The organism is Clostridium rectalis (assembly GCF_900626095.1).
Classification (GTDB): Bacteria; Bacillota; Clostridia; order Clostridiales; family Clostridiaceae; genus Clostridium_AS; species Clostridium_AS rectalis.
The window spans coordinates 173,015-230,685 of record NZ_UYZZ01000005.1; the positions used below are offsets into that span (position 1 = coordinate 173,015).

Annotated in this window: 53 protein-coding genes (2 of these 53 running past the window's edge); 10 read left to right on the top strand and 43 right to left on the bottom strand. The window is 27.8% G+C overall.

Going from position 1 to position 57,671, the window contains the following annotated elements; all coding sequences use genetic code 11:
- From EJL03_RS09875 to glpX, 5 genes are all read right to left on the bottom strand, one after another.
- Window positions 1-133 carry the 5' portion of a magnesium transporter CorA family protein gene (locus EJL03_RS09875; RefSeq protein WP_125153812.1) on the bottom strand. Its footprint begins 809 nt before the window's first position, so 133 of the gene's 942 nt are visible here — the first part of the coding sequence; its start codon is at window positions 131-133; the stop codon falls past the left edge of the window.
- 9 nt (window positions 134-142) lie between these two features.
- A complete protein-coding gene (locus EJL03_RS09880) occupies window positions 143-694 on the bottom strand; it encodes a 5-formyltetrahydrofolate cyclo-ligase (protein ID WP_125153813.1) in 552 nt (183 codons plus the stop codon).
- Window positions 684-1,613, bottom strand: a complete 930-nt coding sequence (hprK, locus tag EJL03_RS09885; RefSeq protein ID WP_125153814.1) for an HPr(Ser) kinase/phosphatase — start codon at window positions 1,611-1,613, stop codon at window positions 684-686. Before hprK ends, EJL03_RS09880 begins: the two co-directional genes overlap by 11 nt.
- Before the next feature lie 159 nt (window positions 1,614-1,772).
- Window positions 1,773-3,554, bottom strand: coding sequence for an N-acetylmuramoyl-L-alanine amidase (locus EJL03_RS09890; protein ID WP_243108699.1), 1,782 nt, complete (start codon window positions 3,552-3,554; stop codon window positions 1,773-1,775).
- Between the two features lie 192 nt (window positions 3,555-3,746).
- Window positions 3,747-4,718, bottom strand: a complete 972-nt coding sequence (gene glpX, locus EJL03_RS09895; RefSeq protein WP_125153816.1) for a class II fructose-bisphosphatase — start codon at window positions 4,716-4,718, stop codon at window positions 3,747-3,749.
- Window positions 4,719-5,109: 391 nt separating this feature from the next.
- Between glpX and EJL03_RS09900 the strand changes: the two genes are divergently transcribed.
- On the top strand, window positions 5,110-5,262 hold the full coding sequence (locus EJL03_RS09900; RefSeq protein ID WP_164509060.1) for an aspartyl-phosphate phosphatase Spo0E family protein: 153 nt from the start codon (window positions 5,110-5,112) through the stop codon (window positions 5,260-5,262).
- 34 nt (window positions 5,263-5,296) lie between these two features.
- Here the strand turns inward: EJL03_RS09900 and EJL03_RS09905 are convergent, their stop codons facing one another.
- From EJL03_RS09905 to EJL03_RS09995, 19 genes are all read right to left on the bottom strand, one after another.
- Window positions 5,297-5,869, bottom strand: coding sequence for a flavodoxin family protein (locus EJL03_RS09905; RefSeq protein WP_125153818.1), 573 nt, complete (start codon window positions 5,867-5,869; stop codon window positions 5,297-5,299).
- 22 nt (window positions 5,870-5,891) lie between these two features.
- Entirely contained in the window at window positions 5,892-6,308 is a 417-nt protein-coding gene (locus tag EJL03_RS09910) for a hypothetical protein (RefSeq protein ID WP_125153819.1), read from the bottom strand.
- A 50-nt stretch (window positions 6,309-6,358) separates the two neighbouring features.
- Window positions 6,359-7,537: an FprA family A-type flavoprotein gene (locus tag EJL03_RS09915; protein WP_125153820.1), complete on the bottom strand. Its 1,179-nt coding sequence runs from the start codon at window positions 7,535-7,537 to the stop codon at window positions 6,359-6,361.
- A 78-nt stretch (window positions 7,538-7,615) separates the two neighbouring features.
- A complete protein-coding gene (locus tag EJL03_RS09920) occupies window positions 7,616-9,895 on the bottom strand; it encodes a HelD family protein (protein ID WP_125153821.1) in 2,280 nt (759 codons plus the stop codon).
- A 128-nt stretch (window positions 9,896-10,023) separates the two neighbouring features.
- A complete protein-coding gene (locus tag EJL03_RS09925) occupies window positions 10,024-10,521 on the bottom strand; it encodes an ECF transporter S component (protein WP_125153822.1) in 498 nt (165 codons plus the stop codon).
- A 161-nt stretch (window positions 10,522-10,682) separates the two neighbouring features.
- Window positions 10,683-11,078, bottom strand: coding sequence for a hypothetical protein (locus EJL03_RS09930; protein ID WP_125153823.1), 396 nt, complete (start codon window positions 11,076-11,078; stop codon window positions 10,683-10,685).
- A 235-nt stretch (window positions 11,079-11,313) separates the two neighbouring features.
- A complete protein-coding gene (locus EJL03_RS09935; protein ID WP_125153824.1) occupies window positions 11,314-11,958 on the bottom strand; it encodes a V-type ATP synthase subunit D in 645 nt (214 codons plus the stop codon).
- Between the two features lie 18 nt (window positions 11,959-11,976).
- Window positions 11,977-13,365 carry a V-type ATP synthase subunit B gene (locus tag EJL03_RS09940; protein ID WP_125153825.1) on the bottom strand — a complete coding sequence of 463 codons (1,389 nt, stop codon included), beginning with the start codon at window positions 13,363-13,365 and terminating at the stop codon, window positions 11,977-11,979.
- Window positions 13,358-15,130 carry a V-type ATP synthase subunit A gene (locus EJL03_RS09945; protein ID WP_164509064.1) on the bottom strand — a complete coding sequence of 591 codons (1,773 nt, stop codon included), beginning with the start codon at window positions 15,128-15,130 and terminating at the stop codon, window positions 13,358-13,360. The genes EJL03_RS09940 and EJL03_RS09945 overlap by 8 nt, the downstream gene beginning before the upstream one ends.
- Before the next feature lie 18 nt (window positions 15,131-15,148).
- A complete protein-coding gene (locus tag EJL03_RS09950; protein ID WP_206427359.1) occupies window positions 15,149-15,463 on the bottom strand; it encodes a V-type ATP synthase subunit F in 315 nt (104 codons plus the stop codon).
- Window positions 15,450-16,451 (bottom strand): V-type ATP synthase subunit C, encoded by a 1,002-nt coding sequence (locus EJL03_RS09955; protein ID WP_125153828.1) that lies wholly within the window; start codon window positions 16,449-16,451, stop codon window positions 15,450-15,452. The genes EJL03_RS09950 and EJL03_RS09955 overlap by 14 nt, the downstream gene beginning before the upstream one ends.
- Before the next feature lie 12 nt (window positions 16,452-16,463).
- On the bottom strand, window positions 16,464-17,060 hold the full coding sequence (locus EJL03_RS09960) for a V-type ATP synthase subunit E (RefSeq protein WP_125153829.1): 597 nt from the start codon (window positions 17,058-17,060) through the stop codon (window positions 16,464-16,466).
- Between the two features lie 36 nt (window positions 17,061-17,096).
- Complete coding sequence (locus EJL03_RS09965; RefSeq protein WP_125153830.1) at window positions 17,097-17,567, bottom strand: V-type ATP synthase subunit K; 471 nt, start codon at window positions 17,565-17,567, stop codon at window positions 17,097-17,099.
- 14 nt (window positions 17,568-17,581) lie between these two features.
- Window positions 17,582-19,549: a V-type ATP synthase subunit I gene (locus EJL03_RS09970; RefSeq protein WP_125153831.1), complete on the bottom strand. Its 1,968-nt coding sequence runs from the start codon at window positions 19,547-19,549 to the stop codon at window positions 17,582-17,584.
- Window positions 19,536-19,862, bottom strand: coding sequence for an ATPase (locus EJL03_RS09975; RefSeq protein WP_125153832.1), 327 nt, complete (start codon window positions 19,860-19,862; stop codon window positions 19,536-19,538). Before EJL03_RS09975 ends, EJL03_RS09970 begins: the two co-directional genes overlap by 14 nt.
- 173 nt (window positions 19,863-20,035) lie before the next feature.
- Window positions 20,036-21,727, bottom strand: a complete 1,692-nt coding sequence (locus EJL03_RS09980; protein WP_125153833.1) for a B12-binding domain-containing radical SAM protein — start codon at window positions 21,725-21,727, stop codon at window positions 20,036-20,038.
- Window positions 21,728-21,745: 18 nt separating this feature from the next.
- Complete coding sequence (locus EJL03_RS09985) at window positions 21,746-22,258, bottom strand: class I SAM-dependent methyltransferase (RefSeq protein ID WP_125153834.1); 513 nt, start codon at window positions 22,256-22,258, stop codon at window positions 21,746-21,748.
- 101 nt (window positions 22,259-22,359) lie between these two features.
- Entirely contained in the window at window positions 22,360-23,070 is a 711-nt protein-coding gene (locus EJL03_RS09990; protein ID WP_125153835.1) for a zinc dependent phospholipase C family protein, read from the bottom strand.
- A 95-nt stretch (window positions 23,071-23,165) separates the two neighbouring features.
- Window positions 23,166-23,744: a ferritin-like domain-containing protein gene (locus EJL03_RS09995; RefSeq protein WP_125153836.1), complete on the bottom strand. Its 579-nt coding sequence runs from the start codon at window positions 23,742-23,744 to the stop codon at window positions 23,166-23,168.
- A 155-nt stretch (window positions 23,745-23,899) separates the two neighbouring features.
- Between EJL03_RS09995 and EJL03_RS10000 the strand changes: the two genes are divergently transcribed.
- The 3 genes from EJL03_RS10000 (at window position 23,900) to spoVB (ending at window position 26,216) form a co-directional block, all read left to right on the top strand.
- Window positions 23,900-24,196: a cation:dicarboxylate symporter family transporter gene (locus EJL03_RS10000; RefSeq protein WP_125153837.1), complete on the top strand. Its 297-nt coding sequence runs from the start codon at window positions 23,900-23,902 to the stop codon at window positions 24,194-24,196.
- A gap of 221 nt (window positions 24,197-24,417) precedes the next feature.
- Window positions 24,418-24,600: a cation:dicarboxylate symporter family transporter gene (locus EJL03_RS16825; protein ID WP_423243344.1), complete on the top strand. Its 183-nt coding sequence runs from the start codon at window positions 24,418-24,420 to the stop codon at window positions 24,598-24,600.
- Window positions 24,601-24,713: 113 nt separating this feature from the next.
- Window positions 24,714-26,216: a stage V sporulation protein B gene (spoVB, locus tag EJL03_RS10010; protein WP_125153838.1), complete on the top strand. Its 1,503-nt coding sequence runs from the start codon at window positions 24,714-24,716 to the stop codon at window positions 26,214-26,216.
- 12 nt (window positions 26,217-26,228) lie between these two features.
- Here the strand turns inward: spoVB and EJL03_RS10015 are convergent, their stop codons facing one another.
- The 6 genes from EJL03_RS10015 to EJL03_RS10040 form a co-directional block, all read right to left on the bottom strand.
- Window positions 26,229-27,836 (bottom strand): putative polysaccharide biosynthesis protein, encoded by a 1,608-nt coding sequence (locus tag EJL03_RS10015; protein WP_125153839.1) that lies wholly within the window; start codon window positions 27,834-27,836, stop codon window positions 26,229-26,231.
- Window positions 27,837-27,868: 32 nt separating this feature from the next.
- On the bottom strand, window positions 27,869-28,831 hold the full coding sequence (locus tag EJL03_RS10020) for an RluA family pseudouridine synthase (protein ID WP_125153840.1): 963 nt from the start codon (window positions 28,829-28,831) through the stop codon (window positions 27,869-27,871).
- A gap of 37 nt (window positions 28,832-28,868) precedes the next feature.
- Entirely contained in the window at window positions 28,869-30,050 is a 1,182-nt protein-coding gene (locus tag EJL03_RS10025; protein WP_125153841.1) for a M20 metallopeptidase family protein, read from the bottom strand.
- Between the two features lies 1 nt (window position 30,051).
- Window positions 30,052-32,049 carry a cell division protein FtsA gene (locus tag EJL03_RS10030; RefSeq protein WP_125153842.1) on the bottom strand — a complete coding sequence of 666 codons (1,998 nt, stop codon included), beginning with the start codon at window positions 32,047-32,049 and terminating at the stop codon, window positions 30,052-30,054.
- Between the two features lie 94 nt (window positions 32,050-32,143).
- Complete coding sequence (locus EJL03_RS10035) at window positions 32,144-32,443, bottom strand: hypothetical protein (protein WP_125153843.1); 300 nt, start codon at window positions 32,441-32,443, stop codon at window positions 32,144-32,146.
- A 160-nt stretch (window positions 32,444-32,603) separates the two neighbouring features.
- Entirely contained in the window at window positions 32,604-34,574 is a 1,971-nt protein-coding gene (locus EJL03_RS10040; protein ID WP_125153844.1) for an ATP-dependent helicase, read from the bottom strand.
- 162 nt (window positions 34,575-34,736) lie between these two features.
- Here EJL03_RS10040 and EJL03_RS10045 point away from each other — a divergent pair, with 162 nt between their 5' ends.
- The gene (locus EJL03_RS10045) at window positions 34,737-36,221 is read left to right on the top strand and encodes a nicotinate phosphoribosyltransferase (protein ID WP_125153845.1); all 1,485 of its coding nucleotides are present in this window, start codon (window positions 34,737-34,739) and stop codon (window positions 36,219-36,221) included.
- A 51-nt stretch (window positions 36,222-36,272) separates the two neighbouring features.
- Here the strand turns inward: EJL03_RS10045 and EJL03_RS10050 are convergent, their stop codons facing one another.
- The gene (locus tag EJL03_RS10050; RefSeq protein WP_125153846.1) at window positions 36,273-36,494 is read right to left on the bottom strand and encodes a hypothetical protein; all 222 of its coding nucleotides are present in this window, start codon (window positions 36,492-36,494) and stop codon (window positions 36,273-36,275) included.
- A 180-nt stretch (window positions 36,495-36,674) separates the two neighbouring features.
- Here EJL03_RS10050 and EJL03_RS10055 point away from each other — a divergent pair, with 180 nt between their 5' ends.
- The gene (locus EJL03_RS10055; RefSeq protein WP_125153847.1) at window positions 36,675-37,016 is read left to right on the top strand and encodes a hypothetical protein; all 342 of its coding nucleotides are present in this window, start codon (window positions 36,675-36,677) and stop codon (window positions 37,014-37,016) included.
- 1 nt (window position 37,017) lies between these two features.
- Here the strand turns inward: EJL03_RS10055 and EJL03_RS10060 are convergent, their stop codons facing one another.
- Window positions 37,018-37,626, bottom strand: coding sequence for an NUDIX hydrolase (locus EJL03_RS10060; protein WP_125153848.1), 609 nt, complete (start codon window positions 37,624-37,626; stop codon window positions 37,018-37,020).
- A gap of 176 nt (window positions 37,627-37,802) precedes the next feature.
- Between EJL03_RS10060 and EJL03_RS10065 the strand changes: the two genes are divergently transcribed.
- Window positions 37,803-39,059: a D-alanyl-D-alanine carboxypeptidase family protein gene (locus EJL03_RS10065; protein WP_206427360.1), complete on the top strand. Its 1,257-nt coding sequence runs from the start codon at window positions 37,803-37,805 to the stop codon at window positions 39,057-39,059.
- A gap of 45 nt (window positions 39,060-39,104) precedes the next feature.
- Here EJL03_RS10065 and EJL03_RS10070 read toward each other — a convergent pair whose 3' ends face one another.
- The 4 genes from EJL03_RS10070 to EJL03_RS10085 form a co-directional block, all read right to left on the bottom strand.
- Window positions 39,105-40,220, bottom strand: coding sequence for an aminopeptidase (locus EJL03_RS10070; RefSeq protein WP_125153849.1), 1,116 nt, complete (start codon window positions 40,218-40,220; stop codon window positions 39,105-39,107).
- A 36-nt stretch (window positions 40,221-40,256) separates the two neighbouring features.
- Entirely contained in the window at window positions 40,257-41,156 is a 900-nt protein-coding gene (locus tag EJL03_RS10075; protein ID WP_164509061.1) for a DMT family transporter, read from the bottom strand.
- A 191-nt stretch (window positions 41,157-41,347) separates the two neighbouring features.
- Entirely contained in the window at window positions 41,348-44,098 is a 2,751-nt protein-coding gene (locus EJL03_RS10080) for an AAA family ATPase (RefSeq protein WP_125153851.1), read from the bottom strand.
- A complete protein-coding gene (locus EJL03_RS10085) occupies window positions 44,099-45,406 on the bottom strand; it encodes a metallophosphoesterase family protein (protein WP_125153852.1) in 1,308 nt (435 codons plus the stop codon).
- Window positions 45,407-45,561: 155 nt separating this feature from the next.
- Between EJL03_RS10085 and EJL03_RS10090 the strand changes: the two genes are divergently transcribed.
- Both EJL03_RS10090 and gltX read left to right on the top strand, forming a co-directional pair.
- Complete coding sequence (locus EJL03_RS10090) at window positions 45,562-47,067, top strand: MBL fold metallo-hydrolase RNA specificity domain-containing protein (RefSeq protein ID WP_125153853.1); 1,506 nt, start codon at window positions 45,562-45,564, stop codon at window positions 47,065-47,067.
- 247 nt (window positions 47,068-47,314) lie between these two features.
- Window positions 47,315-48,775: a glutamate--tRNA ligase gene (gene gltX, locus EJL03_RS10095; protein ID WP_125153854.1), complete on the top strand. Its 1,461-nt coding sequence runs from the start codon at window positions 47,315-47,317 to the stop codon at window positions 48,773-48,775.
- Window positions 48,776-48,815: 40 nt separating this feature from the next.
- Here gltX and EJL03_RS10100 read toward each other — a convergent pair whose 3' ends face one another.
- From EJL03_RS10100 to EJL03_RS10130, 7 genes are all read right to left on the bottom strand, one after another.
- Complete coding sequence (locus EJL03_RS10100) at window positions 48,816-49,988, bottom strand: Ig-like domain-containing protein (protein ID WP_125153855.1); 1,173 nt, start codon at window positions 49,986-49,988, stop codon at window positions 48,816-48,818.
- Between the two features lie 122 nt (window positions 49,989-50,110).
- Window positions 50,111-51,520 (bottom strand): FAD-binding oxidoreductase, encoded by a 1,410-nt coding sequence (locus EJL03_RS10105; protein WP_125153856.1) that lies wholly within the window; start codon window positions 51,518-51,520, stop codon window positions 50,111-50,113.
- Between the two features lie 26 nt (window positions 51,521-51,546).
- The gene (locus tag EJL03_RS10110) at window positions 51,547-52,746 is read right to left on the bottom strand and encodes an electron transfer flavoprotein subunit alpha/FixB family protein (RefSeq protein WP_125153857.1); all 1,200 of its coding nucleotides are present in this window, start codon (window positions 52,744-52,746) and stop codon (window positions 51,547-51,549) included.
- A gap of 17 nt (window positions 52,747-52,763) precedes the next feature.
- On the bottom strand, window positions 52,764-53,552 hold the full coding sequence (locus tag EJL03_RS10115) for an electron transfer flavoprotein subunit beta/FixA family protein (RefSeq protein ID WP_125153858.1): 789 nt from the start codon (window positions 53,550-53,552) through the stop codon (window positions 52,764-52,766).
- 31 nt (window positions 53,553-53,583) lie between these two features.
- Window positions 53,584-54,858: a nickel-dependent lactate racemase gene (gene larA / locus EJL03_RS10120; RefSeq protein ID WP_125153859.1), complete on the bottom strand. Its 1,275-nt coding sequence runs from the start codon at window positions 54,856-54,858 to the stop codon at window positions 53,584-53,586.
- Window positions 54,859-54,885: 27 nt separating this feature from the next.
- Window positions 54,886-56,412: an L-lactate permease gene (locus tag EJL03_RS10125; protein WP_125153860.1), complete on the bottom strand. Its 1,527-nt coding sequence runs from the start codon at window positions 56,410-56,412 to the stop codon at window positions 54,886-54,888.
- Window positions 56,413-56,648: 236 nt separating this feature from the next.
- Window positions 56,649-57,341, bottom strand: coding sequence for a FadR/GntR family transcriptional regulator (locus EJL03_RS10130; RefSeq protein ID WP_125153861.1), 693 nt, complete (start codon window positions 57,339-57,341; stop codon window positions 56,649-56,651).
- A gap of 147 nt (window positions 57,342-57,488) precedes the next feature.
- Here EJL03_RS10130 and EJL03_RS10135 point away from each other — a divergent pair, with 147 nt between their 5' ends.
- Window positions 57,489-57,671: the 5' end (the start) of a TetR/AcrR family transcriptional regulator gene (locus tag EJL03_RS10135; RefSeq protein WP_125153862.1), read on the top strand. The gene runs 348 nt beyond the window's last position; the window shows 183 of its 531 coding nt (coding positions 1-183); its start codon is at window positions 57,489-57,491; its stop codon lies off the right edge, out of view.

The window sequence follows — 57,671 nt, forward strand, 5'->3', positions numbered from 1 at the left end:
CATTTAAATCAAACTTGTTTTTTAAATCATCTAATTCATGAACATAACAACATATCCAGTAAATTCCTTTATTCATATCCATTTTTTCATAACATATTTCATTAAAATTATTATTAATATCATAAAGTTTCATTTAACAAAATCACCCATTAGTTATTATGCCATCAATTCTTATATCTAATTCATCCATAGGCACCTTTTTAACAACTTGAATTTTATATGCTAATCCTATTTTAGAAACGGATGGTTTTACATTTACTAAAAATCTATCATAAAACCCTCCACCGTATCCTATTCTTCCACCATTACCATCAAAAACTGCTCCTGGTAATAAAACCAAATCTATTTCTTTAGGATTTACTAAATTATTGCATATTTTTGGTTCTAAAATCCCATATGTACTAACTAATAATTCACTAAAATCTTTTATTTTTACCGCTACCATACCTTTCTCTTTAGATATAACTTTAGGAACACATACAGTTTTTCCATCTTGAAGAGCTTTTTTTATTATTAAGTGAGTATCCACCTCTGTTTTATAACTAACAAAAACAAAAATACAGTTAGAATTTTTATAAAAATTACTCTGTATTAACTTATTAAATATTTCCTTGTCTAGATATCCTCTCTCCTTATATGTTAACGCATCCCTTTTTTCCAAAACCTGTTTTCTTAAGGATTTTTTATCTAACATCCTTTTCCCTCCTCAAACTTTCCTCATCCATCCTCCTATTTATGGTATCAACAGGTGTAATGTCAGAATTTAGACTATATCTGTAATTAACCGCAGCAGCTTCTATAATTACTGCAATATTTCTACCAGGTCTTATAGGTAACGTAATCTTTTTTATTGGTCTATTAAGTATATTCATTGTTTCTCCGTCTATTCCAAGCCTATCATAATCTTGTTCTTGTTTCCATTGCTCTAAATGAATTATAATTCCTATAGTTTTAATATCTAACACTGAACTCAATCCATATAATGCAGGTACATCTATAATCCCCATACCTCTAACTTCCATCATGCCTGAAGTTATATAAGGTGATCTGCCTATTAATTTCCCATCAATTTCTTTTATATCTACCGCATCATCTGCTACCAATCTATGGCCCCTTTTGATTAATTCTAATGCCGTTTCACTTTTACCTATACCACTTTCACCTGTAATAAGAATCCCTATTCCATATACATCTACTAACACTCCATGAAGCCTAGTTTCTGGTGCTAACCTCTCGTCTAAGTAATTCATAAGTTTACTTATAAATCTAGTTGATATGCTTCCTGTTCTCAAAACCCATCTATTATACTCCCTAGCATTTTCCATAAATTCCTCATGGGGTTCTAAATCTCTGGTAATTATTATACACGGAGTTTCGAATTGGAAAAACTTTTTTAGTCTCTTTTTTCTAAGTTCAGAATTCATTACATCTAAAAAACTCCATTCAGCCTTTCCTATAAGCTGAACCCTTTCGTTTGCAAAATAGTTGTAAAATCCTGAAAACTGAAGTCCTGGTCTATTTATATCACTTACATCTATTTCTATATTTTCTTTTCCATTGTTTATAACTTCTAATTTTAAATCCCTTATTAATTCCTCAACAGTTACTGCCATCTTAATACACCTCTTCTCAACTATAACTTTTACTATATTAAAGAATAATATTTACATAAAGTTATTTTTATATATTTTTGGAGTAAATTTTAGACTCATATTATTTTGTTTACTAGAAACAGTTTATATGAGCCTAACAAATTTAACAATATTATTTTATTATTTTCCTAAACATTGTAGTATACCATTAGCAATTGCTTTGGCATATTTATCTAAATAAGTATTATTAGTTAATTTCTGAGCATCGCCAGGATTAGTCAAAAACCCCAACTCTGTTAACACAGCTGTTGCCTTTGTATTATTTACAACATATAACCAGTTTCCATCCTTTAAACCTCTATCAGTTGTACCAACCTCTTTTATTATGTTACTTTGTATAGCATTAGCTAATCTTTTACTTTCCTGGCTATCTGTAAAATATAAAGTTTCAGTTCCATATGCCCCTGAACTTTCGAAAGAATTACAATGTATACTAACAAAATATTTTGCATTGGCATTATTTGATGTATCACAACGTCTTTGTAAACTTTCCGTTACACTTAAAGGATTAAATCTTTCATCCTTTGTTCTTGTATATACAACTTTTACACCGTTACTTTCTAATATTTTCCCTACTTTAAGTCCTACATTCAAGGTAACATCATCCTCATGAAGACCTCCAACACCAGTAGCACCAATGTCCCTGCCAATACCATGTCCAGGATCTATACAAATTACATTACTTCCCCCTGAACCTCCTATAACATTTAAAGTTAATATAACTTCTTTTGCATATCCAGCTACCTTTCCTTTAAATGTATAAGTACCTCCTATAGACGTATTAGCAGATTTTACATTCCAAATAACTCCTACATTTTTTGTACTACCATCACTCATATTTGCCTGTAAATTAGTAGGCAATGAATATGGTTGTCCAACTGTAATACTATTATTAATATTTGATATGGAATTAATAGTTATATTTTTACTTTTATCTATTAAGTTTAAGGATTTCAATATGCCTTCCGCTATGCCTTCTGCACTATTTTGCTGAAAATTACTACTATCCATAATACTTCCCTCTAAAGGATTAGATATAAATCCTAACTCAACCATAATTGCATGAGCTGTAGTTCCTCTTAATATTTCATGATTTGAAAGGGCACTTTTTATTCCTCTATCATTCCTTAAAGTTTTACTAACTATCTTATTTTGAACTTCTTTAGCTATCTTTTGAGAAGTAGTATCCCAATCAGAGTAATAAGTTTCTATTCCATTCACATTAGTATCTGTATACGTATTACAATGCAAACTTACAAAATAATCTGCCTTTGCATTATTTGAAATGTCAAAACGCCCTTGTAATTCATTATTTTTATTCCAAGAAACTGAATCACTTGTTCTTGTATATACTACATTTACTCCATTATCCTTTAAAATTTTTCCCGTTTTCAAGGCTATAGCTAAGTTAATATCTTTTTCTTTAGAACCAGCTGCAGATACATTCCCATCATCAAACCCGCCATGGCCAGCATCTATACAAACAGTATATTGACTATTTACTTCTTCTTCACTTTTTATAGTAAAATTCATTTTAGCAGATTTCTTCAAATTATTTCCCCATATAGTTTTAACAGCATCTTTTATTATTAAACTATATGTTTTACCAGTTGCATAATAAGAGTTTGGAGTTACCACAATTGATTTTTTATCATTTCCTAAAGTAACCTTTACAGATACTTTATTAGATTTTTCATCTAATACTACTACATTTTCAGTATTAACTGTAGATTCATCTAACTCCATATTAAATTTTATTGTCCAATTTTTATTGCAATCAATATTTGTTTTCGTACCCTTGTCATCATATATATCTGCTGCTTTTATATGCACAAAACCAACAAAAAAATTAAATATAAACACCAAAATTACAAATACACTAGTCCATCTTTTGTTTTTCACAAAAACACCTCCATAACCAATTATAGTATTACATAAAATTAGACTATATAACATATATTATACTTTAAGTCTATTATAATATAAAAACTAAGATTTTTACATTTAAATTTAAAAATTTCTACATTTAATATTTGTAAAACTATTAAAAGACTATATGAAAATATATTTTCATATAGTCTTTTATCTATACAATTAAACTATTAAATTACTTCTTAAAAGCTGATGATCCGCTGTTACAAATCTTATAGTACCAGTTTTAGACCTCATTACTACAGAATTAGTAGTTGCCCAGTTATTTTTTGAATAAACTACTCCCTTTAACAAATCACAATCAGTAATAGCCGTTGCTGCAAAATAAACATCTTCACTTTTTACTAAATCACTTATATATAATACTTTATTTACATCATCAATACCCATAAATTTACATCTTTCAATCTCTTCTTGATTTTGAGGGATTAATTGTGCCTGCATATCGCCACCCATACACTTTATTGCTGCCGCCGCTATAACTCCTTCTGGCGCTCCTCCTGTTCCTATCATTAAATCTATTCCTGTATTTTCAAATCCACAGGCAAGTACAGCTGCTATATCTCCTTCTGAAAAAAGTTTTACCCTAGCACCCACATCTCTAGCATCCTTTATTATACACTTATGTCTTTCTCTCTCCTGGACCATAACAGTAAGTTCTGTTACGTCCTTATTTAATGCCATAGCAACATTAATTATATTTTCCTTATTTGAATTTTTAATGTTTATAGCCCCTTTAGCACCTGACCCAACTGCTATTTTTTTCATATACATATCAGGAGCATGTAATAAACTTCCTTTAGGTCCCATAGCTACTACTGCTATTGCATTGGGAAGTCCTTTAGCTATAAGTACTGTACCATCTACTGGATCCACAGCTATGTCCATTTCCTTCATCTCATCTTTACCTATACCTAATTTTTGTCCTATATAAAGCATAGGCGCATTATCCATTTCTCCCTCTCCAATTACAACGGTTCCCCTTATTGGTAACATAGAAAATGCACCTTCCATTCCATCAACTGCTGCTTGGTCCGCCCCTATCTTATCCCCTCTTCCCATATATTTAGCTGAACAAAGAGCTGCAGCTTCTGTTACTCTAACTAATCCCATAGCTACATCTTGATTTATCATTTAACATACCTCCTTGGAATATTCTATATCAATTATAATTTAAACGTTAAATAGTGTATCACATTTCCTTTTTTCAAAAAAATTCTCTCATATTATATGTAATTTACGTAAATATTATATCATATTTCAGTATTAGTACAAGTATTATTACACTTATATGTGATAAATATATTTTTTCAACACATAGTTTATACTAATTATGATATATATAATTAATTTAATACAAATAAATTTAAATTTATTAATTCTTCACTTATTTTATTTCCAAACATCTGTTTATATTTGTACTAATTTGTATATTTCTGTTTTACGATTTTTCTTCACTAAATGAGAAAATTTGTTAAAATATAATAGTATGTTCTAAAATTAAGTAATAAGGTGGTAAATAACATTGAATTCTAGTAATTTATTATTTAAAATTGAATCATTAAGATCTTATTTACATTCTCTTGTTGCCCATAATAATCTTACAGATTTAAAAGTTGTAGATTGTAGCCAAAAACTAGACAAGCTTTTAACAGAATATGAAAAAATTAAAGGGTAATTTTAAAAATAAAACCAGAAGTTTATCTTCTGGTTTAAAGATTGTTTTTCTTAAATTCTTGTGAAATTTTTATAGCCAATTTGTATGCATCCTGTAATACTTTATGATTTTTTTCTACAGGTATTTCATCTGTATCTACTGCATATATTTTTTCTATTTTTTTTGCGTCCATTGCAGCAAATGCTTGATTTAATACTGACTCCAATGGATTAAACATATTATTCCAACTAATTCCTGAAGTACCTAATATTATGCCCTTTTTTATTTTTATGAAATTTCTATCATTTCTTATGTACTTCTTACTCCAATAAACCTGAAGTCTGTCTATAAGGGCTTTCATAGGTGCTGGGACACTAGAAAAATACATTGGTGTTGCAACAACTATTAAATCACTATTACTTATTTTATTATAAACATCTATCATATCATCTTTTATTGAACATTGCTCTTTAGAATAGCAAAATTTACAATCAACACAAGGAGATATTTTCTTTTCATATACTTCTATTATATCTATTTTCCCATCTATACCCTCTAAAAACCTTTTCATTAACGTATATGTATTACCTTTGGTATTTGGCGAAGCAAAAAATACTAAAGTATTCATTTTTATCATCCCCCTTTTTACTTTACAAATGTAAATATTTTAAAATCTGTTGTATATTAATTTCATTATAATATTTATTAAAAACTATTAAAAACTTACTAAACTCCATATTTTCCTCATCCATACATAAAAAAACAAGTTTCCATTTTAATTGTAACTTTTCTTCTATTTCCTCAATTAATTCTTCTACAGTATCTATAGCTAGCTCTTTTAAATAAGAAATTATATATTTCTTTCTCCAAATGTCTATATCCTTTTCCTCACATTCATCATCAGCATAAGCCTTAGCTGCATCAATTTCATCTTCATCAAATTCATATAAACATTTAAATAATAGAAATTTTTCATCTTTATAATCTAATTTTTCCACTTCACTTAATCCGTTACAAACTAAAAATTCTTCTATACTCTCTTTATTCATAATATCACTTACTTTCAAATTATTAAATAGGGATATAGAATATCCTACACCCCTGTTCTAAAATTATACTATAATAATTCTATAAACTCTTTTACAAATTTATCTGCTTTTTTGAAATCCTCTTCACTAGGTACAAATTTAAATTTTAATCCTTCTTTTAAAGTATTTAATTTTAAAGATTTTAACCTTTCCATCATCATAGGAACACCTTCACCGCTCCAACCATAAGATCCAAAAGCAGCAGCAGCTTTCCCTCTATTAATTATAGGAGAAACTTCTGACAAAAGATCCCACGCAGGCTTTACCGCATCTTGATTTATAGTTGGTGACCCTATAATAAAACCATCCGCCTCTTCTATAGCACTTAGTGACTTTTTAATACCAAATTCTGTTATTTCATGAATAGAAGTATCTATACCATTTTCTATAAGTATATTTTTTATATATTTTGCAACACTTTCTGTGTTACCATATGCAGATATATAAAATATCTCTACCTTTTTATTATTTTTCTCCAGCTTTCCTTTTGCCATTTCTTTATAAACATTTAAATATTTTTCTATATTATTTCCTGTATGAACAGGTCCATGGCTAGTTGCAATTAAATCTATCTTTAAATCTTTTATTTTATCTAAAGCAGCCAATACAAATTTTTTAAATGGATACATTATAACATTAAAATAATAACGTACTTGATCGTCATACTCCTCACTTTGTGCCATGATTACATCCTGTTTAGGTGAATAATGACACCCTAAAAAATCGCAACTAAATAAAGCATTACTTTCTTTTATATATGTAAACATAGTATCTGGCCAATGAAGATTAGGTGCTTGAATAAATCGAAGTGTAGTGTTCCCAAGATTAATATCTTCTGTTGCCAATTGTATTTCTATATCCTCATTTAATATATCTTTAAGATATATTGATGCAGCTCTTGAAGCCACTATTTTAGCATTTGGGTAATCCTTTATGAGCTTTATCAAAGACCCTGTATGATCTAATTCAGTATGTTGTACAACTATATAATCTATCTCCTTACTTCCTATTACTTCCCTTATGTTATTTAAAAATTCATCATAAAATCCATCTTTTACTGTATCTATTATTGCCACTTTATCATCATTTACTAAATATGAATTATACGTAGTTCCCATTTTAGTTTCCATAATAATATCAAAAACTCTTAACTCAGGATTTTTTACCCCTATCCAGTATATATTATCCTTTATATTAATCTTTGCCATACTATACCTCCTTATTTTTTTTATATGCTTTAATACTATTTTAATACATTTTATTAAAAAGAAACATTATTTTCAAGTTTATTTTATTAGTTCAGATATTTCCTCAAAATAAAATATAAATTCATAATGCAATGCCCTAGTTAAAACTGTATAAAGAATTTTTTTGTTTAATTCACTGTTTTTATAATTAGTATTACTACAATCATATATAATACTACAATCGAATTCTAATCCCTTCGTCATATATGATGGAATTATTATATTATTCTTTTCAATATATTTATCTGGATTTTTTACTAATTGCCACTGATTTTCACTATATTTCCTTAGATATTTATGTATCTTTTTGCATTCATCTAAAGTTTTTCCTATTATGGCTATATTATTCCTCCCATTATTTAATACCTTAGAAACTATTTCATCTACCCTTTCACAAAAATCCTTGTAAGTTTTTATCTGTTGTACCTTTACAGTATCCCCATGTCGCAAAACAGCTTTAGATGGTTTTATATTAATATTTTGCTTTTCTAAAACTCTACTGGCAAAATCTATTATTTCTATTGTAGATCTATAACTTTTTTCTAAATTAATATAATTAGCAGCACCATCAAATTCTCTTTTTATAACGCTCTCCCAATTTTCTATTCCTTTATAATAATAAATACCCTGTGCCAAGTCTCCAACAATAGTCATAGAATTATTTTGAACCAGTTTTTTTATAGTCCATAATTCTAATTCATTATAATCTTGAGCCTCATCTACAACTATATGTTTAAATAAATATTTATTTTCCAGCCCCTGTACCTTAAACTTTAAATATAACCTAGGAGCCAAATCCTCACTATCAACTACCCCTATTTCTTTATTCTCTTTAACTGTCTTTATTATTCTATCTATAATTACATTATTAATATTATTATCTTGAAGTTTAATATAATTTAAAAAATCAATATATAAGTTACCACTATCTACTTCTTTCCAAACATCAAAATAATTATTAAACTCCTTTTTACACTCTATTTTTATTTCCTTTTTTCTTAAATCTCTTTCATCATATATATTAATTAATTTTTTTCTTCTCTCAATAGAATCCTCCATGACTTTTTTTACTCTAGCCACTTTATATTCATAATAAAAATTTATTTTTTCAATTATATTTGCAATTTTTTCATCTATTTTTAAATTTAGATACCTTTTAATCTCATCTTTTCTTTGGTTCAAAGACATATTAATAAGATCTTTAGTAAATAATCTTTCAATTTCTTTTTTTTCAAATAATAAATAATTCCCTGCCTTTATATCTTTAATCCTTTTACAGTCTTCTTTTTCTAAATAATTTATATATTTATCAATTAGTTCTTTAAAAAACCAACTTCCTTTAATCTTGCTTATAGATTCCACTTCATGTATATTGTCTAATTTCCCCTCTAAAATTTCCGCTAATTTACTATCCTTTGTAAGTATCTTACCTTTTATATTTAATATCTTACATACTATTTCCTCATAGGTAACTTGATTTATATGATCCACCCCTAAATTAGGTAATACCTGTGATATAAATTCTAAAAATATTTTATTAGGAGCAATAATTAAAATTTCTTTTGCTTTAAGAGATTCTTTATACTTATATACTAAATACGCAATTCTATGTAATGCCACAGTAGTTTTTCCGGAACCTGCCGATCCTTGAACAATCAGTGGTTCATTTTTTTCACATCTTATAATAAAATTTTGTTCCTTTTGTATAGTTGCTACTACATCTTTTAATTTATTGCTTACACTCTCCTCCAAATTAATTTTTAAAAATTCATCTGAAAGTACATTTTCTTCACCTGTGGTACCTTTTAAGATAATTTCATTAATCCCTTCATCAAAAGCATCTATAATAACTTTATCTTTAATAATAAATTTTCTTTTTAGATTTAAATTACCACTTATAACTCCTATAGGTGCTTTATAATATGTTTCTCCAAAAGTTCCACTATAATATAAATCTGCTATAGGAGATCTCCAATCTATTACTTTTTCATCTCCAGTAGTAATATCTCCTAATCCAAACTTTCCTATATAAAAACTCTCCTCTTCCCTTTTATATTCCTTAAAATCTATACGAGCAAAATATGGAGCTTTTATTGACTCACAGTACTTATTAAAATTTCTACTAGTTATTTTATACAATTTTTCACATGTTTCTAACTCTTGATTATATTTTCCCTTTGCTTGTTTTCTTAGCTGTTCAATTTTTTCTTTTAATTTATCATTATCATTTTTAGACTTTTTCATTTCATTTTCTATCCATATTAAGGTATCTTGCAAGTATTTTTCTTCATACATCATATTTTGTTTATTTATGGACAAACTAATCACCTCCACTGAGTTCATAAAATTATATTTTATCTTTAGGAAGTGATACTGTCAACTATATAAAAGGTATACATTACCCCTCTATCAATGTATACCTTTATTTATTATATATTGATTACTTGTTATTTCTCATTTACTAAATTTAAAAATACTGTCTTTAATAATATTTTTATTACATATAAAGCTATAAATCCATCTATTGTATGGTGTAATAATGATCCGATTCCTACAGTTATAAGTATCTTATCTAATGATATGCCAAAAGGAATAACTGCTAAAGCCTCTAATACACCATGTATAGGAGCTGTTATAAATACAACTTTTTTGTATTTAATACCATTTTTTAGCATATATCCACCTATAGCCCCAACAAAGGTATGCATAAAAGCTCTAGCTGCTATATAAGAACCCTTAGTCATTAAAAACCCAACACAAGAACCTACTCCTACTATTGCTGAAGCCTCGGGACCTAAAAACATAGATATAAATAAAGGAACATGAGCTGCAAGTGTAGCTGAAAAAGGTCCTATTTGAATAGCTAAAAAACCAAATGCCATAGGAATTACTATTGACAGTGAAATAAGCAACGAAGTAAATACTATTTTTTTTATATTACTCATATATTTCCCTCCTGTATAGATATGTATAGATATGTATATACATTAGTATACACTAGTTATATTCACTTGTAAATATAAAACAATTTAAAAAAAATAGAAACATTCATTCCGAACATTTCTATTTCTAAATTATTTTAACTATATTTTTATCTTTATTTCTGTTAACACTTTGCATATTGTGGAATTCCAACCTGGAAAAATTCCCATTTACCATTTAACTTTTCATAACCTTTACAATATATACAACCGGTTTCAAAATCATACCCAACTTTGTTAAGTTCTTCACGGTTTTCCTTAATATTTCTAACATCATTTAAATCTTCCACATTTATATCTAATATATTACCTTTATTTGTTTCTACCTTAGCAACAAATTTAGGTAAAGCTAAATCCTCGTTCATAATATATATTAAATCTATTATCTTCAATGATAAACACTCTTCTAAAGAAAGCCTATCCCTGTATAAAGACCATCCTTGAGCAAGTGATGTGTAATCTCCTATTTTAAAAATACTATCCCCTATCATACATGATCTTACACTATTTTTTATTACCATAAAAACCCCTCCATACAAATAATTAATTGCTGCATATCTTTTGTTTAGCTTGTCTTAATTATATCACCCTTGTTAAATATTTGTCAATATAATTTATGAAAATTTCTGAATTTTTAAGACTTTAAAACTAATTATTCAATTTTGATAAATATGAAGTATTAAATTTACTTTTTCTTCTATAATAATAATAATAATAATAATAAAGAAACCGAAGACTAATCCCTCGGTTTCTTTTTTATAAATTCTCCTTTTCTTTCATCATACTCTTTACTTTCATAAGCCTTGTAAGATTTCCTCTTTCATTCTCATCTAATTTCATGACTATATACTTTATAGTTTCCTCTAACTGAGGTATGGTCATATATTCTAATGCATTTACTCTCCTTCTAGTTTTTTCAATTTCATCTGCCATAAGCTGGCAAGATTTTTCAATCTGTGCCAATTCTAATAGTTTTGGTAATATATCATACAACTTTTCTATAGCTCCATCTAATTCCCCAGAAGTATTTACAAAACCATATGGAAATATACTTCCTTCATCCTCTGCCATCTTTCTTTTAAAATTCATAACAGGAACATTAACACTCATTATATTCTTTTGTTCTATATCTAAAGTAATACTCTCTTTAGGATAAATTATGGCCTCCTCAAGAAACTGTGAGGACATTACTGCTCTTGCCATTACAAAATCTTCAAAAGACTTTTGTAACATTTCTTCAACACTTTTTCTTAATTCATTATTGTATTTTATTAAATCAATAAACCTTCTCATTAATTCATCTTGTTTATCTTTTAATAGCTTATGACCCCTTGTAGCCGTTGATAGCCTCTTTTTTAACTTAGTGAGCTCCATTCTCGTAGGATTAACATTTAATTTCATAATTCTTCATCCCTTTAACTATTTATCTTTATTATTGTCTTGGGGTAAGTATTTATCTAAATATTCATCTCTTATTCTCTTGAGCTCAGTCCTAGGCAAAATAGAAAGTAGCTTCCACCCTAAATTTATAGTTTCTTCTATTGTTCTATTAGTTTCAAAGCCTTGTGATACATATTCTTTTTCAAAGGCATCCCCAAACTTAGCATACAGCTTATCTGTATCTGATAAGGCAGATTCACCCAAAATTACAGCCAATTCCTTCGCTTGTTTACCCTGTGCATACCCTGCAAATAACTGGTTCATAGTATCTGCATGATCCTCTCTTGTTTTATCATTTCCAATACCTTTATCCTTTAATCTTGAAAGAGAAGGTAAAACATCAATTGGAGGCATAATACCTTTTCTATAAAGTTCTCTACTTAATATTATCTGTCCTTCAGTAATATATCCAGTAAGATCCGGAATAGGATGAGTTTTATCATCTTCCGGCATAGTTAGTATTGGTATTTGAGTTATAGATCCCTCTCTTCCTTTTATTCTCCCTGCCCTTTCATATATAGTAGATAAATCAGTATATAAATATCCTGGATATCCACGTCTTCCAGGAACTTCTTTTCGTGCAGCTGATATCTCACGTAAAGCCTCACAGTAGTTAGTTAAATCTGTAAGAATTACAAGTACATGCATACCTTTAGTAAAAGCTAAATATTCTGCTGTAGTAAGTGCCATTCTTGGTGTAGCTATTCTTTCAATGGCAGGATCATTTGCTAAATTTACAAATAAAACTGATCTATCAATAGCCCCTGTCTTTGTAAAATCATCTATAAAAAATTGTGCTTCCTCAAATGTTATTCCAATAGCTGCAAACACAACAGCAAATTTAGAATCTGAATTTAAAACTTTCGCTTGTCTTGCTATTTGAGCAGCAAGTTGAGCATGTGGTAATCCAGACCCTGAAAATACAGGTAGTTTTTGTCCTCTAACTAAAGTATTTAAGCCATCTATAGCTGAAATTCCCGTTTGAATAAACTCTGATGGATAATTTCTTGCCACAGGGTTAATTGGGATTCCATTTATATCAAGACGTTTATCTGGAATAATTTTAGGTCCATCATCTTTAGGTCTTCCCAAACCATCAAAGACTCTTCCAAGCATATCTTCTGATACTGCTATTTCAAGAGGTTTTCCCAAAAATTTAACTTTACTTCCTTTCAAATTAATTCCAGATGATCCCTCAAAAAGTTGCACTAATGCCTTATCCTCATTTATTTCAAGTACTCTACCTCTTCTAATTTCACCAGTTTGTATCTGAATTTCAACTAGCTCATCAAATTTTACATTTTCAACACCTTCTACAAGCATCAAAGGGCCAACTACTTCTTTTACTGTTCTATATTCTTTAAGCACCTATAATTCCCCCTTTGCTAATTAGATCATCCATTTCATCTGTAAGATTACTCCATATATCATCTATATCATTCATATTTGATTCATCTATATACTTAGACCTAGCTATCTTATCTCTAATTTCTAATGATAAAATATCTTTTAGATACACTCCTGCTTTTAACGCTTTCTCTGCCTCTTCTCCGAATTTTAATACAAGTTTTAACATCTTATATTGTTTAATTAATGAAGCATAAGTATCTACATCATTGAAAGCATTCTGTTGTAAATAGTCCTCTCTTAAAGATTTAGCAACCTCAAGTTTCAATCTATCGGATTCTGATAGAGCATCTATACCTACAAGTCTAACTATTTCCTCTAAATTTGCTTCTTCCTGTAAAAGAGCCATAGCTTTAATCCTAAGTTCTGTCCAATCCTCAGAAACATTTTCATCCATCCATTTTCCTATTCTATCTACATATAATGAATAAGAATTTAACCAATTTATGGAAGGAAAGTGTCTTTTATATGCAAGTTGAGAATCTAGTCCCCAAAAAACTTTTACTATTCTTAAAGTCGCCTGAGTTACAGGTTCAGATAAATCACCTCCTGGAGGTGATACTGCCCCTATAGCTGTAAGAGCCCCTTCTCTTTCATCATCGCCTAAACATACTACTTTTCCAGCTCTTTCGTAGAAATCTGCAAGTCTAGATCCAAGATAAGCAGGATATCCTTCCTCTCCAGGCATTTCTTCAAGTCTTCCTGACATTTCTCTTAAAGCCTCTGCCCATCTTGAGGTAGAATCAGCCATTAATGCTACAGAGTAACCCATATCTCTAAAATACTCTGCGATAGTTATACCCGTGTATATAGATGCTTCTCTGGCTGCAACAGGCATATTTGAAGTGTTTGCTATAAGCACAGTTCTTTTCATTAAAGGCTCCCCTGTTTTAGGGTCTTTAAGTTCTGGAAATTCATTTAAAACATCTGTCATTTCATTTCCACGTTCACCACAACCTATGTAAACTACTATTTGAGCATCCGCCCATTTAGCAAGCTGATGTTGAACAACTGTTTTCCCACTACCAAAAGGGCCCGGTACACATGCAGTCCCCCCCTTAGTTACAGGAAAAAATGTATCTATAACCCTCTGTCCTGTAACCATTGGTTCGATTGGATTTAGCTTTCTCTTATAAGGCCTTCCTCTTCTAACTGGCCATTTTTGCATAAGAGTTAATTTTTCTTTTCCTTTTTCCGTCTCTACTTCTCCTATTACATCTAATACAGTATAATCACCCTCTTGCAAAGAAAGTAATTTCCCTTTTATTCCATAAGGAATCATTATCTTTTGTTCTATAATAGAAGTTTCCTTTACCACTCCTATTACATCCCCCGGATTTACTTCTTCTCCTATTTGTAATGTAGGAGTAAAATGCCATTTTCTATTTCTATCTAAAGAAGGAACATCTATTCCCCTGGTTATAAAATCTCCAGCCTCTTTCTCTATTGCATCTAATGGTCTTTGTATTCCATCAAACATAGACTCTATAAGTCCTGGGCCAAGTTCTACACTAAGAGGTGCTCCTGTGGAAATTACTGGTGCACCTGGGCCAAGCCCTGATGTTTCTTCATAAACTTGGATAGAAGCTTTATCCTCTCTCATCTCTATAATTTCTCCTATAAGACGCTGTTCTCCAACTCTTACAACATCAAATAGATTAGCTTCATCCATACTTTCAGCTATTACCAAAGGTCCCGAAACCTTAACAACTCTACCAGTCTTCAAGTCCACCTACCTACCTTCCTATAAAATATTCACTCCAACTGCTTTTTCTACATTATCACTAATCTTTTTCATTCCAATATTAAGTGAGCCCTGATTATTTGGAATGAGTATAATTGCAGGAAGCATTTCTCTACTATACCTTTCGATTGTTTCCTGTATATCTTTTGCTATCTGTTCTGTTACAAATATAACTCCATAATTATTTGCTGCCATTTTATCTACTATTTTCCTTCCATCTTCTTCATTTAAGACTGGAAACACATCTATTCCTATTGCTTTAAATGCTAAGATTGAATCCTTATCACCTACTACTCCTATTTTATACATAGACATCACGCAGCCTTTCCCTAATTATTTGTGGGTCTATATTATTTAATTTGCCAACCATAATTATTCTTATTATTTTTATTTCAGTTTCTTTAGCAAATATATACCCTATTAAAGGCTCAACTCCAAAACTAATATATTTTCCTTTTTTTACTTTATCCATAATATAATCTTCTGAAAGTTTTTCAAAATAACTTATATTTCCTGTCTTATTATATTCATCAAAACCCATTTTTACAATTTTTTCATATGGGGTATAGGATAGTTTATTACTTATGTTATCGATTGATTCTAATTGATAATTTAAAAATTCCTTTATATCTATACTTCCACCGTCTATTAATACATCTTCTAAAAATTTTCTAGACTTATTTTGCTTTTTAACCCTTAATAAAGTTTTAATGTTGGTTAAATCTATACTACTTTTAAAATACTCCCTTAAAAACTCTTCATCTATTATATTAGATTTATATATCATCTCTTTATACATAAAAGCATCTACTATAATATCTATTTTTTGAGGATCCTTTTCCTCTTCATACATCTTATTAGCCTCTTTAATAGATTCAAACATAAACTCATTTAATTCCTTATAATTATCTTCCTTAAACATTTTCTTAAGATTATTAATATCTATGGTCCCTACAGGTATCATTAAATACGATAAATCTTTATTAAGCTTTTCATCCTTTAGTAAAACCTTAATGTTATGATAATCATATCTAACCGCCATAATATCTATTAATGATTTTTCAGGACTTATACTATACATTAATTTATATAATCTTTTTAATTCATCACCTAATAAAATCTCATAATCCTCTGCTCTTTTAATATTAGACATGTAATTAGAGTATTCAGTTTCTCCAAGAATTTTTAATGCTTCCTCTGCTGAAGAACTATCAATCATCCTTTCAATCTTAGATCTATCAAGGAGTTTAGTTTCAAGTACCCTAAGTCTAGAAATAGCATGGGTAAACTGCAAATGATCCATATAACTAACCTCCTAACTGAATATACAATTTATTATATTTTGTTCTAAATCATCCTTTAGAGAACCCAGCAAGGCTTCAAAGGTGTTATTAATCTCTATACCATCTTTATACAATATAAATCCACCTTCAAACTCTCTTCTGTCTTCGCTAATTACTAAGTTCCCTTTTTTACCCTTATTAATTAATTTATAATTTATACTATTAAGTATATCTTCATTTATTATTTTCTCTTTATTTGATAAAATAACTTCTTCGTCCCCATTAATATTCATTGACAAAATACTATTTTCTATAAAAGCTATATATTCATCCTTTGGTAATGTAGACAACTTATCTAAAGCAGTAACATATACTTTATCAATTATCTGTTGTTTTACCTGAAGCTTTCTATTTCTTACATATAAATGAGCATTAGATATTATTCTTTCCTTTTTATATTGGGCCTCTATATGTGATTTTTCTATTGCTACGTCCTTTTTTAAATTGCCCTCTTTTATTTTCTCATTTATTATTTTCTTTTCTTCATCTCTCGCTTCCTGTAATATTGTTTTCTTTTTATTTTCAGCGTCATTTATAATTTTTGCTGTCAATTTATCTAAGTTAGTCATAATTTTCACTCCCTCACTCAATACTTGCTTTAGGGACTATCGTAACATCAATACTGACATAACAAATCCTAAAAGTGCGTAAGTTTCTACCATTACTGTTAAAACTATACCCTTTGTATTGTGTTCAGGTTTTTTAGCAAGAATAGCTATTGCTGAGGCTGCAGTTTTGGCCTGAACTATAGCTGATTTCCATCCAACAAAAGCAACTGGTAAACATGCAAGGAATATACTAAATCCTGTTCCTATATCTAATCCAGTTTTAATATTTCCAAGTGCCATAAAAGCTATAACGAATCCATATAATCCCTGAGTGCCTGGAAGTAGTTCTAATATAAGAGCTTTACCAAACTTTTCAGGTTCTTCTGTTAACAAACCAGACGCTGCCTCTCCAACCATACCTACGCCCCTTGCTGATCCAACTCCTGGCAATATAGTTGCCAATACAACTCCTAAAGCTGCAAAAATAAGTCCCCCATTTTCTAAAAAGAAACTAAAAAAAGTATTCATTCTAAAATTCCTCCCTATTCTGTCTTTATTTTTATAAATTTATTTGTATATTTAAAAGGAGTAAATGGTTTCCCTCCCCCTTCATAAAACTTACCAAAATACTCTACATACTGTAATCTACAAGTGTGAACATATGCTCCTAAGGCATTTATAAATAAATTAAATACGTGACCTATTATAAAAATTAGTGGTCCAAATATCCAAGCTTTAACTCCATTCCCTAAAAAACTTATTATTAAATTTAAAGCTCCACCTATAAAACCGGTAGCAAGACCTAACGCCATAAGTCTTGAATAGGATACTAAATCTCCTATATAGCCAGTAATTCCATATAATCCATATAATCCTGATCCAAGTTTTGCTCCAATTCCTTTGTTACTTCTTCCTTGAGTTAGCACAAGTCCTATCATTCCAGCAAACATGATATATTTTATTATACTTAAATTTTCCTTTATAGTAGCTATATTCCCAAAACTACCTGCTAAATATAAAATTACAGTTGTTAAAGTTATATACCAAAGCCCTACATCAAAAAAGGCATCTGCATATTTCCCTTCTCTTGCAAGTAAATACGCTTTTATTCCAAGACCAACATATATATGAATTAATCCAAATCCCATAGACACAATTAATATAAGATTTGCATTCTCTTCAGGTTTAATCCATACAGGCGGTATGTTAATAGCTCCTGTAAAATAACTTCCATACATAATACCCCAAAACATTGTAGGAATGCTTAAATAAAAAAATAATTTCACCATATTTTTGCTTTCTTTTTCAAGAGGTATAAATTTTAATACCATTAAAGTAGCAATAAACATGACTAATCCATATCCAGCATCTGAAAGCATCATTCCAAAAAACAAGAGATAAAATGGTACTAATAATGGTGTAGGATCTATTTCATTATATTTTGGCAAACTATACATAGAGGTAATTGATTCAAAAGGCTTTGATAAATTATTATTGTCTAATAGTATAGGCACATCGTCCTTTTCATTAGGTTCATTAAACTGAATACAATAATAATCCTTCGGAACACTTTCAACAACTTTATTTAAGTCATTTTGTTCATCCTCTGGTATCCACCCATTAATAACCACTACTTTCTCAGTCTTTAAAAAGTTTTCAGTTACATTATTTTTAACTATTTCATTTTGGAAATATTCATAAACCTCATTTAAATACTCTAAATATTTTTTATATTCTTTCATTTCTGTTGAAATTTTAACTCTATCTTCTTTTATAATTTTAATCCTTGCTTCAGACTTAGATATTACCTTTAAAGGAGATTCATCATAATTTAAATTAATTTTACTAAAACTATACTTTTTAAGAATATTTTCTGCACTGCTCTTCTTATCCTTATGAAATACTATTAGCAAACTTATATCTTCTCCAGTAGCACTGATTTCTTCTATATAAGACTCTGGTATATCACTGTCAAACTCCTCTCTAAATCTTCCTTTAAAACTTTTACCTATACTCCCCACATAAGCAGTACATGTTTTCATACTCTTTAAGTCTTTTATAGAAACATCTAGTTTTTTCCAAGAAATTAAACTTTCTACATCTGCCTCAAGCCTAGTTATTTCATTTTCAAGAGAATTTAGCTTTTCTTCTTTATGCTTCAGTTCTTTATAAAGTTTTTGCCAAGTGGTATCCTCAGCCAATTTTTTAAGTTCACAATAAGATAAAGATTTTTTTTCTTTAAAAATATCTTTAAAACTTTTATTTAATTCTCCATATTTACTTATGATGCCAATAGCAAATCCTACTTTAGCCTGTTTATTTTCTAAATCGGAAGTAGCCTTCGCATTAGAATCTTTATTTAATAAATTTTTAAATTCCTCATTTTCCTCGAAATTATCCTGGAGATTTATAAATTGAACTTTAGAAAACTTTTGGAGATTTTCTAATAATTCATTCTTTTTGGATTCAAGTACAAGAAGAGAGAATTTTTTCATCTTAACTATTGCCATTATTACTCACTATCCTCTCAATTACTAAATTAACAGCTTTATTAAATTTTTCTTCCGGTATATTTCGTAATTCACTAATGGAATTTTTACCTGATTCTTTTATTGCATCTGCTTCTTTATTACCTTCTTGAACATAGCTATCAAAAATTTCTTTACTATATACTGCAGCTTCTTCAAGTATGCATTTATATTTATTATTAGCATTTATTTTAGCATTCTTAACTATTTCCTTACCTTCAATCATTGCTTCTCTTAACATATTTTCAGATTTTTTTTCAGCTTCTTTAATACTTTTTATAGCTTCCATTGCCAAATTTACCACCTCCTTACAATAAATATTATTACATAATATTTATTTGTTTCTATAATTATACTACTACTTAGATAAGATTATCAAGAAGTAATTAGTATTTTTTTTGTACTTATCTGAAAATTTTTCATATACTTTCTATAATATTGTCAATTATAGAAAGCTTTTGTATCTTTTTATACTATGCCTTTCAAACTTTTAGGCATATTTTTACTATTTTCATTATATAACACGTAAAAATCACCATACTCTAATGTATGTTCATTTGTATATTTTATTATATCTATATTGAACTTTTCCAAATGATAGTTACTAGTAAATTTATCTTCTTTAATAACACCCTTAACTATTTTATCCTTTATTTTCTTTTCTAATTCCTTATTTCTTTCTCTATCTAAAAAGTTAGGAATCCATTTTTTCTTATTGAACATTAAATAATCAAATTTTATAACTTCTTTTAAAATAAAACTATCCTCATTCAAAAATTCCTCATTAAATTCTATAAATATTTTATAATAATCTGCTGATGAAATATTTCTTGCTAAATATCCTTTGTCATAAAAAAACTCTCCTAATCCATAATATAAGTCAAAAGGGCTGTGAAATTTTTTTATAAAATACTCTAATATATTAGTAAATTTACCAGAATTATAATATTTATCAAGAACCATTTCTACCCTTTTTAATTTAACTAACTCATTGTACGTTATATGTGATGTCTTTAGTATTTCATAAGGAGGATATGGTGAATACACAATGTCCCATTTTTTAGACTCCTGTCTCATAAGAGATCCCTTTAGCAACTTTAAAAATCCAAGTTGTATTTCCTCAGGGTGTATGGTATAAAGTTCATTAAATGAATTCTTAAAAGAATTAAAATCCTCTCCTGGAAGTCCTGCTATTAAATCTAAGTGTTGTTTTATATTTTTTATCTGAAGTAATTCAGTAATTTTTTCCTTGATATCTTTAAAATTAGCTGTTCTGTTAATATTTTTCAACACAGTATCATTTGTTGTTTGCACCCCTACTTCAAATTGAAATCTTCCTTTAGATGCTTTCTTTAATAAATTTATTTGATCATTTGTTAAAATATCTGCAGATATTTCAAAATGAAAAGTAGTTTCTGTATTTTTCTCTATTAAAAACTTCCAAATGTCATATGCAAATGTAGGATTACAATTAAAAGTTCTATCAATAAATTTTACCAGTTTAACCTTTTTATCTATAAAGAACTTTAGTTCCTTTTTTACTCTCTCTAAATTCAAAAATCTTACTCCATGGGTGGTGGAAGATAAGCAATATTTGCAATTAAATGGGCATCCCCTAGAAGCTTCATAATAAACTATTTTATTATCTAGATTGTCGTCTTCTTTATAGGGAAACTTTATATTATTTATATCCATTAATTTTCTGATTCCATTATATTTTACTATTTCGTTATCTAGATAGTATAATCCCTTTATTTGACTTATACTTATATTTTTTTTTATTTTGCATTCGATAAATTCTCTATAACTCTCTTCTCCTTCCCCCTCTAAAATATAATCACAAATTTTAGGCTTCATATATGATACCGCATCATAGGAAACCTCTGGACCTCCTAAAAATATTTTTATATTACTATCTATCAGCTTAATTAATCTTGAAATTTGTATTACATAATCTATATTCCATATATAACATGAAAATCCGATTATATTAGGTTTTTCACTTATAAGTTCCTCTACTATTCTTTCTATTCTATCATTTATAGTAAATTCTTTCATAATACATTGGTAACTTAAATCCTCTGTATATGCTTTTAAATATCTTATAGCTAAATTACTATGAATAAACTTTGAATTTACTGCCGTTAATACTACTTTCATGCTATTCTTCCTTTCGATTTAAAGTTCTATTTTTTTCTTTTTAGCCTTTATATAATATACACCATCATTTTCTTTCATATCTTCTATGATAAAATAATCCTTAAGTATATTACATGTTGAATTTTTAGAATTATCCTTTAATATATTAATATCCCTTAAATACATTTCTCTTATTTTTTTATGGGGCAAATTTATTTTTATATTGTAATCTACAATTTTTCTATATCCTTTATCAATATCCCATATATATATATATCCATCTTCATTTAGATAATTAAAAATGTTATATATTAATTTTTTTTTACTTAGTTTCAACCAAATACTACTTAAAGTAAAAAACAGCATACAATTATCATAAAACCCCTTTGCTATCTTTTCCTCCTCACCTTTATCAGATATATATTCAACCTCTATATCTTTATTAAAATTTTTTAATATATTATAAATAACTCCTGTATTATTTATTCCTATATCTAATGTATTGCCTCTAAATTCTTCATTTTCCAAATTAAGCAGCAACTCTTTCTTCAAGTATCCTTCCCCTCCTTTACCAATACATTATATATTTAAGTTCTTCAAAAAACAAAAAAATCCTCTGCATTAGAGGATTTAAAATTTAAATATGGTAGTTATCAATTTAATTTACTTTTCATATTTCTATAGTAATCAATCATAAAACCTGCGGTGGTCCTCTGTGCCTCCTTTAATATTTTAGAAGCTACAATATTATATCTTTCCTCTTTATCTAATATACTTACACTATTAAGATAAGTATTATTTGCAAAAAAAGCATTATTAGCTATATAATCCTCTAGATTTTTATATCTAACTACTCCTTTTATTTCCATAAAAGAAAAATCATTCAAAAGTTTACTTATTATCCATAGTTCAAATTTTCTATGACTTTTTAACAATTTATTGTTTACATGTTGTGGCACTGTAGCATCTTGTAATAAATGACATGATGCACCAAAATAGAACATGGCTTTTTCAACGTTTCCACTATTCATATATTCTAAAGATCTATTATAATACTTTTTACACTCAATAAGGGCATTTGAAAATCCAAACAAACCTCTTCCCTTACTAAAATGATAAAAATGATTAGAACTTTTAAAATCCTGATCCGCCCAAGATACCCCATCATTTATATAACATATATAATTCTTAAAAAAATTATATTCTTCTTCATATCCATCATTTTTTAAAATTTCTAATGCTTGAATAGAAATAAATTTATGCACAGTGCAATAGGTTTTTAAAAATTTCTTTTTTAAAGGATTAACCGCATGGAATATTCCCTTAAGTGCGCTGCCATATGTTTTTTCTAATTTTTCTTTCATTTAAGCCATATCTCCTTTAAATTAATATTTAATACCATATACTTAATCTAACCTTTCCCCTTTTATATTATTATAAAATTATTAAGTATTATAACCTACATTGCATTTATAGTTAATTCTATATGTTCTTTCTCAACATTTGATAAAACAATAAATATTTCCTTTATTTTATCATCGCATATATCATTATAATATTTTTCATAATACTTTACTGCATGCCTTTCCCTTTCATTAGCCATCTCAACAAACGATATATCCTTTTTATACTTTCTATAGTCCATATCCTTTAACTTTGGCAAATATTTTTCTCCTATTAAATTTTTATGTATTTTAGCATGCATTAATTCTACACTAGATAATTGATAAAACATTTCTTTAAGCTCCATACTACTTACTAAATTTGAAGCCTTTTTGTAAAAATCTCCATTAAAAACTTCTAACTTCATTGCATGATCTAATATTAACTTTGTTTTTTCATCTAAGTAAATATTCCCCTTATTTAAGATACCCATATAATCTTCCTTTATATTATATATATATTTACTATTTACTCCGCAAAACGGACATTGTATTATACTATCTTTAGAATTTTTATGAATAAATGTTTTTTCATTATAATTATAATTATTATCATTTATTATTATTTTGCATATTTTACAAATATATTTATCCATATACATACCTCCAAACTATATTATTTATATATTTTATAATAAATATTAAATTGTTACTAGTAATTTTACATGAAAGTTTTTAACACTTTATAACATATTCCTTTAAAATTATTTTGTAAGCTTAGGAACACTAATAATTTTTGAAATATTTTTAGATTTGGTATTTACTTTATAAAAAAGAAAGAAAAGATTTCTCAGTTAAAATATTTAATACTATAACAAATTCATTGACTTTTATAATTATGAAAGTTATGTATATATATCCAATAAGAGTTTTGGCTCTTATCACAGATACTACAGGAACTTTTGGATATGAATTAATAGAAAGACTACTTGTTTTTATAATAGGTTCCATAGGAGTTTTAGTTTTTCATAACTTCGCAGTTTATTTATTAGCTATAAAAGCTTTCTTAAAAAAAATTGTGCAAAAATATATATATCAGAATCTGTAGCCTTGTCCATAGGGCAGCTAAACCGTCTAATATAGAAACCTATAAAAATAACTTTGGTGTTTCAAAAAAATCTGCCTTTTGTTCTCCCTCTAGTCGCTACTATAAACATGCAACTAATGCAATATATTATGCATTAGTTGCATGTTTTTTCTAAAATGTTTGGAATTGAATTGGGACTATCTTAATATTTATCTATAATTTTTGCTACAATCATTAGTTCCATAGGTCAGGCTGGAGTTCCTAGTCTAACTTTACTTGTAATATCCACATTAATAACAGCTAAGATTTCTGTAGTTGGTCTTCCAATATTATTTGGTGCAGATAAATTATTTGATATGCTTAAAACTGCTATAAATGTACCAAGCACTGCTTCTTGCGCTATTGTTTTAGACAACCTTAATTAAAAATATACTTCTAAAGACTTTTCAATATTCATACAGAGAGAAGTCTTTTTGTAATATTAAATTTAATTTCCGAATAAATATTAATGTTAATAATTTTTAGGAGTTATTTTTTAATGAAAAAAGATACCTTTTTTAGGGATTCATTTATGCTTATATTATCTAATTCCATTACTGGTATTTTAGGATTTATTTTTTCAATAATACTTTCACATAAATTAGGGGCTGAAGGCATGGGATTATATGGATTAATTATGCCTATATACAATCTATTTATATGTTTAATTTCAGGTGGCATGATTACAGCCATGTCTAAAGTATCTGCTGTATATTTTCAAAAAAGAGACATAAAAAATCTAAACAATGCTATACATATATCCATAATATTTGATATAGTATGGTCTATAATTATAGTGACTATTGTTTTTCTCAATGCAAGTTTTTTCAGCACATATATTATAAAAGATTCAAGATCATTAAACTCTTTAAAAGTAATATGTCCTGCTATGATTTTTATTGCTATTTCTTCTATATTAAAAGGATATTTTTATGGAATATCAAAAGTAAAAATTCCGGCTTTTATAGATATATTTGAAAAGTCTTTAAGAATTCTTATAATAATATCCGTAACTACCTATTTTTCTTTTAATAAAATAAGTGATACTGTAACTTGCGCATATATGGCATTAACCATCGGAGAATTTATAAGCACTTTTCTTTTATATATATTTTATAGAGTTTACAAAAATAAATTTAAAGATAATATATACTCCACAGAGGGTAGAGCTCAATTATTATTTAACGTTCTTATAGTGTCACTACCATTATGCTTAAATGGATTTTTATCTACCGCTTTATCTGCTACTTCAACTTTAATTGTACCTAGAAGATTAATTGCATGTGGTATAGAATATGGAGCAGCTTTATCCATGCTAGGTAAATTTACAGGTATGAGTCTTAATATAATTTTTTTCCCTATTTTAGTAATTAATTCTATATCCACTATACTAATCCCTGACTTATCACAAACTATAAATAGCAAAGATTATTGGGCAATGGAGCAAAGAGTGAAACAAGTTCTTAGAATAAGTCTTTTACTAGGTCTATCCACAACAATTATATGTTTAACTATTCCAGACAATCTAGGAGTATTATTCTATAATAGAACAGATCTATCAGGATATATTGCCTTTGCCTCTATAGCGTGCCCTATATTCTATATGTCTGCCTCTACATATGGAATACTAAATGGATTAGGTAAGCAAGGAGTTCTCCTTAGAAACTCTCTTATTGTTTCCTTAGAAGAATTAATTTTACTTTATGTCTTAGTTGGAATTCCATATATAAACATCTATGGATATGGTATAAGTTTAATACTAACTTCTATAACAACTTTAATACTTAATATTCATGAAATAAATAAATATTGCTATATAAGCATAAACAAAAACAACTTTACTATAGTAATTTTAAATACCATACTTATATATCTTGTTTTAAATATTTGTAAAAACTTGATACCTGAAAATATATTTAAATTAAAAACTTTGTTAATACTATTAATAGGTTTTTCATTAATATTTATATCTAATTCTATAATAAAGAAAAGTGAACAATAGCTTGTTCACTTTTTATTTTAATTTATTTACAATAAACTTAGGTATAAACCTAATTATTTTAGATGGGATAACATTAAAATCATCTCTAGTTATCCCCCCTAATACCACAAGACTTAAAAGATATGTATACATACCAATTATTATACTAACAATGCAAGCTACTAAATTTGAAAGATAATTTCCTGATACAATTCTTAATAAAGAATTCAATATTCCATATGCAATAAATACAGTAATATTCATAGTTACTGAAGCTAAAATAGGTTTAATTGAAGATGCTAAAAATTTAAATTTAACTCCTAGAGTTCTTCTTAAAGTTCTATGATTAAGAATTATTGGTATTGTATAACCTATTATAGTACCATAAATAGCTCCCATTATATTTATTTCCGGTACAGATATTAAGAAATAGTTAACTAATATTTTAAATACAATACCTATTATGGAATAAACAGTAGCAGTATATAATCTACCTATGCTCTGTAATATGGCTGTTTGGATTTGCATAACTGACATAAGTACAAGTACTATAGCTCCTGTACTCATAAGATATGCCCCATCTCCAAATTTAAGCAAAGAATATACAGGATCACTTAATATAGCCAAGCCAAAAGCAGAAGGGATAGCTATTAGAAAACATAATCTAAAAGCATATCTCACTTTATTCTTTATCTGTTTTCTATCATTAATTGCAACTGCACTTGATATTGCAGGTAAAATAGCAGTAGCTAATGAGGTTATTATAGCGATGGGAACATTAATAAGTTGTTGGTATTTTAAAAGTTGTCCATATAGTATGTTTGCCTCATTTTCAGCTATTCCTCCTACAATGAGTCTTGCTTTAGTGTTTCCTACATCTATAAGATTTCCAGCATAAGTCATTCCCACACATATAGTTATTGGTAAGCCATAATCAATAATTTTTTTTAATATTTGTTTTGAAGTATACCGTTTAGTGGAAACTTCGCCATAACCCTTTGGCACCCGTATCCTTTTGTTCTTTTCATAAAAAAATATTAAATAGCTTGCAGAAAAAAATGCTCCTAAAGAAGTTCCTATAGTTCCCCCTGCACATCCTGCCTCCATTCCATATCTCATAAGCAACGCAGCAAAAGCCAATGTAAATATAGTATTTATTACTTGTTCTATTACTTGAGAAATTGCAGTTGGAGCCATGTTACCCCACCCTTGAAAATATCCCCTATATGCAGAAGCAATAGAAGTAAATAATATAGCTGGTGCTAAAGCCAATATAGCTAAATAAGATTGTTTAAATTTTATAGCACTAGATAACGGCCTTGCAAAAATAATCATAAAAAGACTCATAACTATTCCTAAAATTAAAAGAATAAATCTTGCCATTTTAAAACTTCTTATAGCATCTTTATAATTTTTAACTGCAGTTAGTTCAGACACAAGTTTAGATATGGCTATAGGTATACCTGAATTAGTTAAAACATAAATAAATACATATACACTATTTGCTGCTCCATATATTCCATATCCCTCTTGAGTTATAATATGCTGTAAAAACGGTATATATAGCAATGACAATACCTTAACTATCATACCCGCTGCAGATAATATAGCAAAGCCTTTAGTAGTAGATTGTTCTTTCATGTTAAAACTCTCCATTCTTTTAGCATAAAAAATTAAAACTTAAATACATCATTTTTAATTTTCTTCAAAACAGGAGGTAAAGTTTCCGCTATAGTCTTATTTTCAAGATATTTAAATTTATCAGGGCAATTTCTAAAAATTAGCTTATATGCGTATAAATACTGATATGCCATACCATATTTATTATAAAAGAAACTATTAAGCTTACTTTCCCCATATTTTAGGTCCCCAATTATTGGATGCCCTAATGTACTTAAATGAGCTCTTAATTGATGACTTCTTCCCGTTAACAATTCTATCTCCAGTAAAGAATAGCTTCCACAGGTTTCTAAAGTTCTAACATCCATAGAAATTTTTTTACTATTAGATACAGGTTTTTCAAATACTTTAGATAAATTAGACTCCCTATCCTTTACTATGTAGCCTTCATACAGTTTATCAGCTAATTTTCCAACTACTAAAGCCTGATAATATTTTTTTATTTTCCTTTCCCTAATCATTTCATTAAGTAGTTTTAATGCTTCGTAATTTTTTCCAAATATTACTATGCCAGGAGTATTCCTATCAAGCCTATTACATGGGGCTGGAGTAAATGTAATTTCTTTTTCTGGTAAATAATCTCCCTTATCGTATAGATATGATAAAACATAATCTGTTAAAGTTGCCTCTTTGTTTTTACTATCCGAATGTACTAAAATACCAGGCCACTTCTCTACTAAAACCATGTTTTCATCTTCATAAGTTATCTTTAATTTATCATTATCATCAATTCTGTTGAATTTTACTCTGTTTTTATTTTCAGTAGATATTTCCCTAGTTTCTATAATATCCCCTAAAGTTAATGAATATTTTTCTTTAGATTTTTTACCATTAACCTTTACATCACCCTTACGTATACTTCTATATATAGCACTCAAAGGAACATCCTTCATCCATTTCCTTAAAAATTTATCTAATCTTTGTCCCGCTTCATTTGGTCCTATCTCAATTCTCATTCCAACACTCCTTATAAAATTTATTTTATTAATATTTCTATGAATCTTTCAAAAAATCATAGACCAACTGGCTTTGTATTGCTACTCCTATAGGTAAACTGTCCTCATCAATATCAAATAAACTTCCATGAGCCGGATTTACTATTCCTTTCTCTTCATTTCTAACCCCTAAATAATAAAAAACTGATGGCCTTTTTAAAGAAAAATATGCAAAGCTTTCTACTCCCATACTTGGTTTTTCTAATTCAATTATATTATCCTTTCCTATTATTTTAGAAGCACTATTTGATAATATATCTATCATTTTATCATCATTATACAAACAAGGATAGCTTTCTTCTATATTTATATCACATTTTCCTCTTAAAGATTCTGTAATACCTATAACTATTTCTTTTAATCTTCTTATTACATACTCTCTATGATTACTTTTCATAGTTCTTATAATCCCTGATATAATAACCTCTTCTGGAATTATATTTTGTGCTGTTCCTCCATTTATAGTTCCTATTGTTAAAACTGCTGGATCAGTAGGGGGAAGCTCTCTACTTATTATAGATTGCAAATTTACAACAATACTACTTGCTATAAAAACAGGATCTATAGTAGTATCTGGATGAGCACCATGCCCCCCTATACCTTTTATTGTTACTGTAAATGGATTTGATGCAGCATTTACTACACCTTTTTTTATACCTATTTTACCACACTTTATATTTTCATCTACATGAAGTCCTATTATTGCATCCACATAAGGATTCTCTAATGCATTTTCCTCTATCATAACTTTAGCTCCTCCAGTAGTTTCCTCTGCTGGTTCAAATAATAATTTAACATTACCATTTAATTTGTCTTTAATATTATTTAATAATAATGTAGTACCCATAAGTATAGTAGTATGAGCATCGTGTCCACAAGCATGCATTTTCCCTAAAATATTTGAAGCGTAATCACACTTTTTATTATCCTTAAGAGGAAGGGCATCCATATCTGCCCTTATTGCTATAGTTCTTTTACCATTTCCTTTTATCAAAGCACATATCCCAGTCTTAGCCATATCTATGTACTCTATGTTATTATGTTTTAAAAACTTTTTTATTATTTGAGATGTTCTTATCTCCTCATAACCTAATTCGGGGTTCATATGAAAGTCTCTTCTACAATTAACTAACTGTGATTTTATTTCTATAGCTTTTTTATAAAAATCTATATTATTCATACTACTTCTCCCACCTTGCTTCTATTTTATCTCCCTCTTTAAGTTTGTCATTATATGAAGCTTTTTTACCGTTTAATTTTAAAATAAGATTTCCATGAACTTTTGTTAAATCAAAATGTATATAATTAAATATGTCTACAAATACATAGGATTTTTTACCCTTTAATACTATTTCATTCCCATTTACAATTATATTCATACTCTCTTTTTTAGTATTTTCTATTATCTGATTATCAATATTATCACTTAATAATTCTTTTTCTTTTATTTTATAAATCCTATCCCCTTCTCTTATTGTATATGTTTCATCTAACACTTTACCATCTAAATAGTAAATATATCCCCTGTCTTCACCAAAATACTTTATATATTCCCCTAAGGTTTGTACGTCTATTATGTCAACAGTGTCATCTTGTTTTATTTCATTTTCAATACTAACTATTTGATTATTTATTAATGCTACTGGTTCTAAGTTATGTATTATATCATTTAAATAAAAACTAATTGAATACAAATTTTTCACATAATCCATAATTTTAGGACATGCGTCCTTTCCATCCTTAGCAAAAGTAATCTCAATACTTTGTCCTTCTTTAACTTCTTTATCTATATTTACTTCTTTATTATCCAATAATATCTTTGCATTAGTCGCTAAAGAGCCAAAAGACACTCTTTTAATGCTATTTAATGTAAATTTAACATTTTTCCCATTTCTTGCAATTAACAATTTAGGATTAATCGCCCCTGAAAGCATAACATCCATAATTGTATGCTTATTGGAATTAAATAAGCTTATTACATTTCCATTTAAAAAAACATCAATAAAATCATGTCCTACTTTCTTTATTGATACAAGAGCAATACCTAAAACAGTTACACCTATGCTTCCAAGTGAGTTATTTTTACACACACAATTCACCACAGACTCTCTACCTTTTATAGCAATCTTCTGTTTAGGTATATTAAGTTTGTCTGCAATACAATCCTTTAATTCAGGTGTGTGTGCTCCACCACCAACTAAAAACACAGCATTAGGTGCCTTTCCTCCATTTAGTTCCATAACTTTATCTACTATTTCTTGGGAAATTTTTTCTATTATAGGTCTAATCATTTTTTTTATTTCCTCTGAAGTTATTTGATTTTCTATACCTAATACATCTACATATTTTATATTTTTTTCAGCAGGATACATTCTTTTAATAGATTCAGCAGTAGTAAAATCTACCAAACAATTTTGAGCTATATTCTCTGTAATTTCATCTCCGGCCTTTGAAACCATACCATATGCACTTATAGTATCTTTACTACTTATAGCTATATCCGATGTACCAGCTCCTATATCAACTAAAGCTAAATTAAGCAATCTTAAATTCTGTGGTATTGCAGCTTCCATTGCAGCTATGGGTTCTAATGTTAAACTTACAACCTTCAAAGCCACTTTTCCCATTACAGAGTAAATACTATCTACCACAGATCTAGGTAAAAATGTAGCAATAACCTCTGCAGAAATATTTTCACCTTTATGGGATATTAAATTACTAATAACATACCCATTTAAATAATAATTTATTACGCTATATCCTACACAATAAAGTTTTCCACCAGTTTCTTTATTAACTTTTTCCTCTGCAATTTTTACTGCAGTAAGTTCCAAACTTCTAACTAAATCTTTATCTATTTCATTATTATAATCAATGTTAATTTCAGATTTAGTTGAAATTGTCTTTAAAAATCTACCCGCAGCTGCTATAGAAACTTCTGTTAAAATAATATTTAAAGATTTCTCTAACTTTTCCTTAACTTTACTTACAGCACTAGCTACTAAATTTATATCATGTATTTGACCATCTACCATAGCTCTCTGCTCATGTTCAACATATACCTCTTCTATAACATAAAATTTTTTATCTTTTACAATTCCTACTGCTCCTATAATAGATCTAGTTCCTATATCTAATGCAAATATTATATCTTTAGGATTAATATTTGTGTTCTTCATGCTTCTACCTCTTTTTTATACAATTTAAAAGCTCATATTCTAAGAATATGAGCTTAATAAAATTATATAACATTATTTTCAAACATTCAACAAACTACTCCAATAACTTTAAAGTTCCGCAACTTTCATTCATATAAGGAAGGTTTTTTACTACCGCATATACATACTTAAACTTATTCTCTTCTTTTTCAGAAAACTTTTCTGTGGAAACCTCATTAAAATACAATATATTGCACCAAAAATCTACAAAGTCATCCTTACAAAGAAAGCAACTATTTTCCTTGTCTTTAATTAAAAACCCCTCTGTATGTTTTTCTAGTATCTCTATATCCCTCAATTCATCATTTTTAACAATATCTGAAACATCATCCCACATTTTTTTAAAAGATATCATATACTTCCCCTCCTAATTTAGTTATAAACATTATACTAAAACAAATATAGTATATCATAAATTGGTTTTGTGTCAATAAAACAAATAATTTTCTATTAATGTGCTATATTTTATATAGTATATGATGCTTAATTACTATTTTATTTATGTATAAGTTGATTTATTGTATTTTCCTTATCAAATTGTTGTTTTGCATTTTATCTATAGAAAATTCCCTTTTTATATTATCTTTGAATAATATAGTTATATATTCTTTGTCTATACTATTAACTACACCTTCACCAAAACATTCATAAAATATATTATCTCCAATATTAAAAGAGTTATTATATAAAGTTTTGTTTAAATTAGATTCAAGTAAAAATCTAGAAACCTTTCTTTGTGTTCCATCAACATATTTAGGAATAAAAATATTTAAATTTTCTATAGCTCTTGTAACAGCCACATAAAATAGTCTTCTTTCCTCTTCTAAAAATTTATTATTATCTGTGTATGGTATATTACCTTCATTACAATTAATAATAAATACCGTTTTAAACTCCATTCCTTTTACCCCATGCATAGTACTTAATATTAAAGAATCTTTTTTATTTTGTTTTTTCCTATGTTTAATTTTCTCTACATAATCTAAAAACTCCTCTATAGTTTTAAAATTTTTAATGCTCCTTTTCATCATCAAAATTATAGTTTCTATCTCTTCTTTATCTATTTTATATTTTGAAATATAAAACTTTATATAATCTACATAATTCAAATCATATAATATATAATCTATAATATTTTCAATCTTAATCTTATTTGCTCTCTTTAATTTTTTTTCCATGACTTTTAAATTTTTAAATTGTAATAATGACAAATTTTTATTATAGATAATTTGAAAGCAACTTTCTTTTATTGGATAATTTATTAATTCGTTAATATAATGTCTATTTATAAATCTAAAGGGTTTATTAACAATATGATAAAAACTCCTTCTATCTTTATTATTCAGAGATAATTTTAAATAGCATAATATATCTTTACATACAAAATGTTCATATATATTAAATTCTTTTTCCATAATTTTAAAAGGAATTTTATTTTTTAATAAGTTATTTATAATTTTAACTTTCTCACTATTTCTTCTGTATAATATGGCTATATCACTATACTTACCTTTATTGCTATTTATCCATGAATTTATAAAATAACATATTTTATCCCCTTGTTCCTTCTCATCATTAGTAAATACAACTTTTATTTCCCCGGTAAAATTATTATTAGCCAGAATGGTTTTCTCATTTCTCAATTTGTTATTTTTTATAATTTTTTTAGCCATATTAACTATATTATTACTACTTCTATAATTAATGCATAAAAAAAGTTTTTTCCCATTTTTAAAATAATTATGAAAGTTTAACATGCATTTTGGATCAGATCCTCTAAATGAATAAATACACTGATCCTCATCCCCTACAGCAAATAAAGACCCTCCACTATTAAGCATTCTCACTACTTCTATTTGTGTTTTATCACAATCTTGAAATTCGTCTATTAGTATATATTTAATTTTATTTCTATACATATTAAGTATATTCTTATTTTGGGCAAAGAGTTCTTTACACTTAATTTGCAAATCATCAAAATCTAAAAGTCCATTATTATTTTTGTAATTTTCATAGTTTAAATAACACTCAAGTAATATCCTTTCACTGATTTTGACGTTTTCTAAAGAACTATTATTTTTATAAAATGAAATTTTACATAAAATGTCCTTTATATTGTCCTCTGATATATCCTCAATATATTTTTCAAGAGTATTCTTTACAACATTATAGCTCTCTTTATAACTAATTATATTTATATCTTTATTAGCTTTTCTTAAGATATTATAAAAGAAACTGTGGAAAGTACCAAAAAAAGGGGGCTCTTCTTTCGGCATAGCTTTAATAAATCTCTTCTTCATATTATCTGCTGCAGCCTTTGTATATGTAATTACTACAACATTATGTTTATTTATCTTCTTATTTTTAATAAGATAAATTAGTCTACTAATTATAATATGAGTTTTACCACTCCCTGGAGGCGCTATTATTAAAACATTATTATAATTTGTAGTAACTGCCTTCTTCTGATAAGAATCTAATTCCATATAAACATCTCCTTGCTTTATCCATTAAAGGTTTATATAATTTTATACATCGTAAACTGTAATGTATAAACTTGTAATAACTTAAACAAAGGTTTAAAATAGTTATAACTATTTTAATTATTAACAAAATTTATATATAAAAACATATAAGGAGAATTTAATATGGAATACATTAAGAATTTCGATGTAAGAAATAAAAGAAATCTTACTATGTTAGTTGATTTTTATGAACTAACCATGGGGAATGGTTACCTTCAAAATGATTTAGGAGATAGAATAGCTTATTTTGACATGTTTTTTAGAAGAGTTCCTGATGGAGGTGGATACTGCATAATGGCAGGTATTCAACAATTAATTGAATACCTTACATCCTTAGCATTCACTAAAGATGATGTGGAGTATTTAAGAAGTAAAAATATATTCTCTGAAGAATTTTTAAATTACTTAGAAAATTTTGAGTTCACCTGTGATGTTTGGGCTGTACCGGAAGGAAACCCTGTTTTCCCAAATGAACCCCTAGTAACTGTTAGAGGTCCAATTATTCAGGCTCAATTTATAGAAACTATGATCTTGCTTTCCATAAATCATCAAACTCTAATTGCAACTAAAGCAAACAGAATATGTAGAGCAGCCGATGGTCGTCCTGTTATGGAGTTTGGTTCAAGACGTGCCCAGGGTTACGATGGAGCCATTTATGGTGCCCGTGCCGCCATGATAGGTGGATGTAATTCAACTGCCTGCACAATAGCTGAGCAAATGTTTGGAGTACCTTCTGGTGGAACTATGGCCCATAGTTGGGTTCAGTTATTTTCTTCAGAATATGAGGCTTTTAAATCTTGGGCAAAAGTATATCCAGACAATTGTGTGCTTTTAATAGATACATATAATGTTTTAAAATCAGGTTTACCTAATGCAATAAAAACTTTTGATGAAATTTTAAAACCCATGGGACATAAGCCTAAAGCTATTAGAATAGATAGCGGTGATATCACTTATCTTTCAAGAAAATGTAGAGAAATTTTAGACGACGCAGGATACTCAGATGTTGATATTATTGTATCCAATTCATTAGATGAGTACATAATAAGATCTGTATTACGTCAAGGAGCAAAAATTGATAGTTTTGGAGTAGGTGAAAGATTAATAACTGCACGTTCTGAACCAGTTTTCGGTGGTGTATATAAATTAGTTGCAATAGAACATCATAACGAAATAATACCCAAAATAAAAATAAGTGAAAATGAAGAGAAAATTACAAACCCTGGGTTTAAAAAAGTTTATAGAATCTTTGATAAAAAAACTAACAATGCCATAGCAGACCTATTAACTTTAAATAATGAAATTGTAGACGAAAATAAACCACTAGTACTTTTTGATCCTATTTTTACATGGAAAAAGAAAAAAATTAAAAATTTTTATGCTAAAGAACTAATGGTTAAAATATTCAATAAGGGAAATTTAATATATGATTGTCCTGATATAAATGAAATACGTGAAATAGTTGTAAAAGAAACTAATAAACTGTGGCATGAAGTCTTAAGATTTGAGAATCCTCATAACTATTATATAGACTTGTCAACAAAGCTATGGTCTTTAAAGCAAAACTTAATTACTAAATTCTCAAATATTTATGAAGAAAATGATTAATGTTTTAAATACAAGCCACGCATATATTTGTGTGGCTTGTCTAGTTACTATTTAAAGGTACTCTTTTTTCATCTCTAAATAATAGTTTTTTATAAAATTTAAATCTTTATACTCAGTATCAAACTCATCAAATTCTTCCATTCTCTCCAACTTCTGTTCTTGTAGTGTTTTAAAAGGACAAACTCCCTCATTTTCTTTAAAGTTATATAGTGCACAATCCGTAAAACATTCTACTTTCTTATCTCCACAAGATAAAAAAGGACAATCACACATAATTATCGCACCCTTTCCCAAGTTTTATTGACTATAATTATACATCAATCTTAATAAAAAATGAATACGTTTCGGGCAAATTAAATAAATATTCATAATATTTATTTAACACTATTCTATATAATATATTTAATAATTTTGGAAATACTATATATTACATATAATGGTGAGGTGATATAAATGTATATAACAAGTACTTCTTTATCTTATTTATTTTTAGCTGTAGGAATATTAAGCTTATTCTTCTTCATTTATTTTAAATTTATAATAGCAAAATCTGATAATCAAAAAATAGTTGGGACTATGAAAAATCCTGAAGTATGGAAAAATAGAAATTCAAAAATGATTTATATTTCTTTATTTTGGACTATCGTTTCCATAGGGATTTTTATATATTTAAAATTTTTCTATAACTTAGGCCTTATTTCAATAGTATTTTTAATTTCTTATATTGTGTTGTTATTAGCCTCCATTATTTTATTTTTTCCTAAAAATAAAGATTCTGAAAAAGGTAAGATTTAAATTATATCTTACCTTTAATTATCCCTATAAATGATTTAATTATAAAAGCAGTAATTCCCCATATAACATAGCCTTTGTACTGATAAAAATATTGATTTAATTTTCCACTGCTAAAATTATAATCCTTTCCACCTATTATCAAATGATACGGAAAGCTCTCCGGAAGCTCTTGCTTTAATTTCACTTCATAGCACTCTGGTTCATTAGTAATAAAAAATTCAAGTGGAACCTTAAATATATGATTTACTTCATCTTTATTAGGTATTATTTCTATTGATTTTAACTTACTTATAAAGGGGTATATAATTTTATTGTATGGTGTTACTAAATAATCCATCTCACCTATTACTTTTATATCACTTCTATCTAAATTTAATTCTTCCATACACTCCCTTATAGCACAATCTAAAGTACTTTCATTCTCTTCTATTCTACCTCCTGGTAAAGATATATCGCCTGGTTGATGGGATAAAGTAAGAGCTCTAACTTCGAATATAATAAATAGTTCCCCTTTTTCTCTAAGAAGAAAAATCATAACAGCACTTTTTTCATATTCTCCAATAAAATTTACCTTTCTTTCTTTAAATATTTTTTCTATATTATCTAACATAAATACACCACCATTTTAAACTAATAATATATATAATATTATTCTATTATATGATAATATTTATTAATGTTATATAGTATTTTTTAGTTTGTAAAAAACTTAAGTCCATGTTATACTTTATTAGGTAATTTAACTTATAAATCTACAAAAAACTATAGAAAATGGAGAGATGAAAATTGAAAAAGAAAAGCATTTCTTTAATCTTAAGCCTATTTATGAGTTTTTCTTTATGCAGTACTGTTCTCGCTTCTAATAGCAAGCAGCCTAGTATATATGGTAAGTCAGCGGTTACTATGGATATGGAAACTGGAGAACTTATTTACACTAAAGCTATAGACCAAAAATCTTATCCTGCAAGTACTACTAAGTTATTAACGGCCCTTATACTTGCTGAAAACAAAGGTAAAGATGATGATCTTAAATACACAAAAGATGCAAAAAACCAGCCTGAGTATTCCCTTAATAAAAATCTACATCCTATCCAAATTGGAGAAACCATGACCGGTGAAGATGTTATGGATGGATTGCTTTTATACTCTGGTAATGATATTGCCTATGTAATTGCAGATAATATTGCTGGAAACGCAACCAATTTTGCAAAGATAATGAATGATAAGCTATCAAAATTAGGGTTGAAAAATTCAAACTTTGTTACACCTAATGGTCTGCATAATCCTAATCATTATACAACGGCTTATGATTTAACAGTAATTGGACGAGCAGCCTTTCAAAATCCATGGGTAAAAGAATCTATGGAAAAACAAACAAGTACAATAAAAACTTCAAATGGAACCACTATGATAATTGAAAACAGAAATCAACTTTTAGGTAAAGATGGCTGTATAGGTGGAAAGACAGGTTATACCGCTAGTGCTGGTAGATGTCTGGTTGCCATGTTCGAAAGAAATGGTAGAAAAATGATTGGAGTAGTTATGAACTCAGTTTATGATAGAGATGATTCTTTTGTCTTTAACGATATGAAAAAAATAATAGACTGGAGTTATGATGCAGAAAAAAAACTACTTTATAAAAAAGATTCTGTAATTAAAACTGAACGCTTATCATATAAACCACTAGTATTTTTTGGACCTGAAAAAACTATAGAGGTTCCATTAGTCGTTAAAGAGGATGTTACATATTATGATAATGATGTAAATAAATCTAATACTAAAAAAGATTTTAAATTAGATAAACTTAATATATGGAAGTTAAACAATGATAAAAGCATAGGAACTTTAACATTAAAAGAAAAAGAAGCAAAAAAAGAATTCAAAATATATACAACTGTTTCTAAAGGAACTATATTAAAAAGTAATCTTCTATTATATATTGGTTCTCTAGTAATATTAATTGTTATTATATCTGCAATTATAATAATAATTAAAGCCATAATATCAAGAAAAAATAGAAATAAACGCTCTAAATATATATAAAAAGCTTTGGCTATGCCAAAGCTTTTTCATTTAATCCAAATTATATTATTTTAATATGTGTTCTTTAAACTTTCCGTTTTCGTAGAACAACTCACCATCTGCATAAATCTTCCCATTTTGTCGCATATCACATAGCATATCCCAATGAAGAGATGATTTATTTTTTCCTCCTGCTTCAGGCATAGAATCCCCTAAAGCCATATGAATAGTTCCACCTATTTTCTCATCAAATAACATATTTTTAGTAAACTTTTTTATTCCATAATTTGTTCCAATAGCCACTTCACCAAAAAAACAAGAACCTTCATCTGTAGAAATCAATGATTTTAGTAAATCTTCCCCCTTTTTAGCCGTAGCTTCTATGACTTTTCCATTTTTTATTATAAGTTTAATTCCTTCTATTTCTTTTCCTACATATATACCTGGAAAACTAAAAGTTATTACTCCATTTATCCCATCTTCTACTGGTGATGTAAATATTTCACCATCAGGGAAATTTACTTTACCATCACAATTTATCCATTTTCTTCCTTTAATATTAACCTTTATATCAGTTTCTTTAGATATTATATGCAATTCATTTTTATTATCTAAATATTTTATCCATTTTTCCTGTTCCTGACTTATTTTTTTCCATTCTTCTATAGGATTTTCTTTATCTAAAAGACCCGCTGAATAAACAAACTCCTCATACTCTGATAAGCTCATATTTGCTTCTTGAGCATCTGCATATGTAGGAAATTGAGTTCCACACCATCTTAATGTACCATTCCCCATCTTTTCAGAATACACCTTTCTCCACGCAGTGGCTCCTTTAAATGAAGCTTTAATTTTATCAGAATCTATATTAGCATTAGTTCTAGTATTTTTAGTGCCCCAAGCAGTTAACCATACATCTGCTTTTTCTAAAGCCTTTTTTTGAATATATAAATCATTTTCTAACTGCTGTTTAGATGAATATTTTAATCTAATATGTTCTACTTCATGAGAATCTATTAGAAACTCTACATGTGCTCCATTATTAACTGCTTCCTTAACAACCTCTTCCATCCATGGAATTGCTACATCTTCACTTTGTACTAAAACAAAATCCCCACATTTTATTTTAGTAGAATAATTTACTAAAAGTTTTGCTAATTTATTTAACCTTATATCTGGCATAATCCACCCCTCCGTTAATAGTTTAATATGAATATATTATACAACTTCATCACATTTATTTAAACTGAATTTTCCAGTAAAGCTTACTATAGATACTCCTAATATTATTATAAGACTTCCAACTACCTGAATAAACATAATTTTCTCATTCAAAAATAATTTTGCACTTAATAAACTAATAATAGGCTGAAGATTAATATATGTTGTTATACTAGTTGCTCCTAAGCTTTCTAAACAATAAATATAGAGAGCATAGGCTATACAAGAACAAATCAATGACAGATAAAGTATATTAATTATAGCCTTTGTTGATGGTATAGTTACTTTTAAAAATATTACTGAAGGAAATAAAAATATGCTTCCCCATATAGATTGATACGTAGTTATAGTTATACTCTTATAATTTCCTTTAAAACTAGTTGTTATAATCGTATAAATTACCCAACATAACGCAGCTCCTAAAGCCATTAAATCTCCTTTTGTTCCAGTAGAAAAAAGACTTAATTTCCCCTTAGATATAATTATTATAACTATACCTACCATACTTAAAATTGTCCCTGCTACTTTATATATAGTTAGTTTTTCCTTAAATAAAATCCTTTGAGTTATTAATGTAAATATTGGTATACTTGATATTAAAACTGCTACATTAGATGCAGATGTAAAATATACAGAATAATTTTCAAATAAAAAATATAATGCAACTCCTGTTAAACCACTTAGTGCAACCTTTATCTTATCCTCCTTTATTAACTTTTCTTCTGGGAATTTTCTTTTTAGTATAATAAATAATATTATAGAAGCTAAAAAGAACCTATAAAATGCAGCTTGTATAGGATTTACTTCATCTACTACCACCTTAATGCTTAAATAAGATATTCCCCATATAAACATCAATATTATAGCCAAAATATGAGGTTTTCTTTTGTTATTCATATAAAATACTCCTCTTTTAGTATAATTATCTATATTTGATATATTTTCTCCACTTTCCTTTATTATTTTAACATAAAAAGGAACATATATATACATAAATAATAAAAAGCCCCTTAAATTCCTAAGCTTTAAGAGGCTACTAATTTCACTTAATTGTACAAAATAAAAATATTTAATATACTCGCATGCTGTCATGACAAATAATTACTCAGTTCCCTTCTATTACTTAATATAAATTTTCCATTGTCTACCTTCCAATATTGTACATTACAACTTTCACAATGCATAAGTTCTACTAATTCCCCATGGCAAGTAAAAATAAAAATTTGATTTCTTTTAGACAATTCCTTAATTATATTTATAGTAGCTTTTAAATGCATTATATCAAAATTTACTAGTGAATCATCTAGTACAATAGGTAGAGGTTTAATATCTTTTATTCTACTTAATCTTACCGCTAAAAATAATTGCTCCTTTGTAGCAGTACTTAAAGTAATAGAACTTTCATTAATAGTTCCATTACTAAGCAAAGTTTTAAAGTCCATTTCCCTTAAATCATTGCTAGGTAATATCTTACTATATTCACCATTAGTTATATAAGAAAAAATTTCACTTGAACTTTGTAAAATAGTATTTTGAGCTCTGTTTATAAAGTCTTCATAAACATTTTCTAAAATAAATGCAGCGACTTTAGATACTGCATACCTTTCTGCCAGAGGTTTTAAATCTTTTCTATTTTCTATTATATCTTTTTGGATAGTTTCTAATCTTTTAGAATTTTCCATAGTATTTAATTTATATTTTATTTCTTGACTCCTTTCTTCTAAAAATTTTAATTTTTCTTCTGAGGTATCTAATCTATATTTTAGATTTTCATATTCAGAATTAATTTCAGATATATCAGTATATCTACTAAATATTTTTTCTATCTCAGTATAGGTATCCTTACCCTTTATGCTTTCTCTCCCAATTTCACTTTTAAAATTATTTTTTAAACTATATGATAGTTTTTCTTTATTTAACCTTATTTCATTTAAATTAGTATAAATTTGTATATTATCTATATATTCATATATAGTTTTTATATCCACTGTATGCTCTAAATATAAATACTCTTTTATAACCTTTTCAATTTTCTCCTTTTTAAATAAACATGAATTATATTTTTCTGCTATCTTTGAATAAACTGTTAACTTCTCTAGTTCATTAAATAATTTATCATAAGAAAGGCTTTTTATAAAATTTTTATTTTTATATATTTTATCTAACACACTCCCTATCTGATTTATTACAATATCTAAATCAGATTTTATATCATTTTCTCTACTAATGTTATAATTAAAAGTAGTTATACTTTTTTGCACTCCCTGTACAGATTCTAAATATCTTATTATTCCTTCCTTAGTAAAATTTTTATCCAATTTTAAATTTTCTTTATAAACAGAAAAAATTTTTTCTATTTTATTTTTTTTATTATTAATCTTTGAAAATTCAGTCTCCTTTTCTCTTATGGACCTATCTATATTATTTATAGTCTTCACTATATTAGATGTTTTTAACTTTAAATTACTAATTATAAAATAACAAATATATCCCATAATAAATAAAGTAAAAATCATATATATATATTTAAATTTCCCACCAAATTTATAGGTATTTATCAATGTTAAACATAACCAAATAAATAAAATAAGTAGAAATAATATTTTATCCATGTTATTTAATTCTATGTTATGATTCCCATTTTTATATAATAATAATTGTTTTTCATATTTTAGATTATTAATTTCTTTAGTTAAATTATTATAAGTAGTCTCTAAGGTTATAGATTCATCTATATTTGCTGCTAATTTATTTATACTCAAAAAATTACAATTTATAGACATTATTCCTTCTATATTTCCCTTTAAATTTGGATTCAAATTATTAATTTCTGCTATTATACTATTTTTTTCCTTACTATTGCTGCTCTTAATTAAAATATAATTTGTATATTTTTCTCTTAGTCCAGAAAGCTCTTTAAAATAATACTTAATAAATTTTATATTTTTAATTAGACTCTTCTTATCTATCGACTCCTCAATACTTTTAAAAGTGTCATTTATTTTTTCATATTCCTCTGTAATACTTATATAATCATTCTTTAAACTTTCCACTCTGTCTAAAGAATATTTTTTGTATTTATTAATAATAAAAACATTCTCTTCATTATTTAATATATTATTTAATTCTTTAAATTTTATATAATCTTCGTAAGTATTTTTAATCAATGATATTACCTTTATATCTCTTTTCAATAATTTTATAATACTTTTTTTTTCTAAAATATTAGAAGAAACCTCTGTTAACTTACTTTTAAGTTTTAAAAACTCCTGCCTTTCTTTCAATATATTATCTCTTAATAAAGCTAATTCTTTTATATTTTTACTATATGCTTTAAACATTTTAGTATCTGGATTACCCTGTTTACCTCCTACCTTTTCTGCATCCTTTCTTAATTCGCTTATTATAGCAGGTAATTTTACCACATCATTCAATCCAGCCCCTAATAACACAGACTGTAATTTTTCATCTTCTCCTAAAATTTGATTTAGTTCCTTTAAACTTATACAAAACAGTTGTTGATATGTATACCTATCTATTCCATATAAACTATCAGTTTTTGTATTTTCTTCTATATAAGGATTTTTATATCCCTCTACTTTAATATTATAAATATCAAGTTTATCTTTAATTGCAGCCTCTACATAATACTTAAACTTAGCATCTGGAAGATTGTCCCCCTTTAGAAAACCATAGGAAATATTTTTTAAAACATTAAACAATGTTGTTTTTCCTGCTCTATTTTTACCACCTATTATTACTATTTCTGGTGATAAATTATCTAATAAAGCATCGTTAAATATCCCAAAATCTCTAATATATAGTCTATCTATATACATTTAATCACTACCCTCTAAAAATTTACCTTCAATTGATTTAAAAGCTTTTTCTAGAATTAGTTTATAATCTTCTTCTGTTAATAAAAACCTATTTTCATGTACCATACCTAAGTTTTCTTGTGACCATATTTTCCCTAAACTCCTTTTTATTTCTTTTTTTAATTTCTCATTATAATGGCATAGGTTAAAAAAATATTCTATTTTCTTATAAATATTATGTTCTTTAAATTCTTTATACCTCTTCTTATTGCAACCTATTATGCATATATCCTCTATATATGCTTTTATATTCTTATTAAATAAATTATCATTTAAATTATCTTTAATGTATTTTTCAATATCCTCCTCCTTATCATTTAAAAATTCATTATCTATCCCATAAACTATTATTTTTAATATATAAATTTTGCTTATTTCATTTATAACCTTTATACCTTTTAACTCCCTATATTTTATACTATCTATATACATTTCAATTTTTATTAATAGTAGATTTTCAATATCAAATATATTCTCTATATTTTCATCCCATAAATTCAAGTTAAGTTTATTCCATATAACAGATGAAGTACACAAAAACTTTACTTTTGCTTTTAAATTCTCATCTACTTCTATTACATTTACTCCTTTTATCCCCTGATCTTTAAAATCAAATCCCTGAGGTGTACCACAATAAGAGATAACTCTTTCTTCATCCATTAATATATTAAACTTATGTATATGACCTAATGCCCAATAATTCACAGATTTTATTTTCTTTAAATCTGTTATAGAACAAGGAACATAGTTACTTTTAGATTCCTCCATTTGAGTATGTAACATGGATATATTGTATACACCATCTATTACTGCAAACTTTTCATACTCTTTAAATATTTTTCTATTTTCCATTACCCTTTCATAAGATTGTCCTATAATTCTACATACTAGCTTTGAATCTTTATAAAACTCTTTACATTCTGTTTTATCTGAACTAAATATATATAAATTTTCAGGATGAGAAAATAGATTCATCTTATGTTGAAAAGGATCATGGTTTCCACATACTATATATACTTTTATTGGATAAATACTTTTACAAACATCATAGAAGTATTTATCTACTAACACAGATCTACCATTACTATGAAAAACATCTCCTGAAATCAAAATAAAATCTATTTGATTTTTTATTGCATAACTAAATATATATTTTAAAGTATTATAAGGAGCTTTATTAAACTCTTCTTTATAATAACTTCCACAGGTGTGTAATACATTTCCTAAATGAATATCTGATGTATGTATAAACTTAAATTTTATCCCCATAAATCCTCCCGAATCATGTAAATAGTCCTTCCAAATAAATTATACCATATTTACTTAATATTTTTTATTAATTCTATTTTCTGCATACTAATGTATTTTTCTATGCTTATAGTGTTATAATCTAAATATATTAGATTTATATGGAGGGATATTCTATGCAAATTGAATTTTATGGAGCTGCTGGTTGCGTTACTGGTTCATGCCATTTACTAAAAATAAAAGGGAAAAATATATTATTAGATTGCGGATTATATCAAGGTAAAGATGAAAAAGAACGAGGAAATGAAACATTTAATTTTAACCCTAAAAATATACACTATGTAATACTATCACATGCTCACATAGATCACTGTGGTAGAATTCCATTACTATACAAACAAGGTTTTAAAGGAGATATTATTTGTACAGAAGGCACTAAAGATCTTTCTAATATAATGCTAAAAGACAGTGGTCATATCCAAGAAATGGATATAGAATGGAAAAACAGAAAAAGAATGCGCCTGGGTCAAAGTCCTTTGGAACCATTATATACCTCAAAACTCGCAGAACTTTCTACATATCTTTTTAAAGGATATCCTTATGATCAATGGATAGAGATTTTTGATGGATTTAAAATTAGATTTAGAGATGCGGGACATTTACTTGGATCTGCTATTGTAGAAATGGAAATAAAGGAATTTAAAGAAATAACCACATTAGTTTACTCTGGAGATCTTGGCAATAAAGGAGTACCATTATTAAAAGATCCTACCCCTATTAAAAAGGCAGATTATGTAATCATAGAAACCACTTATAGTAACAAATCTCATAAAAATCTAAATAATGATTTAGAAGAACTTGTTAATATAATAAAATCAACATTTAAAAAAGGTGGAAATGTAATAATACCTTCCTTTGCCGTAGGACGAACTCAAGAAGTATTATATGCTCTAAACCATTATGTAGAAAATGATATATTGAAAAACATAAAAGTATATGTAGATAGCCCCTTGGCCTCTGAATCAACAGAGATTTTTAAAAAATATAATAAATACTTTGACGAAGAAGCCTCTAAACTTATCCAAAATGGAGATAATCCATTACAATTTGACGGATTAATATTCACTAAGTCGCCAGAGGAATCTTCTAGAATTAATAAAATACAACAAGGTGCTATTGTATTATCAGCTAGTGGTATGTGCGAGGCTGGAAGGATTAAACACCATTTAAAACATAATCTTTGGCGAAAAGAGAGTTCAATAGTATTTGTAGGATATCAAGCTGAAGGTACACTTGGCCGCAAAATATTAGATGGTGATAAAAAAGTTAAATTATTCGGTGAAGAGATTGCAGTAAATGCTAAAATATTTAACCTTCAAGGTCTTTCTGGTCATGCAGATAAAGATGGCCTAATAAACTTTATAAAACAAATTGAAAATAAACCTAAAGCTATATTTCTTGTTCATGGAGAAAAAGAGAGTCAAGAAAATTTTAAAAAAATTTTAGATAGTGAAGGCTTTACATCCTTTATAATGAACTCTGGAGATAGTTTTACACCAGGTGAGGAAAATATCCATAAGAGTATTGTAAAAAATAAAATTTTTACTTTGTTAAATTCTATAGAAGATATAGACTCTTTAGATAAAGATATATTATTAAATAAAATAAAAGAAATACTATGAATAATATGTATACATCTGTATCCTATGGAAATTATATTATATAAATATATTTATACAATAATTTAACTTTTTTTATGGTTATTAAAAAAAATTTTACATAAACTTGACAGACAAAACACAGTATTATATCATAGAATTAACTTAGCCATGCCACCTTTCGTCCCTACAAGTGGATGAGAGGTTTTTATTTTATAGACTATAAAATCCATTTAGGATTAAAATAAATATATTTAGGAGTTGAATATTTATGAATGAAAAAACAATACGAACAAGATTTGCTCCAAGCCCAACTGGTTATATGCACGTTGGTAACTTGAGAACAGCACTCTATGCTTATTTAATTGCAAAACATGATAATGGAGATTTTATCTTAAGAATTGAAGACACAGATCAGGAAAGGCAAGTAGATGGGGCACTTGATGTAATATATAATACTATGAAGATAACTGGTCTTCAACACGACGAAGGTCCAGATGTAGGCGGAAATGTAGGTCCTTATATCCAAAGTCAAAGAAAAAATATATACTTAGATTATGCTAAAAAACTTATAGATAATGGTGAAGCATACTACTGTTTTTGTACAAAAGATAGACTAGATATGATAAGAAAAAATTCTGAAGCTTTAGGAAGACCTCATAAATATGACAAACACTGTTTTCATCTTTCAAAAGAAGAAATAGAAGAAAAAATAGCCTCAGGCATTCCATATGTTATAAGACAAAATAATCCTTCAACGGGTACTACCACTTTTGAAGATGAAATTTTCGGTAAAATAACTGTAGATAATTCAGAATTAGATGATATGGTACTTATAAAATCAGATGGATTCCCAACATATAACTTTGCTAATGTAGTAGACGACCATCTTATGGGTATAACCCATGTAGTTAGAGGTAGTGAATACTTATCCTCCTCTCCAAAATATAATAGACTATATGATGCTTTTGGATGGGATGTTCCAAAATACATACACTGTCCACCAATTATGAAGGACGCCCACCATAAATTAAGTAAGCGAAATGGAGATGCTTCTTTCGAGGACCTAATGGAAAAAGGATTTTTAAAAGAAGCTATTTTAAATTATATAGCATTATTAGGATGGAATCCTGGTTCTACTCAAGAAATATTCTCTCTTGAAGAACTTATAAAAAATTTCGATTATAAAAATATAAATAAAGCACCAGCTATTTTTGATATTACAAAATTAAAATGGATGAATGGCGAATATATAAGAATGCTTCCTATAGAAAAGTTTCATGAATTAGCATTACCATATTACAAAGAAACTTTAACAAAAAATATAGATTTAACAAAATTAAGTGAACTAATGCATACAAGAACAGAAATATTAAATGAAATACCTGAACAAATAGATTTTCTTGAAGCCTTACCAGAGTATTCTTCTGATATGTATATTCATAAAAAAATGAAAACTAACTATGAAAATTCATTAAAAAGCTTAGAAAAATCTCTTCCTATATTAGAGAATATATCTAACTGGTCCTTTGATACGGTTCATGACTCAATGATGGATCTTGCTAAAGAAATGGAAGTTAAAAATGGTATTGTGCTATGGCCACTTAGAACAGCTCTTTCAGGTAAACAATTCACTCCTGGTGGAGCATTCGAAATAGCAGATATATTAGGAAAAGAAGAATCTTTAAAAAGAGTTAAAATAGGTATTGATAAATTAAAACAAGTTCAATAAATAAAAAGTTGCTATATTTATTATATAGCAACTTTTTATTTTAAATCTTATACATAAAATAAGATATTTTATCCTTTGTTGAAGTTTGAAAATCTATATTCCTTTGATGATAAGCATTTCCGTATTCATTTCCTTGATTATCACATATATATGCATAATTATAGTCCTCTTCGTTAACCCAATTCATAAAAGTATATGCATGTGTTGGTCCGTACCCATAGGATATAGTAAAACAAATATCTCCAGGTGCCAGTTCAGATAAATCTGTTGAAGTACTCCATCCTCTGTTTTTTAACTCCTTAGTTAATGTTACTGTATTACATACTTGTTCGTCTAAGTCTTTAAGACCTGCACGTCTCAATGCTTCACTAGCAAAATAAACACATGTATTACTTGGATCACCACCATGCAACTCTATTGCTCTTTTCATTGTAAATTGTCTATTATTATTATCCATAAGATAATTACATAAGTTTTTTTGTAGTTTTGAGTGAGGCGTAGTATTTTGTTTTTTTAATTCCTTTATATTCAAATTTAAAACCACATCTTTTTTGTAGCCATTTACTAAACCAGTGTAAACATGTTTGCCTGGTACATCCGTAGTTTGTACACTTTCCTTCCAAAATACATCCAAATTTTTTATTTTACCATCAGACATAACTGCCTTAACTGTGTAAGGTAATATAAAACTCTCGTATTGATTAATATTCACGTTTATATCTTCAATATACTTAATATATAAATCTTTATTTTCCTCTGCTTCTTTTGAATTGCTATCTAATTCTTCTTTTTTATTCAATACAACATTAAAATTTAATTGAATAGACCTTTTTAAATGTTTTCCTACTTTTGATGTAACATCACTATTAACAATAAGACAATATGTACCATCCTTTAAATTTTTAGGTTTAATAATAGTTACTGTATCATTTTCCTCTAAAAATATATCTAATACCATATCTTTTTTACTCTCTGTATCAATAATTTTAATATTATTTTTTAGTGATTCCATTTCCATAGACTGATTAAATCTTATTTTCCAAACCTTATCAGCTTGTACATCTTTTCCATATTCTCTTTCATCAATGTTTACACTTACTGCATTTCCTAATGAAGCCATTTTTTCACTGGCTAAAACCATTTCACACTTGCTTCCTAATAAACTAAAAAAAACAAATAAAAATACAACCAATTTTTTAATCCAATTTTTCATTATATATTAATACCTCCATTTTATTTTTTATCAAATATATTTGTAAACTATTTACTTTCAATTAAAATACATAAAAAACATCCCAAAAGTTATTTTAACACTTTTGGGATAAATTTCAATGTTTATTCACATACTTTTCCTGGATTTAATATATTCTTAGTATCAAAGGCTAATTTTATATTTTTCATCAACTCTTTTTGTTCTTCACCTATTGATTCAAACAAATATTCTTTTTTAGCATATCCAATACCATGTTCACCAGAAACTTTTCCATCTAATTCTCTTGCTCTATCATACATACATTTAAATACTGCTTGCAATTTATGACTCCATTCATCTTCTGATAATTCATCTTTTAAAATATAAATGTGTAAATTTCCGTCTCCAGCATGACCAAAGTTTTTAATTCTAATATTAAATTCTTTTTGAAGTTGATAAGTATATTTTATAAATTCAGCTACTTTATTACGTGGTACACATACGTCACATTCATCCATTTCTGATGTAGACGCTTTAATAGCTTCTAAAAATGCTCCCCTTGCAGACCAAATTGATTCTTTTCTTTCATCTGTATCTGCTATCAAAACATCTATAGCACTATTCTCAAGACATATTTTTGCTACATTTTCGTAATCTTTTTCTATTTCCTCTTTACTATTTCCATCAAAGGTCAATAATAAATATGCGTCTGCAGAGTTATCTGGAAACTTTTTACCTAAGAACTCTTCTGATGCTAATATAACATCCCTTTCCATAAACTCTATGGACGTAGGAATAGACTTTGACTTTACTATTTTAGGCACTGTTTCTATTGCCTTATCCAAGTCTTCAAAAGGAATTAGTAGACTTATAGACTTTTTAGGTAAAGGTAGAAGTTTTAATATAGCTTTGGTAATTATGGCTAATGTTCCTTCTGAACCACATATTAAATCTTTAATACTATAACCTGAACTATTCTTTACAACTTTTCCTCCAACTTCCATAACCTTTCCATTAGGCAAAACTACTTCTAATCCTCTAACGTAGTCCCTAGTTACTCCATATTTAACAGCTCTCATACCACCTGCATTTGTATTTATGTTTCCACCTATAGTTGCTGATTTTTCACCTGGATCTGGTGGATAAAAAAGATCATGTTCCTCTACAAACTTACTAATTTCCATTAATAATACTCCAGGCTCTACAGTTAAAGTCAAATTCTCTTCATCTATTTCTAAAATTTTATTCATAGTTGAAAGATTAATCATTATTCCACCATGTATTGGTACAGAAGCTCCAACTAATCCTGTTCCTGATCCTCTTGCCACTACTGGTATATTATTATCATAAGCATATTTCATAATTTTAGAAACTTCCTCTGTATTTATAACCTCTATTAATACATCTGGCATTTTTTTTATTCCACCTAGTTCGTCGTGGCTAAAATCCTCATTTATTTCTTCTCCTGTAAATAGTCTTTCCTTACCTACAACAGATAATAAAAATTCTATATCTTTTCCATCCATTTTTTTATACTTAGTACAACACTCCATAATCCTATCCCTCCTAAAATATGCTTTTATACTAACGCAATATTGTTTTTTATATTATTAATAAGTTTTGGTATAACTTCATATAAATCTCCTACTATTCCATAGTGTGCTACATTAAAAATAGAGGCATTAGGATCCTTATTTATAGCAAATATATGATCTGAATTATTCATACCTGCTACAAATTGAACAGATCCTGATAATCCACAGGTTATTATAAGTTTTGGTTTGACGGTCCTACCACTGAGTCCAATTTGTCTCTTAGCATCCACCCAACCCATCTCTATAAGTGGTCTTGTGCCAGCGACTTGTGCTCCTAAAAGATCTGCAAGTTCATTAATCATTGCCATATCTTTTTCTGTTTTTATTCCTCTTCCTGCTACAATTATTACATCAGCTTCTGATATACTTACCTCTTTTTCCTTTTCAGTAACATCTAAAACTTCTATATTAGATTTTAAATCTTCTTTATTAACCTCACATAACGTAATTTTGCCCTTAACTTCTTCTGTTCTTTCAGGTGCATTCATTATTTTATATCTTACGGTACAAAATTGTGGTCTTCTATTTGGAGTTATAATTTGAGCCATTATATTTCCTCCAAAAGCAGGCCTTATCTGAACTAAATCTGTATTTTCTTTCATATCCAAAACCGTACAATCCGCTGTAAGTCCTGTTCTAAATCTTGCCGCTACTCTTGGAGCTAAAGATCTTCCTATAGTTGTGGCTCCAACCAATACAGAACATGGCTTAACCTTATTTATAAAATCTTCAAAAGCTTTAGTGTAAGGTTCTATTCTAAAGTCCTTTAGTTCTTCATTATCATATACAAATACCTGATCTACTCCATAATGCAATAGTTCTTTTGCACTTTCTTTTATATTATTTCCTATAAAAATTGCATATATAGGATGATTTATCTTACTTGCTAGCTCTCTAGCCTTGCCTATAAGTTCTAAAGTTACAGGATGTATGTTGCCACATACGTGATCTACATACACAGCTATTCCTCTCCATTTACTTTTATCTATACTTTTTACCTGCTCTTCAACGTACTCAACAACTCCCTTAGGTCCTTTTTTTACACATAACTTACACATCTTACACCCAGCATTTATTTCAAGTTTTCCGTCACTTTCTTCCAGTGCTTTAAATGGGCATATATCTATAAGTTCCTTTATAACTTTATCATTTAATTTGTTTTGATTAATTAATAATTTTCCCATGTAATATTCCCCCTAGCTTATATAAATTTCATATCTTTTAAAGATTTAAACATTCTGTTGGCTAACTCATCGGAATTTCCTTCCCACATTTCTTTATGGTCATTTACTGCAGGTGGAAAAATTCTTTCAACTTGTGTAGGTGAACCATTTAGTCCATATTTATTTTCTTCTTTATCCTCAAAATCATTTAGACATAAGAATTTAACTTCTCTTTCTTCAGTATCTTTCTTTTTTCTATATGATGGAAGTCTAGGTTCAAAAATATCTTTTTCAACAGTTATTAAACAAGGATATTCTATCTTTGCCACCTCTAAAGTATTAGGCATATCCATTTTTACAGTTATAGAACCCTGGCCAACATTTTCTATACTCAAAACATTTGCAATATGAGGTATATCTAAATATTCAGCTATTTCAGGGCCTACTTGTGCAGTATCTCCATCTGTAGTCTGTTTCCCACATATTATAATATCTACATCCCCCATTTTCTTAATTCCTTGGGATAAAGTATAAGATGTAGCTAAAACATCTGCTCCTGCAAATTTTCTATCTGATAGAATAACTCCATAATCAGCGCCCATAGAATAGGCCTCTTTTATAACTTCCTCTGCTTGAGGTGGTCCCATAGTTATTACTTTAACCTCTCCACCATGTTTTTCCTTTAACCTTAATGCAGTTTCCAACGCAAATAAATCATACGGATTCATCTTTGAATCTACACCATCTCTTTTTAATACTCCTGTAATTGGATCTACTTCTACTTTAGAAGTACCAGGAACTTGCTTAATACATACTAATATATTCATATTATTACCCCCAATATTAAAAATTTATATTTTATCTAACTATTACTGCTACACCATCAGGAATAACTGCAACTTTAGCACCTTTACCCTTTATCTTAAAAGCCATATACATTGCCTCTTCTATAGAAAAAGCATGTTTCATATGCATACTAGTTATAAGTTTTGGGTCACACATATCAGTAACCATTATTACAGTGAATTTATTTAAAATTCTAGCTAATATTTGAAATTCCCATTGATCAGGTGCAGTTTTATTTCTCGGTATTTTAATAACTTTATCTAATACTTCTTTAGGAGAATTAGCTCTTGCCAAATTTTCATAGAATGACTCTCCTCCATGACCATCGTCACAAGCTGCTACCATTATAATTACTCCTCCCTCATTACAGGTAGCTTCTGCTGCTGTCATTCCTTTTACCGCTTGATAAACATTTTGGTCTAATGGATTCCCTCCATTACTTGAAATAACAATATCAGCATCAACCTTATCCACCATTGAAAGTTTTGATACAAATTCACAACCTTTGTCATGTGCATATTTACTATGACCTGACACTGCATAAATTATTTTTTTATTACTATCTAAAACTACATTTAAAATAAATGCAAGATTAGCCTTTTTAGCTGCATAAAGCATATCTTCATGTATTGGATTATTATTTAAAATTCCCGTTCTTGCATTTGGACTTGCAATAAATTCTGAACAATGATTTGCCATAATAGTTTCAGCTGCAGCTATACCTGGCAATATACTTTTCCTTCCTCCTGAAAATCCTGCAAAGAAATGTGATTCAATAAACCCCTCCGCAATTAAAAGCTCTGCTTCCATTGCTACCTTGTTTAAAAACAAATCCCCTCCTGAAGGAAGTGTTCCAACTTTTACTAAGCTACTTTTATCTGTAGATATGTGCATGACTATTTCCTCATTGTCTACAATCTCTTGTCCAAATTTACTTACAAGTTCTTCTCTTGTAGAAGGTCTATGAAATCCTGTAGCTATTAATATTTTTATACTTATATTGGGATTAACCTTTCTAATTCTTCTAAGTAATATTGGCATTGTAACTTTACTTGGTACAGGTCTTGTATGGTCACTAGTTATAATTACCATATTACTTTTATCTTTTACTAATTGTTCCAGAGTATTAGCTTCTATAGGATTATCTAAAGCTTCGTTAACTATTTCCTCTTCTGTTTTAGAAACTTTATAGTCCTCAACTTTAGACTCTAATATATTTACCAAATTCTCATCTGGTATATCTGCTACTAAAAATTTTTTCCAATAGGGAATTTTTACTTTTGCCACAATATCACCCCTCTTAACTTTATCAATTTATATCCAGCTAAAAATTGATGCTCCAAAATAAGCAATTAACCCCATAAGCACTACATATAATATACAGAATTTCAATGTGGTATTTAAAATTTTACCCTCTGATCCCAAAATTCCTGTCGCGGCCGTTGCCACTGCTATACTTTGCGGTGAAATCATCTTACCAGCTGTAGCACCACCTGTATTAGCTGCTGCTAGCCAATATGGACTTAAATTTAAACTTTTTGCTACCTCAACTTGTAATCCTCCAAATAATACATTAGAGGATGTATCACTACCTGTTACAAAAGTTCCTAAAGCTCCTATTACAGGTGCAATTAATGGATAAAATCTTCCTGTAATTTTAACAAGTATCACCGCAATAGACTTTATCATTCCACTATAGCCCATAACCTTTGCTAAGGCTACAATAGATAATATAGTCACAAAGGAATTACTCATTTGTTTAAACGTTTTTATAAGAATTAAAAATATATCCTTTAACTTTGCTCCCTGTATTAATCCACCAACGAAAGTTGCAATAATTATTAAAGTGCCTGGTGTTATTAACCATAGAAATGTAAATGGTTTAGCATCAACTCCAGTATAAATATACGCTGTGGTTTTAATAGATGACAATGCTTCATTTACTTTTGGAAATAAAGGACTAGTAAAAATAATAAATAGGAATACTAAGATAAATGGTAACCATGCTAGGACACCTTGTTTAATCGTTATCTTTTCATTACTTTCTGACTTCTTGTCTTTATAAAATAATTTTGCTATTAAAATTGTAGAAAGCATGGAACATATACTTCCAATAATAGCCGGAAGTTCTGCCCCTAAATACTTTGCTATAAGTATTTGAGGTACAGCAAAAGTTATACCGGATATAATCGCTATACCAAATACACCTTTAATACCTTTTATGCTTTTTTCTGTTAACATTACTAAAATTATTGGAACTATTATAATAAGCGGGCTTAATTGAATTGAAACTGCATAACTTAATGAATTTACGTCTATTCCTGTAATCTTTGCTAGTGTGGTTACAGGAATACCTATGGCTCCAAAAGCTGTAGGTGTTGTATTGGCAACTAAACATATAATGGCTGCAAATACTGGCTCGAAACCTAATGCTGCCATTATACTAGCTGGTATAGCCACTGCTGTGCCAAAACCAGCTATAGCCTCCAAAAATCCTCCAAACCCCCAAGCCAAAATTAATACTAATATTCTCTTATCTTTGGATATACTAATCATCATTTTCTTTATCAAATCCATACTTTTAGTATGAACAGATAAATTATAGGTAAATACTGCTGCTATAATAACAAGCATTATAGGCCATATTCCTAATGCTACTCCTTCTAGTACTGCAGTTGAAGCATCTACTATAGTCATTTTCCAGAAAACTATAGATAATATTAAAGTAACTGCCAAAGTAAAGAGACAAGTTTTATGTGCTGGCATTTTTAATACCCCAAGTGATATCATAAGCCAAACTATAGGTGTCAGTGCAAGAAAAAACAATACATATCCATTCATTTTTTACACCCCTTTTGGTACTATGGTATGACCACCTTCTATGATTTTATATTATCACAATTTTATAAATTTTTCTACGTTAGTTAATTTATTAACATTATAGTTCTAAATTCATATTATTGAAATTCAAGGACTAAAGGGGATTTTATTCTACAAAATTTTTTATGAATTTTCAAACTTTTCGATATATTTAAAGAACATTGTTAATAATGTAACAATATTCTTCTTATTAGTATTTATTTTTCCATATATTTATTTATAAGCTCTAAATGTGCATTCATAGCTTCTAATGCCTGTTGAGGATTTTTATTGCATAAAGACATATATATATTTTCATGTTGAATCAAAAGAATTTCTTTATTTTTATCATCTATTAATATATTTTTTCTTGCATCCTTTATAAATGATTCCATAAGAGAGGATATCGCATTTAAAATACTAAGTATAAGAAAATTTTTAGATGCCTGTGCTATCTTATAATGAAATTCTCTATCAATTCTTACTAGTTCATCTTCTTTATCACAACTTCTAAATTTGTCTATTAACTCACCTAAATATTCTAATTCATCTTCACATATTCTAGTGGCAGCTAAAGCTGCTGTTTCTTTTTCTACTATTTTTCTTAATTCTAATATTTCTAGTGGATTACTCTTTTGTAACATAAACATAATAGATAAAGGTTCAAAAAGACTATTTTCAAAACTACTTCTTACAAAATTTCCTTCTCCTTGTCTTGATTCTATAAGACCTATTATCTCTAAGGACCTTAAAGCTTCTCTAATAGAAGTTCTGCTAACATGTAACTTTTCTACAAGCTCTCTTTCTGAAGGTAATTTGTCTCCTTTTTTTAATATCCCTTTATTTATCATATTTTTTATTTGTTCTATAACTTGTTCATAAACTTTTGTATTCTTTATTGGAGTAAACATAATATTCTTCCTTTCTTTAAATTACATATATTAAATACATAATAATACATAATTAAATGTTTTAAAAGCATTTTGTAAAATTTTCTTGAATTTTTATTTAAATAATATTATAATAATGTGAACATAGTTCGTGAAAGGTGGTTCACTATGCCTAAAATAATAGAAAATATTAATGAAAAAATACTACAAGAAGGTAGAAAAATATTATTAAGTAAAAATTATAGAGAGCTTAATATACGTGATATTGTTAAAAATTGCAACATTGGTATAGGCACTTTTTATAATTATTTCTCAAGTAAAGAAGAACTTGTAATAAACATCTTTAAGGAA

What these genes read in the sequence shown, in the direction of transcription:
- EJL03_RS09880 (WP_125153813.1), bottom strand. Translation starts at nt 694, where the DNA reads ATGTTAGATAAAAAATCCTTAAGAAAACAGGTTTTGGAAAAAAGGGAT.
- hprK (WP_125153814.1), bottom strand. Translation starts at nt 1,613, where the DNA reads ATGGCAGTAACTGTTGAGGAATTAATAAGGGATTTAAAATTAGAAGTT.
- glpX (WP_125153816.1), bottom strand. Translation starts at nt 4,718, where the DNA reads ATGATAAATCAAGATGTAGCTATGGGATTAGTTAGAGTAACAGAAGCT.
- EJL03_RS09905 (WP_125153818.1), bottom strand. Translation starts at nt 5,869, where the DNA reads ATGAATACTTTAGTATTTTTTGCTTCGCCAAATACCAAAGGTAATACA.
- EJL03_RS09915 (WP_125153820.1), bottom strand. Translation starts at nt 7,537, where the DNA reads ATGGCAAAGATTAATATAAAGGATAATATATACTGGATAGGGGTAAAA.
- EJL03_RS09925 (WP_125153822.1), bottom strand. Translation starts at nt 10,521, where the DNA reads ATGAGTAATATAAAAAAAATAGTATTTACTTCGTTGCTTATTTCACTG.
- EJL03_RS09930 (WP_125153823.1), bottom strand. Translation starts at nt 11,078, where the DNA reads ATGGTAATAAAAAATAGTGTAAGATCATGTATGATAGGGGATAGTATT.
- EJL03_RS09935 (WP_125153824.1), bottom strand. Translation starts at nt 11,958, where the DNA reads ATGAAATTAAATGTTAATCCTACGAGAATGGAGCTCACTAAGTTAAAA.
- EJL03_RS09950 (WP_206427359.1), bottom strand. Translation starts at nt 15,463, where the DNA reads ATGTCTATGTATAAAATAGGAGTAGTAGGTGATAAGGATTCAATCTTA.
- EJL03_RS09955 (WP_125153828.1), bottom strand. Translation starts at nt 16,451, where the DNA reads ATGGATCATTTGCAGTTTACCCATGCTATTTCTAGACTTAGGGTACTT.
- EJL03_RS09960 (WP_125153829.1), bottom strand. Translation starts at nt 17,060, where the DNA reads ATGACTAACTTAGATAAATTGACAGCAAAAATTATAAATGACGCTGAA.
- EJL03_RS09965 (WP_125153830.1), bottom strand. Translation starts at nt 17,567, where the DNA reads ATGAATACTTTTTTTAGTTTCTTTTTAGAAAATGGGGGACTTATTTTT.
- EJL03_RS09970 (WP_125153831.1), bottom strand. Translation starts at nt 19,549, where the DNA reads ATGGCAATAGTTAAGATGAAAAAATTCTCTCTTCTTGTACTTGAATCC.
- EJL03_RS09980 (WP_125153833.1), bottom strand. Translation starts at nt 21,727, where the DNA reads ATGAAAGTAGTATTAACGGCAGTAAATTCAAAGTTTATTCATAGTAAT.
- EJL03_RS09990 (WP_125153835.1), bottom strand. Translation starts at nt 23,070, where the DNA reads ATGAAAGAAAAATTAGAAAAAACATATGGCAGCGCACTTAAGGGAATA.
- EJL03_RS09995 (WP_125153836.1), bottom strand. Translation starts at nt 23,744, where the DNA reads ATGGATAAATATATTTGTAAAATATGCAAAATAATAATAAATGATAAT.
- spoVB (WP_125153838.1), top strand. Translation starts at nt 24,714, where the DNA reads ATGAAAAAAGATACCTTTTTTAGGGATTCATTTATGCTTATATTATCT.
- EJL03_RS10015 (WP_125153839.1), bottom strand. Translation starts at nt 27,836, where the DNA reads ATGAAAGAACAATCTACTACTAAAGGCTTTGCTATATTATCTGCAGCG.
- EJL03_RS10020 (WP_125153840.1), bottom strand. Translation starts at nt 28,831, where the DNA reads ATGAGAATTGAGATAGGACCAAATGAAGCGGGACAAAGATTAGATAAA.
- EJL03_RS10025 (WP_125153841.1), bottom strand. Translation starts at nt 30,050, where the DNA reads ATGAATAATATAGATTTTTATAAAAAAGCTATAGAAATAAAATCACAG.
- EJL03_RS10030 (WP_125153842.1), bottom strand. Translation starts at nt 32,049, where the DNA reads ATGAAGAACACAAATATTAATCCTAAAGATATAATATTTGCATTAGAT.
- EJL03_RS10035 (WP_125153843.1), bottom strand. Translation starts at nt 32,443, where the DNA reads ATGATATCTTTTAAAAAAATGTGGGATGATGTTTCAGATATTGTTAAA.
- EJL03_RS10040 (WP_125153844.1), bottom strand. Translation starts at nt 34,574, where the DNA reads ATGGAATTAGATTCTTATCAGAAGAAGGCAGTTACTACAAATTATAAT.
- EJL03_RS10045 (WP_125153845.1), top strand. Translation starts at nt 34,737, where the DNA reads ATGGAATACATTAAGAATTTCGATGTAAGAAATAAAAGAAATCTTACT.
- EJL03_RS10050 (WP_125153846.1), bottom strand. Translation starts at nt 36,494, where the DNA reads ATGTGTGATTGTCCTTTTTTATCTTGTGGAGATAAGAAAGTAGAATGT.
- EJL03_RS10055 (WP_125153847.1), top strand. Translation starts at nt 36,675, where the DNA reads ATGTATATAACAAGTACTTCTTTATCTTATTTATTTTTAGCTGTAGGA.
- EJL03_RS10060 (WP_125153848.1), bottom strand. Translation starts at nt 37,626, where the DNA reads ATGTTAGATAATATAGAAAAAATATTTAAAGAAAGAAAGGTAAATTTT.
- EJL03_RS10070 (WP_125153849.1), bottom strand. Translation starts at nt 40,220, where the DNA reads ATGCCAGATATAAGGTTAAATAAATTAGCAAAACTTTTAGTAAATTAT.
- EJL03_RS10075 (WP_164509061.1), bottom strand. Translation starts at nt 41,156, where the DNA reads ATGAATAACAAAAGAAAACCTCATATTTTGGCTATAATATTGATGTTT.
- EJL03_RS10080 (WP_125153851.1), bottom strand. Translation starts at nt 44,098, where the DNA reads ATGTATATAGATAGACTATATATTAGAGATTTTGGGATATTTAACGAT.
- EJL03_RS10085 (WP_125153852.1), bottom strand. Translation starts at nt 45,406, where the DNA reads ATGGGGATAAAATTTAAGTTTATACATACATCAGATATTCATTTAGGA.
- EJL03_RS10090 (WP_125153853.1), top strand. Translation starts at nt 45,562, where the DNA reads ATGCAAATTGAATTTTATGGAGCTGCTGGTTGCGTTACTGGTTCATGC.
- gltX (WP_125153854.1), top strand. Translation starts at nt 47,315, where the DNA reads ATGAATGAAAAAACAATACGAACAAGATTTGCTCCAAGCCCAACTGGT.
- EJL03_RS10100 (WP_125153855.1), bottom strand. Translation starts at nt 49,988, where the DNA reads ATGAAAAATTGGATTAAAAAATTGGTTGTATTTTTATTTGTTTTTTTT.
- EJL03_RS10105 (WP_125153856.1), bottom strand. Translation starts at nt 51,520, where the DNA reads ATGGAGTGTTGTACTAAGTATAAAAAAATGGATGGAAAAGATATAGAA.
- EJL03_RS10110 (WP_125153857.1), bottom strand. Translation starts at nt 52,746, where the DNA reads ATGGGAAAATTATTAATTAATCAAAACAAATTAAATGATAAAGTTATA.
- EJL03_RS10115 (WP_125153858.1), bottom strand. Translation starts at nt 53,552, where the DNA reads ATGAATATATTAGTATGTATTAAGCAAGTTCCTGGTACTTCTAAAGTA.
- EJL03_RS10125 (WP_125153860.1), bottom strand. Translation starts at nt 56,412, where the DNA reads ATGAATGGATATGTATTGTTTTTTCTTGCACTGACACCTATAGTTTGG.
- EJL03_RS10130 (WP_125153861.1), bottom strand. Translation starts at nt 57,341, where the DNA reads ATGTTTACTCCAATAAAGAATACAAAAGTTTATGAACAAGTTATAGAA.